56 protein-coding genes, 1 other RNA gene and 1 riboswitch (1 of these 58 only partly in view) are annotated in these 56,471 nt (G+C 58.5%); of the genes, 33 read left to right on the forward strand and 24 right to left on the reverse strand.

Annotation, left to right across the window (positions count from 1 at the left end):
* Positions 1-4: 4 nt before the first annotated feature.
* The 10 genes from MHN28_RS13480 (at position 5) to rarD (ending at position 11,092) form a co-directional block, all read left to right on the forward strand.
* Positions 5-574, forward strand: coding sequence for an XRE family transcriptional regulator (locus MHN28_RS13480; protein ID WP_239340904.1), 570 nt, complete (start codon positions 5-7; stop codon positions 572-574).
* Positions 574-1,197 (forward strand): LysE family translocator, encoded by a 624-nt coding sequence (locus MHN28_RS13485; protein ID WP_239340908.1) that lies wholly within the window; start codon positions 574-576, stop codon positions 1,195-1,197. Before MHN28_RS13480 ends, MHN28_RS13485 begins: the two co-directional genes overlap by 1 nt.
* Positions 1,198-1,201: 4 nt before the next feature.
* Entirely contained in the window at positions 1,202-1,582 is a 381-nt protein-coding gene (locus MHN28_RS13490) for a GFA family protein (RefSeq protein WP_239340911.1), read from the forward strand.
* A gap of 15 nt (positions 1,583-1,597) precedes the next feature.
* Complete coding sequence (locus MHN28_RS13495) at positions 1,598-4,048, forward strand: FAD-dependent oxidoreductase (RefSeq protein ID WP_239340914.1); 2,451 nt, start codon at positions 1,598-1,600, stop codon at positions 4,046-4,048.
* 18 nt (positions 4,049-4,066) lie between these two features.
* The gene (locus MHN28_RS13500) at positions 4,067-4,543 is read left to right on the forward strand and encodes a cupin domain-containing protein (RefSeq protein WP_239340917.1); all 477 of its coding nucleotides are present in this window, start codon (positions 4,067-4,069) and stop codon (positions 4,541-4,543) included.
* Positions 4,544-4,553: 10 nt separating this feature from the next.
* Positions 4,554-5,606 carry an alcohol dehydrogenase family protein gene (locus MHN28_RS13505; protein WP_239340920.1) on the forward strand — a complete coding sequence of 351 codons (1,053 nt, stop codon included), beginning with the start codon at positions 4,554-4,556 and terminating at the stop codon, positions 5,604-5,606.
* A gap of 12 nt (positions 5,607-5,618) precedes the next feature.
* Positions 5,619-6,512: a homocysteine S-methyltransferase family protein gene (locus MHN28_RS13510; RefSeq protein WP_239340923.1), complete on the forward strand. Its 894-nt coding sequence runs from the start codon at positions 5,619-5,621 to the stop codon at positions 6,510-6,512.
* 10 nt (positions 6,513-6,522) lie between these two features.
* On the forward strand, positions 6,523-7,497 hold the full coding sequence (locus MHN28_RS13515; RefSeq protein ID WP_239340926.1) for a GlxA family transcriptional regulator: 975 nt from the start codon (positions 6,523-6,525) through the stop codon (positions 7,495-7,497).
* An 89-nt stretch (positions 7,498-7,586) separates the two neighbouring features.
* Entirely contained in the window at positions 7,587-10,040 is a 2,454-nt protein-coding gene (locus MHN28_RS13520) for an FAD-dependent oxidoreductase (RefSeq protein ID WP_239340929.1), read from the forward strand.
* Between the two features lie 146 nt (positions 10,041-10,186).
* A complete protein-coding gene (gene rarD, locus MHN28_RS13525; protein WP_239340932.1) occupies positions 10,187-11,092 on the forward strand; it encodes an EamA family transporter RarD in 906 nt (301 codons plus the stop codon).
* On the opposite strand, the gene MHN28_RS13530 is transcribed toward rarD, so the two are convergent.
* Entirely contained in the window at positions 11,083-11,793 is a 711-nt protein-coding gene (locus MHN28_RS13530) for an SGNH/GDSL hydrolase family protein (RefSeq protein ID WP_239340935.1), read from the reverse strand. The two genes, rarD and MHN28_RS13530, sit on opposite strands and share 10 nt — an antisense overlap.
* A 2-nt stretch (positions 11,794-11,795) precedes the next feature.
* Positions 11,796-12,206, reverse strand: coding sequence for a nuclear transport factor 2 family protein (locus MHN28_RS13535; RefSeq protein ID WP_239340938.1), 411 nt, complete (start codon positions 12,204-12,206; stop codon positions 11,796-11,798).
* Between the two features lie 96 nt (positions 12,207-12,302).
* On the opposite strand from MHN28_RS13535, the gene MHN28_RS13540 reads away from it, so the two are divergent.
* On the forward strand, positions 12,303-12,950 hold the full coding sequence (locus MHN28_RS13540) for an RluA family pseudouridine synthase (protein ID WP_239340941.1): 648 nt from the start codon (positions 12,303-12,305) through the stop codon (positions 12,948-12,950).
* A gap of 2 nt (positions 12,951-12,952) precedes the next feature.
* On the opposite strand, the gene MHN28_RS13545 is transcribed toward MHN28_RS13540, so the two are convergent.
* Positions 12,953-13,141 carry a hypothetical protein gene (locus MHN28_RS13545; protein WP_239340944.1) on the reverse strand — a complete coding sequence of 63 codons (189 nt, stop codon included), beginning with the start codon at positions 13,139-13,141 and terminating at the stop codon, positions 12,953-12,955.
* A gap of 103 nt (positions 13,142-13,244) precedes the next feature.
* Between MHN28_RS13545 and MHN28_RS13550 the strand changes: the two genes are divergently transcribed.
* From MHN28_RS13550 to MHN28_RS13560, 3 genes are all read left to right on the forward strand, one after another.
* On the forward strand, positions 13,245-13,937 hold the full coding sequence (locus MHN28_RS13550) for a YafY family protein (protein WP_239340947.1): 693 nt from the start codon (positions 13,245-13,247) through the stop codon (positions 13,935-13,937).
* 117 nt (positions 13,938-14,054) lie between these two features.
* The gene (locus tag MHN28_RS13555; protein ID WP_239340966.1) at positions 14,055-14,717 is read left to right on the forward strand and encodes an OmpA family protein; all 663 of its coding nucleotides are present in this window, start codon (positions 14,055-14,057) and stop codon (positions 14,715-14,717) included.
* Between the two features lie 135 nt (positions 14,718-14,852).
* Positions 14,853-16,583, forward strand: coding sequence for a hypothetical protein (locus MHN28_RS13560; RefSeq protein ID WP_239340987.1), 1,731 nt, complete (start codon positions 14,853-14,855; stop codon positions 16,581-16,583).
* A gap of 157 nt (positions 16,584-16,740) precedes the next feature.
* Here the strand turns inward: MHN28_RS13560 and MHN28_RS13565 are convergent, their stop codons facing one another.
* Entirely contained in the window at positions 16,741-17,352 is a 612-nt protein-coding gene (locus MHN28_RS13565; RefSeq protein ID WP_239340990.1) for a DUF6338 family protein, read from the reverse strand.
* 205 nt (positions 17,353-17,557) lie between these two features.
* On the opposite strand from MHN28_RS13565, the gene MHN28_RS13570 reads away from it, so the two are divergent.
* Positions 17,558-18,100 carry an NADPH-dependent FMN reductase gene (locus MHN28_RS13570; RefSeq protein WP_239340993.1) on the forward strand — a complete coding sequence of 181 codons (543 nt, stop codon included), beginning with the start codon at positions 17,558-17,560 and terminating at the stop codon, positions 18,098-18,100.
* Positions 18,101-18,149: 49 nt separating this feature from the next.
* Positions 18,150-18,950: an acyl dehydratase gene (locus MHN28_RS13575; protein ID WP_239341028.1), complete on the forward strand. Its 801-nt coding sequence runs from the start codon at positions 18,150-18,152 to the stop codon at positions 18,948-18,950.
* Here the strand turns inward: MHN28_RS13575 and MHN28_RS13580 are convergent.
* Positions 18,942-19,982, reverse strand: coding sequence for an FAD-binding oxidoreductase (locus tag MHN28_RS13580; RefSeq protein ID WP_239341031.1), 1,041 nt, complete (start codon positions 19,980-19,982; stop codon positions 18,942-18,944). The two genes, MHN28_RS13575 and MHN28_RS13580, sit on opposite strands and share 9 nt — an antisense overlap.
* A gap of 49 nt (positions 19,983-20,031) precedes the next feature.
* On the opposite strand from MHN28_RS13580, the gene mnmD reads away from it, so the two are divergent.
* The gene (gene mnmD, locus MHN28_RS13585) at positions 20,032-20,697 is read left to right on the forward strand and encodes a tRNA (5-methylaminomethyl-2-thiouridine)(34)-methyltransferase MnmD (RefSeq protein WP_239341034.1); all 666 of its coding nucleotides are present in this window, start codon (positions 20,032-20,034) and stop codon (positions 20,695-20,697) included.
* Positions 20,694-21,563 (forward strand): DMT family transporter, encoded by an 870-nt coding sequence (locus tag MHN28_RS13590; protein WP_370645716.1) that lies wholly within the window; start codon positions 20,694-20,696, stop codon positions 21,561-21,563. The genes mnmD and MHN28_RS13590 overlap by 4 nt, the downstream gene beginning before the upstream one ends.
* Here MHN28_RS13590 and MHN28_RS13595 read toward each other — a convergent pair.
* A complete protein-coding gene (locus tag MHN28_RS13595; RefSeq protein WP_239341054.1) occupies positions 21,537-23,501 on the reverse strand; it encodes a lytic transglycosylase domain-containing protein in 1,965 nt (654 codons plus the stop codon). The two genes, MHN28_RS13590 and MHN28_RS13595, sit on opposite strands and share 27 nt — an antisense overlap.
* Positions 23,502-23,635: 134 nt before the next feature.
* Between MHN28_RS13595 and dapA the strand changes: the two genes are divergently transcribed.
* On the forward strand, positions 23,636-24,508 hold the full coding sequence (dapA, locus tag MHN28_RS13600; protein ID WP_239341076.1) for a 4-hydroxy-tetrahydrodipicolinate synthase: 873 nt from the start codon (positions 23,636-23,638) through the stop codon (positions 24,506-24,508).
* A 132-nt stretch (positions 24,509-24,640) separates the two neighbouring features.
* Here dapA and MHN28_RS13605 read toward each other — a convergent pair whose 3' ends face one another.
* The 7 genes from MHN28_RS13605 to MHN28_RS13635 form a co-directional block, all read right to left on the reverse strand.
* Positions 24,641-25,513, reverse strand: a complete 873-nt coding sequence (locus MHN28_RS13605; RefSeq protein WP_239341114.1) for a DmsC/YnfH family molybdoenzyme membrane anchor subunit — start codon at positions 25,511-25,513, stop codon at positions 24,641-24,643.
* Entirely contained in the window at positions 25,513-26,262 is a 750-nt protein-coding gene (locus MHN28_RS13610) for a 4Fe-4S dicluster domain-containing protein (protein ID WP_239341151.1), read from the reverse strand. The genes MHN28_RS13605 and MHN28_RS13610 overlap by 1 nt, the downstream gene beginning before the upstream one ends.
* Positions 26,263-26,353: 91 nt before the next feature.
* Positions 26,354-29,173, reverse strand: coding sequence for a molybdopterin oxidoreductase family protein (locus MHN28_RS13615; protein ID WP_239341171.1), 2,820 nt, complete (start codon positions 29,171-29,173; stop codon positions 26,354-26,356).
* A 24-nt stretch (positions 29,174-29,197) separates the two neighbouring features.
* Positions 29,198-30,229 carry a YeiH family protein gene (locus tag MHN28_RS13620; protein ID WP_239341205.1) on the reverse strand — a complete coding sequence of 344 codons (1,032 nt, stop codon included), beginning with the start codon at positions 30,227-30,229 and terminating at the stop codon, positions 29,198-29,200.
* Between the two features lie 96 nt (positions 30,230-30,325).
* A complete protein-coding gene (pta, locus tag MHN28_RS13625) occupies positions 30,326-31,345 on the reverse strand; it encodes a phosphate acetyltransferase (RefSeq protein WP_239341235.1) in 1,020 nt (339 codons plus the stop codon).
* 4 nt (positions 31,346-31,349) lie between these two features.
* The gene (gene xsc, locus MHN28_RS13630; protein ID WP_239341255.1) at positions 31,350-33,128 is read right to left on the reverse strand and encodes a sulfoacetaldehyde acetyltransferase; all 1,779 of its coding nucleotides are present in this window, start codon (positions 33,126-33,128) and stop codon (positions 31,350-31,352) included.
* A 125-nt stretch (positions 33,129-33,253) separates the two neighbouring features.
* Positions 33,254-34,714, reverse strand: a complete 1,461-nt coding sequence (locus tag MHN28_RS13635; protein ID WP_239341258.1) for a PLP-dependent aminotransferase family protein — start codon at positions 34,712-34,714, stop codon at positions 33,254-33,256.
* 134 nt (positions 34,715-34,848) lie between these two features.
* Here MHN28_RS13635 and MHN28_RS13640 point away from each other — a divergent pair, with 134 nt between their 5' ends.
* Positions 34,849-35,157 carry a helix-turn-helix transcriptional regulator gene (locus MHN28_RS13640; RefSeq protein WP_239341261.1) on the forward strand — a complete coding sequence of 103 codons (309 nt, stop codon included), beginning with the start codon at positions 34,849-34,851 and terminating at the stop codon, positions 35,155-35,157.
* On the forward strand, positions 35,150-36,178 hold the full coding sequence (locus MHN28_RS13645) for a permease (RefSeq protein WP_239341263.1): 1,029 nt from the start codon (positions 35,150-35,152) through the stop codon (positions 36,176-36,178). Before MHN28_RS13640 ends, MHN28_RS13645 begins: the two co-directional genes overlap by 8 nt.
* 38 nt (positions 36,179-36,216) lie before the next feature.
* Here MHN28_RS13645 and MHN28_RS13650 read toward each other — a convergent pair whose 3' ends face one another.
* Entirely contained in the window at positions 36,217-36,606 is a 390-nt protein-coding gene (locus MHN28_RS13650) for a hypothetical protein (protein ID WP_239341266.1), read from the reverse strand.
* A gap of 51 nt (positions 36,607-36,657) precedes the next feature.
* Entirely contained in the window at positions 36,658-37,419 is a 762-nt protein-coding gene (locus tag MHN28_RS13655; RefSeq protein ID WP_239341316.1) for a DUF1013 domain-containing protein, read from the reverse strand.
* Between the two features lie 130 nt (positions 37,420-37,549).
* On the opposite strand from MHN28_RS13655, the gene MHN28_RS13660 reads away from it, so the two are divergent.
* The gene (locus MHN28_RS13660; protein ID WP_239341319.1) at positions 37,550-38,179 is read left to right on the forward strand and encodes a ribonuclease T2; all 630 of its coding nucleotides are present in this window, start codon (positions 37,550-37,552) and stop codon (positions 38,177-38,179) included.
* On the opposite strand, the gene MHN28_RS13665 is transcribed toward MHN28_RS13660, so the two are convergent.
* The gene (locus tag MHN28_RS13665) at positions 38,176-38,664 is read right to left on the reverse strand and encodes a hypothetical protein (protein ID WP_239341336.1); all 489 of its coding nucleotides are present in this window, start codon (positions 38,662-38,664) and stop codon (positions 38,176-38,178) included. The two genes, MHN28_RS13660 and MHN28_RS13665, sit on opposite strands and share 4 nt — an antisense overlap.
* Positions 38,665-38,821: 157 nt before the next feature.
* Between MHN28_RS13665 and MHN28_RS13670 the strand changes: the two genes are divergently transcribed.
* Complete coding sequence (locus MHN28_RS13670) at positions 38,822-39,457, forward strand: hypothetical protein (RefSeq protein WP_239341357.1); 636 nt, start codon at positions 38,822-38,824, stop codon at positions 39,455-39,457.
* 85 nt (positions 39,458-39,542) lie between these two features.
* On the opposite strand, the gene recR is transcribed toward MHN28_RS13670, so the two are convergent.
* The 3 genes from recR to MHN28_RS13685 all read right to left on the reverse strand — a co-directional run bounded on the left by recR (position 39,543) and on the right by MHN28_RS13685 (position 42,526).
* On the reverse strand, positions 39,543-40,136 hold the full coding sequence (gene recR, locus MHN28_RS13675) for a recombination mediator RecR (protein ID WP_239341360.1): 594 nt from the start codon (positions 40,134-40,136) through the stop codon (positions 39,543-39,545).
* A 64-nt stretch (positions 40,137-40,200) separates the two neighbouring features.
* Positions 40,201-40,545: a YbaB/EbfC family nucleoid-associated protein gene (locus tag MHN28_RS13680; RefSeq protein ID WP_239341380.1), complete on the reverse strand. Its 345-nt coding sequence runs from the start codon at positions 40,543-40,545 to the stop codon at positions 40,201-40,203.
* Positions 40,546-40,774: 229 nt separating this feature from the next.
* Positions 40,775-42,526 carry a DNA polymerase III subunit gamma/tau gene (locus MHN28_RS13685; RefSeq protein ID WP_239341383.1) on the reverse strand — a complete coding sequence of 584 codons (1,752 nt, stop codon included), beginning with the start codon at positions 42,524-42,526 and terminating at the stop codon, positions 40,775-40,777.
* Positions 42,527-42,682: 156 nt separating this feature from the next.
* Here MHN28_RS13685 and MHN28_RS13690 point away from each other — a divergent pair, with 156 nt between their 5' ends.
* A complete protein-coding gene (locus tag MHN28_RS13690; protein ID WP_239341418.1) occupies positions 42,683-43,180 on the forward strand; it encodes a dual specificity protein phosphatase family protein in 498 nt (165 codons plus the stop codon).
* Between the two features lie 7 nt (positions 43,181-43,187).
* On the opposite strand, the gene MHN28_RS13695 is transcribed toward MHN28_RS13690, so the two are convergent.
* Positions 43,188-43,595: a hypothetical protein gene (locus MHN28_RS13695; RefSeq protein WP_239341421.1), complete on the reverse strand. Its 408-nt coding sequence runs from the start codon at positions 43,593-43,595 to the stop codon at positions 43,188-43,190.
* Positions 43,596-43,678: 83 nt separating this feature from the next.
* Positions 43,679-43,899: riboswitch (cobalamin riboswitch) on the reverse strand.
* 143 nt (positions 43,900-44,042) lie between these two features.
* Here MHN28_RS13695 and MHN28_RS13700 point away from each other — a divergent pair.
* Entirely contained in the window at positions 44,043-44,900 is an 858-nt protein-coding gene (locus MHN28_RS13700; protein WP_239341432.1) for an alpha/beta fold hydrolase, read from the forward strand.
* 23 nt (positions 44,901-44,923) lie between these two features.
* Here the strand turns inward: MHN28_RS13700 and rsgA are convergent, their stop codons facing one another.
* The 3 genes from rsgA to MHN28_RS13715 form a co-directional block, all read right to left on the reverse strand.
* Entirely contained in the window at positions 44,924-45,952 is a 1,029-nt protein-coding gene (gene rsgA / locus MHN28_RS13705; RefSeq protein ID WP_239341490.1) for a ribosome small subunit-dependent GTPase A, read from the reverse strand.
* Positions 45,953-46,110: 158 nt separating this feature from the next.
* Positions 46,111-46,209, reverse strand: an RNA gene (gene ffs, locus MHN28_RS13710) — signal recognition particle sRNA small type.
* A 39-nt stretch (positions 46,210-46,248) separates the two neighbouring features.
* A complete protein-coding gene (locus tag MHN28_RS13715; protein ID WP_370645718.1) occupies positions 46,249-48,144 on the reverse strand; it encodes a bifunctional 2',3'-cyclic-nucleotide 2'-phosphodiesterase/3'-nucleotidase in 1,896 nt (631 codons plus the stop codon).
* A 135-nt stretch (positions 48,145-48,279) separates the two neighbouring features.
* On the opposite strand from MHN28_RS13715, the gene nudC reads away from it, so the two are divergent.
* The 3 genes from nudC to MHN28_RS13730 are packed head-to-tail and all read left to right on the forward strand — an operon-like array spanning position 48,280 to position 50,268.
* On the forward strand, positions 48,280-49,260 hold the full coding sequence (gene nudC / locus MHN28_RS13720) for an NAD(+) diphosphatase (RefSeq protein ID WP_239341527.1): 981 nt from the start codon (positions 48,280-48,282) through the stop codon (positions 49,258-49,260).
* A 40-nt stretch (positions 49,261-49,300) separates the two neighbouring features.
* Positions 49,301-49,768 (forward strand): SRPBCC family protein, encoded by a 468-nt coding sequence (locus MHN28_RS13725; protein WP_239341530.1) that lies wholly within the window; start codon positions 49,301-49,303, stop codon positions 49,766-49,768.
* A 32-nt stretch (positions 49,769-49,800) separates the two neighbouring features.
* Positions 49,801-50,268, forward strand: coding sequence for a GNAT family N-acetyltransferase (locus MHN28_RS13730; RefSeq protein ID WP_239341533.1), 468 nt, complete (start codon positions 49,801-49,803; stop codon positions 50,266-50,268).
* A 12-nt stretch (positions 50,269-50,280) separates the two neighbouring features.
* On the opposite strand, the gene MHN28_RS13735 is transcribed toward MHN28_RS13730, so the two are convergent.
* On the reverse strand, positions 50,281-51,114 hold the full coding sequence (locus tag MHN28_RS13735) for a prephenate dehydratase (protein WP_239341554.1): 834 nt from the start codon (positions 51,112-51,114) through the stop codon (positions 50,281-50,283).
* 119 nt (positions 51,115-51,233) lie between these two features.
* Between MHN28_RS13735 and MHN28_RS13740 the strand changes: the two genes are divergently transcribed.
* The 5 genes from MHN28_RS13740 to MHN28_RS13760 form a co-directional block, all read left to right on the forward strand.
* The gene (locus MHN28_RS13740; RefSeq protein WP_239341828.1) at positions 51,234-51,740 is read left to right on the forward strand and encodes a cytochrome c family protein; all 507 of its coding nucleotides are present in this window, start codon (positions 51,234-51,236) and stop codon (positions 51,738-51,740) included.
* A 175-nt stretch (positions 51,741-51,915) separates the two neighbouring features.
* The gene (locus MHN28_RS13745) at positions 51,916-53,859 is read left to right on the forward strand and encodes an extracellular solute-binding protein (RefSeq protein WP_239341557.1); all 1,944 of its coding nucleotides are present in this window, start codon (positions 51,916-51,918) and stop codon (positions 53,857-53,859) included.
* Positions 53,860-53,864: 5 nt separating this feature from the next.
* Positions 53,865-54,950 (forward strand): microcin C ABC transporter permease YejB, encoded by a 1,086-nt coding sequence (locus MHN28_RS13750; protein ID WP_239341560.1) that lies wholly within the window; start codon positions 53,865-53,867, stop codon positions 54,948-54,950.
* Complete coding sequence (locus MHN28_RS13755; protein WP_239341563.1) at positions 54,951-56,057, forward strand: ABC transporter permease; 1,107 nt, start codon at positions 54,951-54,953, stop codon at positions 56,055-56,057.
* Positions 56,054-56,471 carry the start of an ABC transporter ATP-binding protein gene (locus tag MHN28_RS13760; RefSeq protein ID WP_239341614.1) on the forward strand. The gene runs 1,160 nt beyond the window's last position, so only the first 418 of its 1,578 coding nucleotides appear in the window; the start codon lies at positions 56,054-56,056; its stop codon lies beyond the right edge, outside the window. The genes MHN28_RS13755 and MHN28_RS13760 overlap by 4 nt, the downstream gene beginning before the upstream one ends.

Below are 56,471 nucleotides of genomic sequence, written 5' to 3' on the forward strand. Positions count from 1 at the left end.
TTCAGTGAACAGTCAAGCCCCGCACAGCGCCACCCTCGGAGCCGATCTTCGGGCTTTGCGCAAAGCGCGTGGGTTGACGTTGACCGAGATTGCAGCGCGTCTGGGTCGTTCCGTTGGCTGGCTCAGCCAGGTCGAGCGCGACATGTCCGACCCCTCGATTTCAGATCTGCGCCAGATTGCCGAATGTCTGGGCGTGCCGATGTCGATGCTGTTCGCCCATTCCTCGGCGCCGGCAGACGAACAGGGCTATGTTGTACGCGCTGGTACGCGCCGCCCCATGGGCTCGGGCGAGGAAGGCTTGATCGAAGAGCTGCTGTCGCCTGATCTGACTGACGATTTCGAGATGGTGCATTCGACGTTCAAACCACGCTCAAAAATGCAAACCCCTGCCCACCGGCCCACGCAAGAGGTCGGGTACATGGTGTCGGGCCGGTTGGAGCTGAAAATCGGAGGCCGCCAGTTTCTGGTCGGTCCCGGCGATAGCTTTCGGATCAAACATGAACCCTATCAGTGGGCGAACCCCTATGATGAGCCCGCCGTGGCGATCTGGGTCATTGCGCCGCCGGTGTACTGATGAGCTTTGAGGCCTGGACCATATTCGCTCTGTTCTGGTTGGTGTTCGTCACCACGCCGGGTCCGAATGCGGTAAATTGCATTTCAAACGGGATGAGCCTGCCTTTTCCCAAAGCAATGCTCGGGGTCCTGGCGATCCTGACACAGGCCAGCGCTTTTCTGATCCTGTCAGCGCTGGGCGTCACAGCTCTGATCGCCGCATCGCCGACCGGGTTCTTTATCGCCAAACTGGTGGGCGCCGGGTTCCTGATCTGGGTTGGCGTCCGCGGCTGGATGAATGCCACGCGGCCGGCCCCGATCAGCGAACGCCCTGCGCGCCATGTGTATCTGCACGCACTGGCGGTCGCGACGATCAATCCTAAAAGCGTGGCAGGGTACCTCGCCGCCTTTTCCCAGTTTGTGCAGCCTGATGTTCCGATCTGGCAGCAGATGGTCGTCATCATGCCAACGGCGCTGATCATCACTACGCTCACCTATACCGGGTTCACCCTGCTGGGCGCGCTGATGGGCAAGGCTGCACTGGGAGCGGTTTTCAACACTTGGGTGCGTCGTGTCATGGCCGCCTGTTTCATCATCTATGGCGTGTTGCTGGGTGCCAGCTCCACGCCCGAAGCAAGGGGGTAGTCAAATGTACAACGGATCTTGCCTCTGCGGCGCGGTGGCGTTCACGATTGACGGAGCGCTGTCGCCGCCGTCCGCCTGTCATTGTGGCCAGTGCCGCAAGCAATCCGGCCATATCTGGGCCTCGACCTGGACGCATCAGGACAACCTGAGCTTTACCGCAAGCGACACGCTGACCTGGTTCCGAACCTCGGACACAGCCCGTCGCGGTTTCTGCCGTTCATGCGGTTCATTCCTCTTCTGGCAGCACAATGACGAAGACACGATTTCAATTTCCATGGGCGCGTTCAGCGAGCCCACGGGTCTAAAGCTCTCGAAGCACATCTTTGTCGCCGACAAGGGCGATTACTACGATATCACGGACGATCTGCCCCAACGGGCACAGTAACAAGGATCAAAACCAATGAGCGATTTTCCGACAAAAGCCCGCGTGGTTGTTATCGGTGGCGGTGTGGTGGGGGCTTCCTCGCTGTACCATCTGGCCAAGAAAGGCTGGACCGACTGCGTTCTGCTGGAAAAGAACGAACTGACCGCAGGCTCGACATGGCACGCGGCGGGTAACGTTCCGACTTTCTCGACCTCTTGGGCGATCATGAATATGCAGCGGTACTCGACCGAGCTGTACGCACGGCTGGGCGAAGAAGTTGATTACCCGATGAACTATCACCAGTCCGGCTCGATCCGTCTGGCGCACAGCAAGGAACGGATGCAGGAGTTCGAGCGGGCGATGTCGATGGGCCTGTATCAGGGCATCCCGATGGAGATGTGGACCCCGGAAGAGGCCAAGGAACGCTATCCATTCCTGGAAACGCACGATCTTGAGGGCGTGCTATATGACCCGACCGACGGCGATATTGACCCGGCACAGCTGACACAGGCGCTGGCCAAGGGTGCCCGCGACATGGGGCAGAAGATCATCCGTTTCTGCCCGGCGACAGGTGTGACCCAGCACGACGATGGCACCTGGACCGTTCACACAGATCAGGGCGATATCGCCTGCGATTACGTGGTCAATGCCGCCGGCTACTATGCGCAGCGTGTGGGTGAGTGGTTCAAGCCGTTCGGCGGCCGTACCGTTCCCGCGATGGTGATGAGCCACCAGTACCTGCTGACCGATGAGATCCCCGAAGTTGAAGCGTGGTCTAAGGAAAACGGTGGCAAGAAACTGCCTCTGCTGAGAGACGTGGATATCTCTTACTACCTGCGGCAGGAGAAGCACGGCTTCAACCTTGGCCCCTATGAGCCCAACTGCAAGGGCCATTGGATGACCGAAGACGACCCGATGCCCGAGGATTTCAGCTTCCAACTGTGGAATGACGATCTCGACCGCATCGAAGACATCGTTACCGACGCGATGGAGCGGGTTCCGCTGATGGCAACTTCGGGTGTTGGCCGTGTGATCAACGGCCCGATCCCCTATGCGCCGGACGGGCTGCCGCTGATCGGTCCGATGCCCGGTGTGAAAAACGCGTTTGAGGCCCACACATTCACCTTCGGTATCGCTCAGGGTGGTGGTGCAGGCAAGGTGCTGGCCGAATGGATCGTCGATGGCGCGACCGAGTGGGATATGTGGGCCGTCGATCCGCGCCGCTACACCGACTACACAGATCAGGAATACTGCAACCAGAAAGGTCTGGAGGTTTATGGTAACGAATACGCCATGCACTTCCCCCATCATGAATGGCCAGCAGCGCGCGACAAGAAACTGTCGCCGGTGCATGACAAGGTCAAAGCGCTGGGCGGCGTGATGGGTGCCTATAACGGATGGGAGCGGGCCAACTGGTTCGCGAAGCCGGGCGATGACACATCGCTTGAGGCCACCCATACCTGGGGTCGGTCCGGCCCGTGGGAGCAGCGGATCCAAGAAGAATGCGAGGCCGTGCGAGACCATTGTGGCGTACTAGATCTGCCAGGCTTCTCGCGCTTCATGGTCAAGGGAGAGGGCGCCGCTGAGGCGCTGCGCGGCCTCGCAACCGGTGGGTTGCCAAAGGTCGGCCGGATGAACCTCATCTATATCTCTGACGACCGTGGTCGCATTCTGACCGAGATGTCCTGCATCCGTTTGGGTGAGGATGAGTTCCTCATGATCACCGCCGCAACCGCGCAATGGCATGACCGGGATATCCTGATGAACGCCATGCCCGCCAGCGTGTCGGTTGAGGATGTCACCACGACACGCGATACGCTGATCGTCACCGGCCCGAAATCGCGCGAGATCCTGTCGACAATGACGGATGCCGATCTGACCTCGGGGTGGCTGACCCATCAGTCCGCCACCGTTGCAGGCCAGCCCGCCTACCTGATCCGTGTCTCATTCGCCGGTGAGCTGGGATGGGAAGTGCATGCCCTGAACGAGCATATGCCTGCGATCTATGACGCGATCACCGATGCCGGTGCCAAGCCCTTTGGGATGTATGCGCTGAACTCACTGCGGATTGAAAAGGGTTACCGCGCGTGGAAGGGTGACCTGTCGACCGACTACTCGCTGCTCGAAGGCGGATTGGAACGGTTCGTCAAACTGGACAAGCCACAGGACTTCCCCGGCAAGGCCGCGATCCTGAACGAAAAACAGCAGGGCGTGAAGAAGTCGTTTGTCACGCTGACCGTGGATGCGGGCGATTGCGACGCGCCGTATATGTCCTGCATCTGGCAGGGCGATCAGATCGTGGGCGAGACCACCTCGGGCGCTTGGGGTTACCGCGTTGGCAAATCCATCGCGCTGGGCATGATCAAGGCCGAGCTTGCCAATCCCGGCACTGAGCTTGAGGTCGAAATCTACGGCCAAAAGTGCCGCGCTGTGGTAGAGCAGGATCAGCCGCTCTGGGATCCCGAGAACGAGCGGTTGCGCGCTTAACCTCTGCCGGAGAACGCCATGAGCAAACGATACGCCAAATTGGGATCCGATGAGGGTCCCAACTATGACTGGGAAAACGACCACACCTTTGTGAAGGTTTCCGGTCAGGACACGGATGGCGCATACACGCTCATGGAAGACAATCTGAAGGCCAGCTTTGCGCTTGGCCTTCATCGCCATGATAGCCACGCCGAGACCTTCTATTTTCTGGAAGGCGCGGTGGATTTTTACGTTGATGGCGACTGGCACCGCTGCGTGCCCGGCACAACGATGCACGTACCGCCCGGAGTGCCTCATGCATGCCGGGTGGCCGATGGTACCCCGGCCAGAATGTTGATGATTTTCCAACCTTCGGGGTTCGATGGATTTCTGGCCGAACTGGCGACAATGACCGAAGCTGATTTCGCAGATGAAGCGAAGATGGCCGAGTTGAACGCGCGCTATGACATTGTGCCGATGGGGCCGATTCCAGCCCATCCGGAAGATCAGAACTGAAAGGGTGCTGATGGCTGTTTCTGCAACCATGTCCGGCGTTTACCTGACCCGCCATGGCGGCCCCGAGGCGCTGGAATGGCGTGAGGACATACCGGTCCCAACACCTGGCCCGGGCCAGGTGTTGGTTCGGGTTGCGGCGGCGGGAGTGAACAACACCGACATCAACACGAGGATCGGCTGGTACTCCTCGGACGTGACCAGTGCCACGGATGACGTCGATCAGGATGTCGATGCTGGCGGCTGGGGTGGTGCACTTTCTTTCCCGCGCATTCAGGGCGGCGATCTGTGCGGCTATGTCGAATTGGTCGGGCCTGAGTCCGGCTTTACGGCTGGGCAACGCGTGACATGCCCGATCAATTTGCCGCGCCCGCGCCCAGGCAACCCGACGGGATTTATCGCGCTAGGTTCGGAAATCGACGGAGCTTTTGCGCAATACTGTTTGGTCTCGGCGGATGACTTATACGACGTCTCAGCGTCGCCGCTGTCAGACGTTGAGGTCGCCGCCATCCCCTGTGCATTCGGAACCGCAGAGAACCTGTTGACCCGTGCCGGAGTAACCGCCGGGCACAAAGTTCTGATCACTGGGGCCTCAGGCGGCGTGGGTCTTGCTGCGGTGCAACTGGCGTCACTGCGCGGTGCGACGGTTTGGGGCGTCACGGGGGCCGCGAAGGCAGAGGTGGTCAAAGCGCAGGGTGCTTTTGACACCTTTGAACGCGATGCACCGTTGCCGGAAGGCACTTTCGACATCGTTATTGACGTTGTTGGTGGTCCGGCGTGGCCGGGCCTGATCCGGGCGCTGAAGCCGGGCGGGCATTACGCTGTTTCGGGAGCAATCGCCGGGCCAATGGTTGAAGCGGACCTGCGAGAAATCTACTTGCGCGACATCACGATACACGGTTGTACCCATCAGGCGTTCGAAGTCTTTGGCCGCCTTGTCGAGATGATGAATGCAGGTCGCATCAAACCTTTGGTTTCCAAAACCTATCCACTAAGAGACATCGCCAAAGCGCAGGAGGATTTCCAGTCCAAGGCGCTGCCGGGGAAACTCGTTCTGATTCCATAAGGAGGTTGGCACATGGCGGATATCACGCTTCTGGATGGCTCGATCGGGCAGGAACTGGTCAAACGCAGCGGGGACAAAGCGACGCCGTTGTGGTCAACGCGCGTGATGATCGACTACCCGGATCTGGTAAGGGACGTTCACGCCGACTATTTCCGCCGGGGCGCAACGATCGCAACCACAAACACCTACGCTGTTCACCGGTCGCGGCTGGAACGTGTGGGGTTGCAGGATCAACTGGCTGACCTGATTGGTGTCGCGGTGTCGCAGGCTCGCCGGGCTCGGGGCGGCGGCCCGGGGCGTGTTGCCGGTGCGATTGGTCCGTTGCTGGCGTCTTACCGGCCCGACCTGAAACCTGATGCGCAACAGGCGGCCGTGAAGTTCGCTGAAATCGTTCGCCTCATGGCCAACGACGTCGATCTGTTTCTGATCGAAACCGTTTCATCGGTGCAGGAGGCCGAAGGCGCCCTGCTTGGCACGTCAGAGGCGGGCAAACCTGTTTGGCTAGCACTTACGGTGATGGACGACGACGGAACGCGCCTGCGATCGGGTGAGCCGCTTTGGGATATTGCGCCACTGGTAGACCGGTTCAATCCAGACGCGGTTCTGATAAACTGTTCGCGCCCCGAGGCCGTTCCGGCAGCCCTGGATGACCTGGCCACGATGGGTCGGCCTTTTGGGGCCTATGCCAACGGGTTTGCAGAAATTTCGCAGGACTTTCTTAAAGACGCGCCAACTGTTGACGCTTTGGAACAACGGCACGACCTCGGACCTCAAAAATATGCCGATCATGCCATGGGGTGGGTTGAACAGGGGGCGACGATTGTCGGCGGCTGTTGCGAGGTAGGCCCGGATCATATCGAAGCCCTTGCCAATAGCCTGCGCGCGGCGGGGCACCGGATCGTCTGAAGGGAATACGATGACGACGACCTCAAAGAAAACACTGGTCAACGCTCAGCGCCATTTCGACATCGTCGTTGCGCCGGGCTATGTGCTGCTGGAACTGGCATCTTTGGTCGAGGTGCTGCGGCTGGCGAACCGCGTTTGCCCAAGCCCCCCTTTTACCTACACATACCGTTCGCTCAGAGGCGGCCCAATCGACAGCAGCAGTGAAGCCACGATCCAGACCGAGCGCATTCCGACGCAGCCCAATGCGGATTACCTGTTCGTAATCGGCAATTCCGACCCTGATCACCCCGATCTGTCGCTAGGGCGTGTGGTATCGGATTACACCTTCCGCGGTGCGCAGGTCTTTTTGCTGTCCGAGGCAGCAAGCCGCTATATCGACGAGCAAGGAACCGAGGACATGTCGACCCACTGGGAAAATGCGTCCTTCCTGCGCGAACGCCGCGCTCAGTTCGAGGCCAAACTTTCGATTGCCACGGAACAGGGCGCGGTGGTGACCTGCGCCGGGATGGAGGCGACAACCGATGTCGCGCTAGCCGTGATCGGACGCCACATTTCCGGACCAACCAGAATGACGGTCGCCGACATCATGTTGCATGAGAACATCAGGGATTTCTCGTCGTTACAGCCGTTTTCAGGGTCGAAGACCACCGCCACGGGCGACGCGAAGTTGGACCAGTGCATTAAGCTGATGCAGGCCAATATCGAAGACCCGCTTCCGATTCAGGAAATCGTTGAGGTTTTGGGCCTGTCGAATCGTTCGCTGGAGCGGAAGTTCAAGAATTACTTCGGCACCACTCCCAACGGGTTCTATCGTGAAATGCGACTGGCCAAAGCCAATAATTTGCTGCTGAATACGACGATGAGTGTTCGTGAAATCGGTCTGGCCTGTGGTTTTCCAAACGGATTCTCGTCTGTTTACAAGAGCTTCTTTGGCGTGACGCCCTTTGTTCTGAGACGCGAAAAACGGCAGGTCAAACAGCGTTGATTTTTGCAACTGAGCTGACGTTTTTCATGCATTCTGCGTCGCTCCTTCGTGTCATTTTGGACAAAATCTAATCAAGCGGAGTCATGAGAATGGCTGATCTTCCAAATAAGGCCCGTGTTGTCATCATCGGTGGCGGTGTCATCGGTTGTTCGGTGGCGTACCACCTGACGAAAAAGGGCTGGAACGACGTGGTGCTGCTGGAGCGTAAGCAGCTGACCAGCGGAACCACCTGGCATGCGGCGGGCCTGATCGCCCAGCTGCGTGCGACCAAGAACATGACCAAACTGGCGAAGTACAGCCAGGAACTTTATGGCTCGCTCGAGGAAGAAACCGGCGTGGCCACGGGTTTCAAGCGCTGCGGATCGATCACCGTCGCTTTGTCGGAAGAGCGCAAGGAAGAGATCTATCGCCAAGCCGCCATGGCGCGTGCATTTGGTGTCGAAGTCGAAGAGATCTCGAGCGAACGCGTTCAGGAACTGTATCCGCACATCAACCTTGAAGGTGTAAAGGGTGCTGTGTACCTGCCGCTGGACGGGCAGGGGGATCCGGCCAACATCGCTCTGGCGCTGGCCAAAGGCGCACGTCAGCGCGGCGGTATCGTCAAAGAGCGCGTGAAGGTGACCGACATTGTCAAACAGGGCCGCAAGGTGACCGGCGTTGACTGGGTTGCCGATGACGGCAGTGCCTCGGGGCATATCGAATGCGACATGGTGGTGAACTGCGCGGGTATGTGGGGGCATGAAGTTGGCCGCATGGCGGGCACGAACGTACCGCTGCACGCGTGCGAACACTTCTATATCGTGACCGAGAACATCGACGGAATGACACAGCTGCCGGTTCTGCGCGTGCCGGACGAATATGCCTACTACAAGGAAGATGCCGGCAAAATCCTGCTGGGTGCATTCGAACCGGAGTCCAAGCCATGGGCAATGGATGGCATCCCGGACACGTTCGAGTTTGACCAGCTGCAGGAAGATTTCGACCACTTCGAGCCGATCCTGGAAAAAGCTGTAGAACGTGTGCCGCTGCTGGCTGAGGCCGGTATCCACACCTTCTTCAACGGCCCGGAATCCTTCACCCCCGACGACGCGTATCATTTGGGTCTCGCGCCCGAGATGGACAATGTTTGGGTGGCAGCGGGCTTCAACTCGATCGGTATCCAGTCCGCTGGCGGCGCTGGTATGGCGCTGGCCGAATGGATGGACAGCGGTGAAAAACCGTTCGATCTGGGCGATGTCGACATCAGCCGAATGCAGCCGTTCCAGGGCAACAAGCAGTACCTTTTCGAACGTTCGAAAGAAACGCTGGGTCTGTTGTATGCCGACCACTTCCCCTATCGCCAAAAGGCCACCGCGCGCGGCGTGCGTCGGACTCCGTTCCACCACCACCTTTTGGAACAAGGTGCGGTCATGGGCGAGCTGGCGGGTTGGGAACGTGCCAACTGGTTCGCAAATGAAGGGCAGGAGCGGGAGTATCAATACAGCTGGAAACGCCAGAACTGGTTCGAGAACTCGGCTGCTGAACATAAAGCCGTGCGCGAGAATGTTGGTATGTACGACATGTCGTCCTTCGGCAAAATCCGCGTTGACGGGCCTGATGCCGAAGCGTTCATGAACTATATCGGTGGCGGCGATTACTCGGTGGCAATTGGCAAGATTGTCTACACGCAGTTCCTCAACCGCGCCGGCGGCATCGAGGCGGACGTGACCGTCACCCGCCTGACCGAAACCGCCTATCTGGTGGTCACTCCGGCGGCGACCCGTCTGGCAGACCAGACATGGATGCAGCGCCACGCAGGCAACTTCAACGTCGTCATCACTGATGTCACGGCGGGCGAGGGCGTTCTGGCCATCATGGGCCCGAATGCACGTGCGCTACTCAAAAAAGTCTCGCCCAACGATTTCACCAACGCGACCAACCCGTTTGGCACCGCGCAGGAAATCGAGATCGGCATGGGCCTGGCCCGCGCCCATCGAGTGACCTATGTGGGTGAGCTTGGCTGGGAAATCTACGTCTCGTCCGACATGGCGGGTCACGTGTTCGAAACCCTGCATGAGGCTGGGCAGGACATGGGGCTGAAGCTGTGCGGCATGCATATGATGGACAGCGCCCGGATCGAAAAGGGCTTCCGCCACTTTGGCCACGACATCACTTGCGAGGACCACGTCGTCGATGCCGGGCTTGGTTTTGCCGTCAAGGTCGACAAAGGCAGCGACTTCATCGGCCGAGAGGCTGTGATCGCACGCAAGGAAAGCGGACCGCATAACCGTCTTGTGCAGTTCAAGCTGACCGATCCGGAACCGCTGCTGTTCCACAATGAACCGATCATTCGGGACGGTGAGTACGTGGGCTATCTGTCCTCGGGCAACTATGGCCACACGCTGGGCGGCGCGATCGGTCTGGGTTACGTCCCGTGCGAAGGCGAAAAGGCGGCAGACGTTCTGGCCTCGACCTATGAGATTGACGTGTGCGGTGTCAAAGTCAAAGCCGAAGCCTCGCTCAAGCCGATGTACGATCCGAAATCCGAACGCGTTAAGGTTTAACGCGGACAAGCAACGAACGGGGCGCTTCGGCGCCCCTTTTTTTGTTGAACATATCAATTTTCTTGATGCGACCCTTCACGGTTTTCGCAGTTTTCAAACCCGTCTGAACTGCCGTAAAGACAAACGGTATCAGCCGGAGACTTATGATGGCAGACGTCACAACATCACGCGGGAATGAGGACACGCCAAAGGGTCTGGCCTTGGCGGTCACGGCCTACGTTCTGTGGGGGTTCCTGCCGCTTTACATGAAGGCCATGGCGCACATTGGGCCGGTCGAAATTGTGGCGCACCGGATCATCTGGTCCGTACCTGTGGCCGGGCTTTTGTTGGTTGCGCTGGGGCGGACGCGGGACCTGAAGGCTGCTTTGCGCAACCCGCGGATGCTGGGTATGGCTTGCCTGACGGCAGCCTTGATATCCGTGAACTGGGCTATTTATGTCTGGGCTATCGCCAGTGGCAATGCGCTGGACGCAGCGCTGGGATACTACATCAATCCGCTGTTCAGCATTGCGCTGGGGGCGATCCTGTTGCGGGAACCCCTGAACCGGATGCAAATGGTTGCGGTCGGGTTGGCCGCGCTGGGTGTGCTGGTGTTAATCGTTGAGGCAGGAAGACTGCCATGGGCGGCCCTGGGCCTGATGATCAGCTGGGGCTTTTATGCGTTTTTCAAACGCTCATTGCCCATCGGTCCCAATCAGGGATTTCTGCTTGAGGTTCTGATCCTGTTGATTCCCGCTCTGGCCTACGTGACCTGGTTGGGCGCAAAAGGAACCGGGCATTTCGGCGCGGCTGCCGGGGACACTATGTTGCTGGCCTGTGCCGGTGTGGTCACGGCCGTTCCGCTGCTGGTCTATGCCAACGGCGCCAAGCTGGTGCGGTTGTCGACGATGGGCATTCTGCAATACATCGCCCCGACGATGATTTTCATAACTGCGATTACGGTCTTTGGCGAACATATCGACCGGGGCCGCATGATCGCGTTCCCGCTGATTTGGGCCGCTCTGATTGTCTACACAATCCCGATGATCCGACAGATGCGGCGTCAGGCCTGACGCAATAGGTCGGCTGCTGCTTCGGCCCATAGACGATAAGCTTTGGGGCTGGGGTGATACCCGTCCGGAGCCGCCAGCGCCGGATCGTCTGGCAATTCCAAAGGCAGATGGCGCACCTGCGGAAATGCGTCGGCGACCTGCTGCAATCCTTGGTCCAGTCGTGCCGCCTGACGTCCCAATACCCATGCCAGAGGCTGAGGCAGCGCCGGAAAGCGGTCCATTTGTGGAACAGCCGTCACCACGACGCGGCGCACGCCCAATTTGCCCGTCAGATGATCAAGTAAACGGGCCTGCCGCGCAGTAAACTTTTGCTGTGTCACGGCACGTGTAACATCGTTGACACCCAATGCCGTCACGGCGGCATCAAACGTGCCTTCGAGCTTACCCAGCCGATCAATCGTGTCCTGTGTCGTATGACCAGTTGCCGCCTCAAGCCGCCATTCGACGCTGTAGTGCCGCGCCAGTCGGGCCACGAGAAACCCGGATAGCGCCTGTTGTTGCGTACCGGCCCCAACCCCGGCGGCTGAGCTGTCGCCCGCGATCAACAGGCGCAAACGCGGTCCGCGACCTTCCCGCCCTTCGCGCGGGCCGGACGGTTCGGGCAATTGCTGTGCGTTGCGACGCACGGAGACTGCCTGTGCTGCCAGAACCGGCAGCAATGGGACACGCAGGATTTGATCTACAGAGATCGGGGCAGCCATGTTTAACTCAGTGCGTTTTTGAACTCGAGAAATCGAGGGTCGGTCATCACTCGTGCCATCATCGCCTCGCGCAGGGCACCAATGGTTTTGTAAGGGCGCATGACAACCTCGAATTCCTGGATCAGACCTGCGTCATTGAGCGCAATCAGATCGACGCCAACAGCATCCAGATCTCCGACTTTGCACTGAAACTCAAGCGCCCAATCCCTGCCTTCGCCCATAATCCGGCGATAGCGGAAATCGGAGAATACCTGGCCCACATGACCCAACACTGCCGCAACCGGTTCGCGACCGGTCCAGGTGCTGTAATAGGTCGGCGGGGAAAACCGCACATCCTCGGCCAGCAATTCATGGATCAGGGTTTCATCGCCTTTGGCAACAACTTCTTGCATGCGCTCGATTGTGGGGTGCATGGTATCTCCTCCGCTTTGGCCAAAGAGTTGCTGAGCTGATCCATTCAGGCAAGGCCGACGTTGCGGGAAGCCGCGCCGTGCGATAGGCAGGCGCGCATGAGCGAGACCTATGATCCCCCGAAAACCCCGCTGGATGTGCTGCATGAAGATGCGCAGATGATTGTGGTGAACAAGCCGTCGGGCCTTTTGTCTGTGCCGGGAAGGGGAGAGCATCTGGCCGATTGTTTGCTGACACGGGTACAGGCGGCGTTTCCGCAGGCGTTGCTGGTGCATCGGCTGGATCGGGATACGTCGGGCGTTATGGTATTCGCCCAGAATCCGCATGCGCAACGGCATTTGAGCATGCAGTTCGAGAAACGACAGACTCGCAAGACTTATGTAGCCCGTGTCTGGGGACGTATCGAGCAAAAGACCGGCACCGTCGATCTGCCGTTGATCGTGGATTGGCCCAACCGCCCGCGTCAGATGGTCTGCCATGAGACGGGCAAGCCGGCTGTCACCGATTGGCGGGTTGTCAAACATGAGGGTGAGACGACGCGTGTCCGACTGTTCCCAAAAACAGGGCGGTCACATCAGCTTCGCGTTCATATGAAGGCATTGGGTCACGCTATTCTGGGCGACCCCTTCTATTCCGAGGGCGCAGCGCGCGACTTCCCGCGTCTGATGCTGCATTCCGAGGAACTGCGTCTGAAGACGCCCGAGGGCGGAGTTTCAATGAAATTCCGCGCCCCGGCTGATTTCTGACCTCAGGCCGTACTGGTCCACAGCATTTTCAGGTTCCCCAGCGAAAATCGTTTGGTCCGTTTTCTGGGTACGGGTTTGTGGGCCCGTGCAGCTAGGATTTCGCGCTCGAGCTCGAAGGCGCGCAGGGTGTGATCCTGTGCCCAGCGATCCAGTTGCAGGGTCATCATCACATGATTGTCGCGGCTTGGCATGGTCGACCTCCTTTGGTTTCTTTTCCAAAGATCGCGCATCACTCCTGACACCACCCTGTCAGGGGGGTGTGCTAGAGTGTCAGCAGAATGACCGGAGAACCCAATGCGCCGCTCGACCCGCCTGTTTGAAATCATCCAGATCTTGCGCTCTGCCGAAGCACCGGTGACGGCCGAGGCGTTGGCGGAGAAGCTCGAGGTGTCGGCTCGGACCGTCTATCGGGATATCGCCGCGCTGCAGGCGCAACGAACCCCGATTGAGGGCGAGGCCGGTGTCGGATACCTAATGCGGCGCGGATACGACCTGCCGCCGCTGAATTTCGATGCGGAAGAGGTGGAGGCGCTATGGGTCGGCCTTTCGATGTTGGCCCGTACGGGTGACAGTACATTGCAACAGGCGGCGGACCGGGTGTGTCGCAAGATCGAAGCGCTGCGTGCGCCCGCCGATTGGCTGCAGGTCGCCCCTTGGGGTGCCCCGATGGATGACCCGGCAAAGGGTTGCGTGCCGGTCGTGAATTATCGCGAGGCGATCCGGGCCGAGCGCAAGATACGTATCACTTACGTCAACGCCGAGGGCGAGCGAAGCGAACGGATCGTCAGGCCGGTCGCTCTGATCTATCACATAGAATGCACCATGCTGGCCGCTTGGTGTGAGCTGCGGAACGGGTTTCGCCATTTTCGCACGGACCGAATCTGGGCCTGCGAGCTGACCGAAGATCACTTCTGTGGGCAGGGTGAGCCCCTGCGGGCAATCTGGCAGGAACAGAACCACTGGAACGAAACCGCTGACGCACTGTAAACGGCGGGTATTTGCCGATTTCACCAGATTGTTGCTTGAGCCTTCATAGGTGCAGCGTGATAAACTGCACCAAACAACGCGGACCCGGTGAACGGGCCCTGAGCAGAAGGTGATTCCATGACGATTTCCAAGAGTGTTCTTTCCGCCGGGCTGTGCTCGGCCCTGTTTTTGGGGGCTTGTACGGACCCCGCTACGCTGAGCTTGCCCTCCGATCCCAACCAGAATGCCAAGCAGGGCGCGATTCTGGGCGGTTTGGTCGGCGCAGGTGTCGGCGCGATTGCCAACAATTCGAACCCACTTCTGGGTGCAGTGGCCGGGGGCGCGATTGGTGCGGCAGGCGGCGGTCTGATCGGCAATCAGCTTGACAAGCAAGCCGCCGAGTTGCGCCAGCAACTGGCCAATCAAGGTATCACAGTGACAAACGCGGGCGATCGTCTGATTGTCACAGTGCCAAACGACATCACTTTTGACACCGACAGCTCGACAGTACGTCCGGCGCTGCGCGCAGATCTTGTCCGCGTTGGGCAGAATCTGGTGAATTACCCGAACTCGAACGTGCAGGTCATCGGCCATACCGACAGCGACGGCGATGCTGCGTATAATCAGGGCCTGTCTGAGCGCCGGGCGCAGTCCGTCGCTGATATTCTTCAGGCCAATGGCGTAAGCGGAGCACGACTCTCGACCATCGGTCTGGGTGAAAACCGGCCGGTCGCCTCGAACCTGACACCCGAGGGGAAAGCACAGAACCGCCGGGTCGACATCGAGATCATCCCCAACTGACATACATAACGGAAAGGGCACCTCAGGGTCCAGCCCTTTGCAGTAAATGATGCAAAATAAAACTTCGGTTGGCCAGTTTCTGGCCAATCTACTCCCACAATAATAAGAAAAACCGGAACAACCGGGAGTAAATAAGTGGGAACCCTCTCGAAAAATTCTTCGAGTGATCAGCGCAGAAGATTGCCTTTGCCGTCCTTTGGCATCGACATCAGTTTCTGCAGGAATCCTCAATGCAGCCTGTTCATGGAGCCACCTGACCCTTTTGATAACAGAGGGAAAAACGGCGCCAAAGTCAAATCAAACTTTCCACGCGGCACGGTCAGCGGCTCAGGAGACGAGAAGACTTTCATTTGCGGCGCTTGCGGAAAATCTTCGATCCTGAAGAATAACAAAGCGATCGTTGAGGAATACCGGCGCCTGAGGTCAAAATTTCGCCCAGAGGCGCCACGCGATGCCTGCACAAATGTGGAATGCGCCAATCACGGCAAATCGGCCGCTGAACATCCGAAACTATATCGAAAATCTGGTTGGACCGCTAACGGGGTGCAGCGGCGGAAATGCAAAGCATGCCTGACCTCTTTCTCGGTTGGGTCGCGTATTCGGCGCCAAAAGCGAAGCAGCGCAAACAACGCTGTCCTGTGGATGATTACCAACGGGACGCCAATCTCCAAGATCTGTGATTTCACTGGGCTGTCTGCGCGGGATGTCTATGCGAAGATCGACTTCATCCATGATCGGGTTATCGACATTACTACGCGCCGGGAGGGCCTGTTCGAAAAGGTCGATTGGATCGCGGTGGGTCGGAGGTTTGCCACGGATTCGCAAACGCTTCATCTCAACTGGCCGAACAAGAAGACCAGGGCGCAAATAGCAGTCCATCATCTCTGCACCGCCCATGCAAACACCGGCTACATCATGGCCGCTCATGTTGGGCTGGACCCGGAATTGGAGCTTCCTGACATCGAGGCCCAGATGGTGACCGCCGGTGATTTCGGCCTCCCTCGTGCCTATCGACAGCAGGCTCGGGTCTGGTCTGAGACTGAATTCAAGGCTTATCTGGACAAAATCACGCGGAAAGTGGCTATCCACCCGCAAGAGGCGCCCGAAGTGGATCTCGGTCTGCAGCTGCCGCACAGAGGCGCGATGCTGCGCCAGGACATCATGCAACTCGCCCATGCTTTCCTGTTAAGGAAATTCTTGGGCAAAGGAGATGAGCGATTTGTCTTTGTGCTCGATGCAGATTCTGGTCTGGCTCTTTCGTTCATTTCTGCCTTCGCATCCAGGATCGCCAAGGAACTCGCCGATGTCATCGTTGTGCGCTTCGACAAAAACAAGTCCAATGACCAGCGCAACAGCCTCGTTGCAGAAGGCAAGGCGGCGTTGGAAGCGGCCTCTGGCATCAGTTCCAGCACTTGGGCGGCTATGACAGCTACTGAGGCAGCAGAGCAAACAGATTTGGTGATAGAAGGGATGTTGGGGACTTATCCGGTAGGAATGCCTTTCGATTGGCCATTCCATACCAAATCCGAACCAAGCAGGGAGATCCGGATCATTACTGATCGGCCAGGCATGTCAAATGATCGGCGCGCTCGCCTGATGCGTCTCGCCACACTCCGAAGCGTCGACTCCTATTTTCACAAGGTGAGGTCCAACCTTCGCTTCGCCGCGCGCCCGGGGCATACGCCAAGCGGCAACGGGCAGACCTGGGACCGCCATTACCTATATAACCCCGAGACGATGGCGAAGATCGTTGAGATCTACCGCTTCAGGCACAACTGGATGGGAAGCAGCTCAACAAAAATAACTCCAGCTATGAAACTGGGATTAGCGAAAGGTAAGATCTACCCAAAGGATCTGTTTGGGTAGATCATTTCTTACTTCTTGCTCACAGAGCTTCCACCGGAAGGTGGCTGTGATGACTGGTTGTCGCCGCTGCTTGTTGTCGGCTGGTATCCGTTCTGCGGTGTTGAAAGGGGTTGATAGCCGCGCTGGTCGCTGGTCGGTTGATCTGGTTTTTGTTCACTCATGTTTTTGAAACCTCGTTAGGGGGATTTGCGGGAAAAAACTCAATGTATCTAATCTCGCTTGGGCGAATGAGGATACCTTTATCTCCAACATCCTTCCAAGGGCCATGTTCTTGGATTTCAAGCACCTTTTCAATGTAAATGTCTCGTTCAGTCGGATCGCTTGAGGCAAACGAACTCTCATCATACCTGCCTGCTACACATTCACCATCTGTCATGGTTACAAGAACAAATTGAGGTTGTGTTCTTTGGAATTTCCAATCCCATGCCGTTGGAACTGGATGAACCGGATTCAGTTTAGCTTTTCGCAGTAGCCCTCTTACCAAATCAAGTCTGGCATTAAGCCCAAGTAGCGCACCCAGGATCGCCGGGCCAAGGAAAACGGTCAACAAAGCGACACGGGGATCTTCGCTTATTTCTTTGACCGTTAGGCCGGCAATCATGACCATAGCCCAATAGATCAATGAGATTGGAAGGTATGTCAGAATTGCGTCTGTATGTTTCTGCATCCGACCTGTCAGAAACTGAGCACGAACAAAGACAGCGATAAGGCCAGGGACAACCAAGTATAAGACGATTTGAAAAGCCTCTGGGCTCTTGAGATCAACCAATTGTAACTCCAAGAAAAACTTATGAAGAATATGGCATCGTCCAGAAAAAAGAAAAGTGCAGATCTGGTCAAATCAGATCTGCACCATTTACCGCAAAGGGCTGGCCTCAGGGTGCCCTTTTGCACATTAACCGTGCGTCATCTGGTCTTGGGCGCGTGAATAACTCGGGCTAGTTAAGGGGAAACACAAGTTACGGAGTCCCCACATGTCCGAACCGATCCTGCTTGGCCTGTCCGGCTCATTGCGCCAAAGCGCGACCAACCGAAAACTGCTGCGCGAAGCCGCCCGGTTGTTTGAGCCCGGGACCTTTGTCGAAGCCGATCTGAACCTTCCCCTCTATGACGGTGATCTGGAAGACGGAGAGGGCATTCCCGAACCGGTGCAGGTTCTGGCCGATCAGATCGCGCAGGCCCATGCGGTGATCATTTCAACCCCCGAATACAACAAAGGCCCGTCGGGCGTTCTGAAAAATGCGTTGGACTGGGTCAGCAGAACCGAAGGTCGCCCCTGGGCCGACAAGCCGGTGGCCGTGATGTCGGCCGCAGCTGGTCGCGCAGGCGGAGAGCGGGCACAGATGATCCTGCGGAGCTACATGGTACCGTTCCAACCCCGCATCCTACAGGGGCCGGAAATCCATCTGGCCAGCAGCTCGAACGAGTTCGATGAGCAGGGCAAACTGCTAAGCGATCGCTACGAAAACTCCCTGCGGTCGCTGATGCAGAAACTGCGGGCCGAGGCCGGTTTCTGAGTTCAAGTCGCTGCTTGCCGGTTCGGGCCCGTCTGCCTAATCTGCCGTCATGACTGAGGAAATACAGACCGATGTGATGGACCCGGCCCGCGCCGCCGCGCTGCAGGCGGCGCTGAGTTTCGACGTGAGGATAGGTGCGGGCGATCAGCTGCCGCCCTTTTTCCACCAGCTGTATTTCTGGTCCCCGCAACCACCTGATGCGTTGGGTCGTGACGGTCATCCCAAAGTCGGTGGCGAGTTGATCCCCGATATGGGGTTGCCGCGCCGGATGTGGGCCGGAGGGCGGCTGCAGTTTCACGCGCCACTAATTGCTGGTTCGGATGCTGAACGTCGGTCTGTTCGGGAAAGCGCGACCTCAAAAACCGGACGAACCGGGCCATTGGGCTTTGTCACTCTGCGGCATGAGATTTCACAGGGCGGAACACGGTGCCTGACTGAGTGGCAGGATTTGGTTTACCGGCTTGATCCCGACGAAAGCGATGCCAAGCCCGTCGCGCCGATGGCTCGAACAGACGAAACAGACCAGCGAGAGGTCACCTTCGACTCGACGCTTCTTTTTCGTTACTCAGCGCTCACTTTCAACGGGCACCGGATTCATTACGACCTGGACTATGCGCGCGACGTTGAAGGCTATGATGGGCTGGTGGTGCACGGTCCGTTGCTTGCGCAACTTCTTATGCTGTTTGCCGTCGACCTGATGGGACCGCTGGCCCAATTCTCATTCCGTGCATCCTCACCTTTGATGCATTTCGAAACGGCGACATTGTGCCGGAGCGGTTCGGCTATGTGGGTGCGGGGACCTGACGGACGCCAATGCATGTCCGCCGAGGCCGTGCCGCAGTCAAAGTGATGCTTCGGGTCGAAAGTCGTCAGGGATAGCACCCTGACTTTCAAGAACAAGATCGGCCATGACTTCGGCCACTTTCGGGGCCATACCAAAGCCGATCTTGAAGCCTCCATTGGCAATGAACTGTCCCTTATGCAGCGGATGCGTACCCAGCATCGGCGCACGGCTCTTGCTGCGGGGGCGCACGCCAGCCCACCTTTCAATGACCTCTGCGCCGTGCAGGACGGGAACCGCACGCATCGCCCGATCCAAAACATCATCCAGAGCTGCGTCGGTGCTGGTCGGGTCATCGTAATCTCGTTCCGAGGTCGAACCGATCGCCAAAGTTCCATCTGAATGCGGTACGAAGTGGACAGCGTCTACAAACAGCTGCGGCACCTCGCCCGCGTCGAACCGCAGCAGTGCCGCTTGTCCTTTGACGCCATTGCCGACAGTCTTGCCCAACGCCGCGCTCAGCTCTTGCAGACCAGCCAATCCGGTCGCGTGAACAACGCGGCCCCGATCAGGTGCTTCAGTGACAACTTCGATCCCCATTACGGCCAGTGCGGACACCAGCGCAGCACAGGCGCGGCGAGGGTGCATGCGCGCGCTCAGCGAGTCGTGGATGACAAAACCGGTTGGGCTGGGCGGGCACCACGCGCCAACGGCGGCGGTTTCAAGGACGCGCCATTCGGCCTGCCCCTGCCACAACTCGGCTGCCGTACCTGCACGGGCACGGGCAAGCTCCAGCGTGCGGGCATCCGGGATGGGCTGCAGTCGGCCAAGCCGCGCGTATCCGGGCGAGACGCCGCCTGTTGCCTCGACTTGTTTCCAGAAGGGTTCCGCCATGATCAGGCTGTCGAATTGAAAGGCTTTCTTGGCGTTCCAGTTCTCAGGCACATGCGGGGCCAGCGCGCCGACCAAGCCACCGCTTGAGCCCGCGCCGGGACCAAATGGATCGACGACCTGTACCTTTGCGCCGCGCCGGGCGCAGGTCCACGCGATGGACAGGCCGAAAATCCCTGCTCCACGCACCGTCACATCGACCATTGCCATTCCCCTTTTCCTTGTTCAGTGTCGCGCCGCTTAGCTACAGGATTCCCCGATGGCAGACCAGCGTGCCGAACTGACATGGACCGAGGATCAGATCCCGGTCTCGGATCGTTTCGACGACCCTTATTATTCGTTGCAAAACGGGTTGGAAGAGACGCGGCATGTGTTTTTAGCAGGCAACGATTTGCCCGCGCGGTTTACCCCGGGATTTCACGTCGCCGAATTAGGCTTCGGAACCGGCCTGAACATGCTGACCGTGTGGTCCGAATGGGAGAAGTCGGGACAGACAACCCCATTGTCTTTCACCAGCTTCGAGGCGTTTCCGATGGATTTCGCAGACATGTCCCGCGCACTGGCGGCCTTCCCCGAACTGACACCGTGGTCCGAACGGTTCCTCGCGCAATGGCAAGGCGGAACATGCGATCTGGGTACGCTGCACCTTGAGGTGGTCGAAGGCGATGCACGCGAGACCCTGCAGGGATGGAACGGCGCCGCGGATGCCTGGTTTCTGGACGGGTTCTCTCCGGCCAAGAACCCCGAATTGTGGGGGGCTGACCTGATGCAGCAGATGGCCGACCATACGATCGAAGGCGGCACAGCGGCAACATACACCGCTGCTGGTTTCGTGCGACGAGGGCTGGAGGAGGCCGGTTTTACCGTCACTCGAACCCCTGGCTATGGCCGCAAACGCCACATGACGCGGGCGGTCAAATCGTGACTCAGCAAAACAACGCCCGCGCAGGGATTGCGCTGATGATCGCGGCCACTATCGTCTTTGCGTTGCAGGACGGTATCTCGCGCCATCTGGCTGGAACCTATAACACCTACATGGTCGTGATGATCCGCTATTGGTTCTTTGCGGCCTTCGTCATCGCCCTGGCTGCGCGCTCGCCCGGTGGGTTGAAAGCGGCAACCCAAACCAGCCAGCTAAAACTGCAGATCTTTCGCGGCCTGCTGCTGGCGGCCGAGATCTGCGTTGCGGTGTTCAGCTTTACAGTTCTCGGCCTGATCGACGCGATGGCCGTGTTCATCTGTTATCCGCTGTTGGTGGCCGCACTTAGCGGGCCTGTTCTGGGTGAGCAGGTCGGTTGGCGGCGATGGGCCGCAATCGGTGTGGGATGCATCGGTGTTCTCATCATCCTTCAGCCCGGCGTCGGCGTGTTCAATCCGTGGGCTATCGTCCCGCTGATTTCAGCTCTGATGTTTGCGGTCTACGGGTTGCTGACCCGTTACGTTGCCCGGCGCGACAGTTCGGCCACCAGTTTCTTTTGGACCGGTGTCAGCGGAGCCGTTGCCATGACGTTAGTGGGCATGTGGTTCTGGGAACCGATGGCGCGCACGGATTGGGCTTGGATGGCGCTGCTTTGTGTTAGTGGCGTCTTGGGCCACTGGCTGCTGATCAAATGCTATGAAATGGCCGAGGCCAGCGCAGTTCAGCCTTTCGCCTATTTCCATCTGGTCTGGAGTGCGATCCTGGGGATCTCGATCTTTGGTGAGACGCTGCGCCCTGAGGTGGTCATAGGCGCAGCGCTGGTTGTCGCCGCCGGGCTTTTCACCCTATGGCGCGAAAGACGCCAGAGTTGACCCGGTCAGTTCCTGCGAAAACGGAACCGGAAGAGCGGGCTGACCGAGACGGGCACGATAAACAGGCAGGCTTTCGGCAACGCGCATCACGTAGTTGCGCGTTTCGCTGAACGGAATCATTTCGATCCAGTCGACCATATCGACCTCACCCGCGCGGGGATCGCCATAGCGCTCCATCCACGAGATCGGGCGGCGCGGACCCGCATTGTACCCTGCGGCCATCATCACAACGTTGCCATTGAAATCTGCAGCCAACCCGGAAAGGTAATTCGCGCCCAGTTTGGCGTTGTACTTCCAGTCCGAGGTCAGATTTATTGTCTTGTGTCCGCTCAGGATGCCCAGCTCTTTTGCTACGAGTTTCGCCGTGGCTGGCATGACCTGCATCAGCCCGCGTGCCCCGGCACCGCTGATGACGACCGGGTCAAACTCGCTTTCGCGGCGGGCGATGGCCAGCGTCATTTCTTTGGCCATAGGTAGCCCCATATCGGCGACCGGATGCACGGGGTAATAGGCGGCCGGCAGGACCAAACCGACTGTCGCGGCCCGTTTGGCGATCATCACCGCCAGATGCGGCTGTTTTAGTTCGATAACCAAATCGCCAAGTTGATTGGCCTGTACAGGGTCTAATTCTTCGACCAGATGGGTCAGAAACCGCTCGGACAGGTTGTCTTCTCCGGCCTTTAGCAGCAGCAACCCGGCCTCCAGGACACTGGAATTAGAAAACTCCGCCTGCTTCCAATGCGGCGCGCGGCGAGGGTTGGCAAGCTCTCCATCGAAAGGCCGGCCGATCCGCTCGGCGGCCAGCAAGCCATAAAATGAGGTTTGATGGTCCGCGCCCTTAGCGTAGGCGTCATAAGCCTTATCAGCATCGCCTTGTGCCGCGTAAGCGCGACCGAGCCAGTACCCGCCGCGGCCTTTTGAGATCGGCGATTTCACCGCGTCCGAGAAGTTCTGGAAATGCCGGACCGCCGTGGCCGGATCATTCAGTTTACGCAGGGCCAGAAATCCCGACAGCCATTCCAGATCGGCATAACCGTACCCCATCTCGGGCGTCATATGGTGATTTGCGGCAATCTGGTAGGCGCGGTTGGCGTCCCCGCTGCGCATTTCCAGTCGGGCCAGACGGCGGCGCCCCTCGGCCCACTTGTCGGGCTCACCCAATGCATCAGGCCCGGTGGAACGCGCCAGCATCAGGTCAATCGCGCTGTCGTCCAGTTCCTTTTTGTCGCGCCAGACAAACCGGTCAAAAGCCAGACCCGGAGCATCGGCCAGCGATTTCGGAACCGCAGCTACCTTGCCGTCTACACCCGGCTGCCGTTTTTGCAGGGCAATCCTTGCCTCGGCCAGTTTGCGTTGATCGGTGCTGACCAGCGGCAGCATCTGGCCGGCGCTGACCAGGTGGTTTTCCCACAACATCCGATCCATCCGCGCGGCGTGATGGGGTTTCAGCAATTTGCCGAAGTTCTCAAGATAGTCCTTTTGCAGGCCCGACCCCATGGGCATCGTACGCCATGCGGCCACGATGTCGGCCTCGGCATCGCCCTGCCGCCCTTTCGCCTTTAGCGCGACGGCAAAGTTCAGCGCGCCCTCGGCAGTTTGCGGCGGGTTTTCAGCATAAAACTTCAGTACCCGGTCCGGATCAGCGCCAGTAAAGGCCGGTTCGCTTTTTCGCCGTAGCCAGGCCAGGCCCGGCCAATCTGGGCGTCGGTCCAGAAACACAAGAACGTCCCCGGAACTGCCGAACCCCTCGCGCAGCCAGTGCCAGACGATGATGTCACGGGACACCGACCCTCGGGAACCAGACACGCGCAGGGCTTCATTCCAGTCGCCCTTGCGCATTTCATTCATACCTGCCCGCAGATCGCCCGCCGCATCAGCCCGTACCTGAACGCCTGAAACAAGAATCACTGCCATCAAAAACGCCAGAAAGCGTGTCATCCCTTGCATTCCCCAACCAACCAAGGATACAGCCATTCAGGATAAACCTTGCGCCGCCGGGATCAACTCAAGAAAGCCAAAATCTTGGTGGACCGCGGCGTAAAAAATACAAACTGCACCCTAAGGAGCGTGTCATGTTCAAAGGCTCTATGCCAGCCCTCGTCACCCCGTTCAGTAACGGCGAGTTGGACTTGAAGACGCTCAAACGTTTGGTGGAGTGGCAGATTCAGGAAGGTTCGACCGGTCTGGTCCCCGTCGGCACCACCGGCGAAAGCCCGACGCTTAGCCACGAAGAACATGAAACTGTTGTTGAAGAGGTCGTCAGAGCTTCGGCTGGTCGGGTTCCGGTGATTGCCGGGGCGGGTTCGAACAACACGGTCGAGGCAATCCGCTTTGTGCGATTCGCTGAAAAAGTCGGTGCCGCTGCGGCGTTGGTCGTGACGCCCTATTACAACAAGCCAACGCAAAAGGGTCTGCTGACGCATTTCCGCGCGCTGCACGATTGCGCGGATATTCCGATCATCATCTACAATATTCCCGGTCGCTCGGTCATCGACATGATGCCCGCAACCATGGGCGAGTTGGCGGACCTACCGCGCATTGTCGGCGTCAAGGATGCCACCGGCGATCTGGCGCGTGTCAGCCAGCAACGCGCCTCCTGCGGTCCGGAGTTCTGCCAGCTGTCCGGCGAAGATGCCACGGCGCTGGGCTTCAATGCGCATGGCGGCGTGGGCTGCATCTCGGTTACGGCGAATGTCGCACCCAAACTGTGTGCCGAGTTCCAGCAGGCGACGCTGGACGGCGACTATGCCAAAGCGCTGCAGTATCAGGATCGTCTGATGCCGCTACACGAAGCGATCTTTATCGAGCCCGGCCTCGTTGGTGCCAAATATGCGCTCAGCAAACTGGGTCTGTGCAGTGAAGAGGTTCGTTCGCCACTGTCCGGGCTGGAAGACAGCACCAAAGCTGCGATCGACGCTGCAATGGCCCACGCTGGCCTGATTTAGCCCCGATCCAATACGAAAAAAGGCGGCCCCGAACTTCGGGCGCCGCCTTTTTTTTTGTCGCGGATCCAGACTTCATCTGGCCCTAAATACCTCGGGGGAGGCGCGGCTTGCCGCGGCGGGGGCAGAGCCCCCTTAACGCTTCCCGTAGTATAGTCCGACTACATGCTCAGCTTGCGCAAAGAACAACCAGCGCGATGTCGCAACTCCGGCAAGATGCGACGCAACCGCCAACAGCGCGAAGAAATGGCCGAACGGCAATAGCAGCAGGATAACCGGCAGGACAAAGGCCAGCACGAACGAGATGACCCGCAGCTTTTCCGCGTGTTTGCGGCCGACTACATGAACGAATTCGCGCAGCAGATAGTTGGTACCAGTGTGGGGCGGTTCGAATGCGCGCACTGTGCCACGATTGCCCAATCCGGTTGCCGTGCCCAGATCTGTGCCGGAATCTTCCAGCGCTTTGTCGCCCTTTTTCCAATACAGTATCTGCACTAGCGCCGCGACCAGCAACAGGGGCAGCGCCGCCCGGACCTGTCCGGCCAAAAGCGCGCCACCCGCAAGGCTGAAGCTGAGGAACATGGCCGGTGTCAGGTTCATGTTCCAGCGCGGAATGGTCTTGAGCTGGGTGTAGATCATTGACGTCGTGAAAACGGTACCCAACGAAAACAGCGATCCGATCCAGCCAAGTAAACCCCAGCGCTGACCCAGGAAAACAACGCCAATCGCATAAACCCCCATGACGATCAAGGCGATGACCGAGCACCAGCCTTCGCGGCTGAGCCAGCTTGAACGCCACTGCGTGAAGGCCTTCAGCGCCCGTTCAGGGTGACCCAGGTGGAAGGTCGACGCCAACAGCCCGCCAACGGAAAGGGCGTAGGCGATAGCAAAGAAGACGAATGCGACCCAGCCCGAGACATCAGGCAGGCCGAGGCCCAGAAAGAACAGCAGTCCAAAGCCGAGGCCTGACAGGGTGGTGAAGATGATTACGGATGGTGCTGGATGCATCAGAGCTTCTCCAAAGTCTTGTCCAGCCAGCCAAGAAACCCTTTGGGCTCATCGGCGACCGGGGCCAGCAACGGTGCCAGGATGTCGATTTGGTCTTCGACATTATCCTTTGGCCGCGGCGGCAGGTATTTGTTGACGGGCTTGGTGCCCATTTCAGGCATCAGGTCCATGCCTTCGCGCTCTGCGACCAGCTTGCTGACATCGCTGTCCGGGTCGCCCAGATCGCCAAAATGGCGGGCCCCCGCAGGGCAGGTGCGCACGCAGGACGGAACACGGTCAACCTCGGGCAGGTTTTCGTTATAGATCCGGTCGACGCAGAGGGTGCATTTTTTCATCACGCCTTCGGCCTGATCCAGTTCCCGAGCGCCGTAGGGGCAGGACCATGCGCACAGGCCGCAGCCGATGCAGTCGCTTTCATTAACCAGAACGATGCCGTCCTCGACCCGCTTGTAGCTGGCCCCAGTGGGGCAAACGGTGACGCAGGGCGCGTCTTCGCAATGCAGGCAGGATTTGGGGAAGTGGATCAATTGGGCGTGACCTTCGGCGGGCTGCACCTCGTAGGAATGCACCCGGTTCAGGAACGTGCCCGAAGGGTCGGCGCCATAAGCGTCCTGATCGGACAGGGGCGCACCGTAATTTTCGGTGTTCCAGCCTTTGCATGAGATCACACATGCATGGCAACCGACGCAGGTGTCCAGGTCGATGACCAGACCCATCTTGCGGTCAGTGGATGTGGGGAGCTGGGTCATGACTGCCTGGCCTCCGCGTTTGTGGTGAGGGCGGGCTGGGGCTCTGCCCCAGACCCCGAGGTATTTTTGGCCAGATGAAGAGCGGATCGGTTCATTTGCCCACCTTCCATGCCAGATCTTTCGGTCCCGTGCCGACCGGCGATTTGATCGCCGGGAATTCCGGTTGGCTTTCCGCATCCGACGGCGGCGCGGCCTTTTCGATTTTGACCTTGAGGTCGAACCAAGCGGCCTGACCGGTGATTGGATCAGAGTTGGCCCAGCGCAGACCGTCACCTTTGGGCGGCAGCAATTCGTGGATCAGGTGGTTCAGGAGGAACCCTTTGGTGGCCTCGGGCGCGTCCTCTTGTAGAGCCCACGCGCCTTTGCGCTTGCCGATGGCGTTCCAGGTCCAGACGGTGTTTTCGTTCAGCGCGGCCATTTCCATGACCGGAACCGTGATCTCTCCGTGCGGAGAGGTCACTTTCGCCCAATCACCGTCCTGCAGTCCGTGTTCGCGCATCAGCTTGGTCGGCACATACAGAGGGTTGCGACCATGCAACTGCCGCAGCCACGCGTTCTGGGTGCCCCAGCTGTGATACATCGCCATTGGGCGTTGGGTCAGGGCATTGACCGTGAAGCCTTCGTTGCCGGTCTGGTCGGTTTCATACCAGATGGGCATCGGGTCCAGGGTTTCCTTGATGCGCTCGCGCAGATGTTCGGGCGGTTGACGCTCGCCATGGCCTTCGGCGGCTAGCTGGAACTTGCGCATCGGTTCGGAATAGAGCTGGAACAGGTAAGGCTGCGGGCTGTCATAGATGCCCATGCCAACGGCCCAGTCCTGATAGGCGGTGTTCCACGGTTTGTAATAGTCCGCGCCTTCGGGAATGTGGGCCACGTAGAAGCCGCCATTCTCGATATAACGGTTCAACTGATCCGGGTTGACCTCACCACGGCCTTCTTTGTCGCCATTCTCGCCGCGGAAGCCGGCGAGGGGGCCGATGCCGGGTTTGCGTTCGTGATTGACGATGTAATCCGCGTAATCCACCCATTTGGCGCTGCCATCGTCCTTGGTGAAGCCGGGCAGTTCCAACCGGTTGGCCAGATCGATCAGCACCGATTGAAACCCGCGCACATCGCGGTCCGGCTCGATCACGGGCCAGCGGATGGCGTCCGCCGCCGCCTCGGCCTCGCAGATCGGACGGTCTAGCAGCGAGATACAGTCGTGGCGTTCCAGATACGTGGTGTCCGGAAGGATCAGGTCGGCGTAAGCCACCATTTCCGAGCTGTAAGCGTCGGAATAGATGATATGCGGGATCACGTAATCGCCGTTCTCATCCTTGTCCGTCAGCATCTCCATGACACCCTTGGTGTTCATGGTTGAGTTCCAGGACATGTTGGCCATGTACATGAACAGCGTGTCGATCTTGTAGGGATCGCCCGCATGCGCGTTCGAGATCACCATATGCATCAGCCCGTGGCTGGACATCGGGTTTTCCCAAGTGAAGGCCTTGTCGATCCGTGCCGGGCTGCCATCTGCCTTCAGTGCCAGGTCATCCGGCCCCTGAACAAAGCCCAGATGCGGGCCGTCCAGCGGCGTATTCGGGGTCACCTTACAGTGCGGTTTGGGATGCGCCTCGACCGGCTTGGGGTAGGGCGGCTTGAAGCGAAAGCCGCCCGGAACCTCGACCGTGCCTAGAAGGATCTGCAACACATGCAGCGCGCGGCAGGTCTGGAAACCGTTGGCGTGGGCCGAGACACCGCGCATTGAATGCATGGCAACCGGGCGGCCGATCATCTTGGTGTGTTTCTCGCCCCGGAAATCGGTCCATTCGCGATCCAGCTCGAACGCTTCGTCAAAGGCAACACGGGCCAGCTCGCCCGCGATGGCGCGGATACGGGTGGCGGGGATGCCGCACTGATCGGCCACAGCCTCGGGCGCGTATTCATCGCTGAGATAGCGTTCGGCCATCAGGTGGAAGACTGGCCGGTGGGTGACGCCATCCTTTTCGTAAGTCGCCGAAAGGTCAGGGCGGACACCAGGTTTGTCGAATGCGGTCAATACGCCCGTGTTGCGGTCAACAACCAGCGGTTTGCCATCCGCGTCGCGCAGGAACAGGCCTTTGGTCGGACCTTCCGAGGCGTCGATCAGAACCGGGGCGTTGGTGTAGCGGCTAAGGTAATCGAGATCGATCTTGCCCGCCTTCATCAGCACGTGGATCATCGACAGGATGAACAATCCGTCGGTGCCGGGCGTGATCCCAACCCAGTCGTCAGCAACGGCGTTATAGCCCGAACGGATCGGGTTGACGCCAATCACCCGCGCACCACGCGCCTTGATCTTGCCGATGCCCATCTTGATCGGGTTCGAGTCGTGGTCTTCGGCGACGCCGAACAGCATGAACAGCTTGGTGTGATCCCAGTCGGGTTGACCGAACTCCCAGAACGCGCCACCCATCGTGTAGATGCCGCCGGCGGCCATGTTGACGGAACAGAACCCGCCATGGGCTGCATAGTTACAGGTGCCGAAGTTCTGGGCCCAGAAGCTGGTGAAGCTCTGGCTCTGGTCGCGGCCAGTGAAGAACGCAAGCTTCTCGGGGTTGTCCTCGCGGACCGGCTTCAGCCAACCAACCGCGATTTCCAGCGCTTCGTCCCAGCTGATCTCTTCGAATTCACCCGAGCCGCGCGGGCCGACGCGTTTTAGCGGCGCCCGCAGGCGTGAGGGGGCGTTGACCTGCATGATCCCCGCTGATCCCTTTGCGCACAGTACGCCCTTGTTAACCGGGTGATCGCGGTTGCCTTCGATATAGGCAACCTTGCCGTTTTTCATGTGCACATTGATCCCGCACCGGCAGGCGCACATGTAACACGTCGTTTTTCGAATCTCGTCCGATACTTCGGGCGAGGTTTCGATCTGGGGTTGCTGGAATGTCATCTGGCCTCCCTTGGTGAACTTTTATCAGGACAATATATTTATCCCTGCGAGTATTAGTCCTGCGATGAATACTGTTTCGAGAACGATCAGGGCGATCGCTGCGCCGCCGACCGAAAGGATCTGTTTGAGATTGGTTTTCATACCAACCGCTGCGATCGCTGTTAGCAACAGCCAGCGCGAAAACTGTCCAAGAAACTCGCCAACCTGCACCGGAATCAGCCCAAGTGAATTGACACCGGCCAGAATGAGGAAGGCGACGACAAACCCGGGCAGGATCGGCGGACGTTTTCCATCTGCAGGCAATTCCGCGAAGTTGCGGATCATGATCGACGCAACCAAAACGATGGGTGCCAGCATGGCGACACGCATCAGCTTGACCAGAGTTGCGGTTTCACCGGCAGCGTCAGAGATTGAGAACCCGGCACCGACAACCTGAGCGACGTCGTGGATCGTGCCGCCAAGGAATACACCCGCCTCCAACGGAGTAAGTCCAAGCCGGTTTACGATGATCGGGTAAAGGATCATCGCAATCGTCGATAAAACGGTTACGCCGAGAACCGTGAAAATCAGCCGTTCTTCCGACCGTTCGTCGCGTGGAAGAATGGCACTGATCGCCATGGCCGCCGAAGCGCCACAGATCGCAACGGAACCTGCCGTCAGCAGTGCAAACCGCCATTTGTGACCGAACAGAGGTGCAACGAGGAACCCGAACGCGATTGTCGCCAACAATCCTCCGATGACCAGCGCAATCAGTTGCGGGCCAAGCCCGATCATCAAAACCATCGAAACCCGGACGCCCAGAAGCGCAACGCCCACCCGCAACAGCGTTTTCGACGTGAAGGCAATCCCGGCAACGGCTTTGCCTTCTTCGCTGAGAAACCCGACCGCGATGCCCAAAAGCAGAGCAAGAAGCATCGCAGGCGTAGCATAGTGATCCGCAAGGAATTGAGCGGTCACAGCAACGATGGCCGAGACCGCGATACCCGGAAACAGGTTCTTGATCGTTTCTGCGGAAATCAGATCGAAGGGATTACTTAGTTTTGGTTTTGCCAGCATCTGTCCGACGTTCTTTCTTGTTTCTTTTCCGTCATTTCCGGTTCGTTGACCTGGCTTTAGCAGGATGGAATATGGACCAGTGCTTTGCTTGGCGTGTTAACCTTCGGATTGGGCGTTGTTGTGTTCGGCTTGCACGGCGGTGACAGCGATCATGTGCAGGACGTCCTCGGCGGAACATCCGCGAGACAGGTCGTTGGCCGGTTTTGCCAGACCCTGCAGGATCGGGCCAATTGCCTCGGCTCCGCCGATACGCTGGGCGATCTTGTAGCCCAGATTGCCTGCGTCGAGGTTGGGGAACACGAACACGTTCGCTTCTCCGCGCAGTGGAGAATCCTTGGCCTTTTTGGCCGCCACTTCGGGAACGAATGCGGCGTCAAACTGAAGGTCGCCATCGATGAGCAGGTCGGGATCGGCTGTTTTCGCGATCTCCAGCGCATCAGTGACTTTAGTGACTTTCGGATGATTGGCGCTGCCTTTCGTCGAAAAGGACAGCATGGCAACGCGGGGGGTCTCTTGCGTCAACGCATGGTAAGACGCTGCGGATGCCCGCGCGATCTCGGCCAGTTCCTGTTCGTTCGGATCAACGACCAGACCGCAATCCGCGAAGATATGCGCGCCTCGAACCGTGTGGTGATCACGGCAGTAGAGCATCAAGAAAAAGCTGGACACCATGGCCGAAGCAGGCGCTTTGCCGATGATCTGCAGGGCGGCGCGGACCGTATCACCGGTGGTTTCGACTGCTCCGCCGACGGTTCCGTCGGCAATGCCCATGTGAACCAGCATCGCAGCATAGTTCAGGCGGTGTTTGATTTGCTCGGCAGCCTTTTCAGGCGTCATGCCCTTGTGCTTGCGCCGCTCGTAAAGCTCGGCTGCAAAGGCTTCGGCATGGGGAGAATTCGAAGGATCGTGAATTTCGATGCCGTCGACATCCTGTCCAGCCTGTTCGGCCAGCAGGGCAGTTACTTTGGCTTTGTCGCCGACCAGAATGATGCGCGCGACACCTTCCTTGCGGGCTTTCAAAGCACCTTCAACAACACGTGGATCATCGCCCTCGGCGAGGGCGATGATCTTGTCGGAGCTGCTGGCAGCTCCGAGAATTGTGCGCAGTGGCTTCACGCGCTTATGCTCCGGCCTGAGGAGTCATGTCGTCTTCGGTAACACCGGCAACGGCGACAGGCTTCTTCATGGCATCACGACGGAAGGGCTCACCCAGTTCCTGGTTGATCAGAGCTTCGATCAGCGTGGTCGTGCCGTTCTTCTGATCCTCGATCGCCTGGTTCAGTGCCGCGGTCAGCTCTTCCTGGGTGCGTGCAACGACGCCCTTCAGTCCACAAGCCTTGGCGATACCTGCGTAGGAAACCTGTGTGTCCAGCTCGGTACCAACGAAGTTGTCATCGAACCACAGGGTCGAGTTACGCTTTTCCGCGCCCCACTGGTAGTTGCGGAAGACGATCTGCGTCACGGCAGGCCATTCCGAGCGACCAATCGCGGTCAATTCGTTCACGGCGATACCAAATGCACCGTCACCGGCGAAGCCGACAACCGGTACTTCCGGCTGGCCGATTTTCGCGCCAACGATGGCAGGCAGACCGTAACCACAGGGGCCGAACAGACCAGGTGCCAAGTATTTGCGGCCTTCTTCGAACGCCGGGTAGGCGTTACCGATGGCGCAGTTGTTGCCGATGTCGGACGAGATGATCGCCTCTTTCGGCAGTGCAGCCTGGATTGCGCGCCATGCCATGCGGGGGCTCATCCAGTCAGGCTTGGCGGCACGTGCACGCTCGTTCCAGGTGGTGCCCGGATCGTCGTCCTCGTGAGTCATCGAGGTCAGTTCCTGTGCCCATGCGGATTTCTTCTGGGCGATGCGGTCCTTACGCTCTTGGCGGCCTTCGTCACCAGCGGTGTCGCTCAGGCGGGACAGGATGCCGTTGGCCACTTTGGCGGCGTCGCCGATGATGCCAACGCTGACGTCTTTGGTCAGGCCGATGCGATCAGGGTTGATGTCGACCTGAATGATTTTCGCGTCGGTCGGCCAGTAGTTGATGCCATAACCGGGCAGGGTCGAGAACGGGTTCAGACGGGTGCCCAGAGCCAGAACAACGTCCGCTTCCGAGATCAGCTCCATACCGGCTTTCGAGCCGTTGTAGCCCAGCGGGCCAGCAAACAGCGGGTGCGAGCCGGGGAAGGCGTCGTTGTGCTGGTAGCCAACGCAGACCGGTGCGTCCAGACGCTCGGCCAGAGCTTGCGACGCGGCGATGCCACCTTCGGCCAGAACAACACCGGCACCGTTCAGGATAACCGGGTTCTTTGCGTTCGACAGCATTTCGGCAGCCGCAGCAACCGCATCTTCGCCACCCGAAGGACGTTCAAACTCAACGATCTTGGGCAGTTCGATGTCGACAACCTGAGTCCACATGTCACGTGGAATGTTCAGCTGTGCCGGTGCGCTGGCGCGCTTGGCGTTCATGATCACACGGTTCAGAACTTCGGCAACACGCGAGGGGTCGCGTACTTCTTCCTGGTAGGCAACGCAGTCCGCGAACATGCGCATCTGCTCCATCTCCTGGAAGCCGCCCTGACCGATGGTCTTGTTGGCCGCCTGCGGAGTGACCAGCAGAACCGGAGTGTGGTTCCAGTATGCGGTTTTTACGGCGGTGACGAAGTTGGTGATGCCGGGGCCGTTTTGCGCGATCATCATCGACATTTTGCCGGTTGCGCGGGTGTAGCCGTCAGCCATCATGCCGCCCGAACCTTCGTGGGCGCAGTCCCAGAAATTGATTCCAGCTTTCGGGAACAGGTCCGAAATTGGCATCATTGCCGAGCCGATGATACCGAACGCATGTTCGATACCGTGCATTTGCAGAACCTTAACAAAGGCCTCTTCAGTGGTCATTTTCATCTGAGTGTTCTCCGCACAATTGAAGAAAGGGACAGGCACAATGCCCGCCTTTGCACAGGGTTTTGGCGCATGGGGCGAACTGGCGTTAGGGCCAGAACGTTAAGCGGGATAGGTCCAGTGCTGCGCTAGGCGGTCCGGATTGCGTCCGCGATCAGTTTCACGCCCGGTGCAATTCGGTCCTGTGCGATAGACGAGTATCCAAGGCGATAATAGTTGCGTGGTCGGTCCCGTCGGGCAAAGAAAGGAGCGCCCGGTTCGATATGCACACCCTGGCTTTGCAGTGCCTTGGATAGCTTTGTTGTGTCCACGTGCTCAGGCGCTGACATCCATAGCGATGACCCACCCATAATGCCCCGTCCTGAAACGGTTAATCCATGCTGCTCGACAGCTGCGTCCAGCGCTTCCCGCCTCCGCGCCAGTGCTTTTGACATACGCCGAATCTGGGCATCGTAATGGCCCAGTGAAAGGAAATAGGCCGCGGTGCGTTGGATGTGGCCCGGCGGGTGGCGCAGGACCAGCGAGCGCAGCGCGCGTGCCTCGCGGATAAAGGGCTCGGACCCGACAATATAACCAAGACGCAATCCGGGAAACAGCGACTTGGAAAAACTGCCCACATAAATCACTCGCCCATCCCGATCCATCGATTTGAGCGCCGGAGAGGGGGCACCAAGAAAGGCCATTTCGAATTCATAATCGTCTTCGACCACCATCGCGTCCAGTTCCCGCGCGCGTCTCAGCAACTCGCGCCGGCGTTCGACGGGCATGGTTGCGGTGGTCGGGCTCTGGTGACTGGGGGTCGTAAAAATAACGTCGGTTTCATCCGGCAGCCCGTCGGGCGGCAGGCCGTCGCGGTCGACGGCCAGCGGTGACACTTTGCAGTCGGAGTGATTCAGCAGATCCCGCAGCGCGTAATAGCTGGGGTCTTCGATTACGGCCGTACGATTGCGGTTCAACAGGATTCGCGATGCCAGCCACAACGCGTTCTGCGCCCCCATGGTGATCAGAATCTCTTCGGGGCGCGCGGCGATTCCGCGACGTGGCAAGGTGTGGCGGGCGATGAACTCGATCAGCAGGGGATCATCCTGATCGACATAATCCCCGGTCAACGAGGCGAAATCCTTGTGACCCAGGGCACGTACAGCGCACAAGCGCCAGTTCGCATGGTCGAACAGTTTTCGGTCGGCCTGACCGTAGATGAACGGATACCGATACTCACGCCAGTCGCTTGGCTTGGAAAGCACGTCGCCGTCCGAGAACCTGCGCGCCAGTGCATTACCCCAGTCAACGTTTTCGTTTCCCTTCTGGACGGGCGAGTATTTTGGCGGGACAGGCGCGTTTTGCGAAACGAAATACCCCGATCGCCCTTTGGCGGTAAGGTAGTCGTTGGCCAGCAATTCCGTATAAGCCAGCGTGACCGTAATACGGCTGACCCCCAGATGCGCCGCCAGTTTACGAGACGAGGGCAGCTTTTCCCCAACGTGGAATCGGCCGGACAATATGCCCTCGGCGATCATCTGCTGGATCTGCGCCTGCAGAGTGCCCTGCCCGTTCAGCTCAAGAAAGAAAGTTTCGACTGATATTCCCATGGCGCTTTATAGGGTGGACTTAAATTGAAGGCAATCTGGACTTAATTCCGTTTCGAGATTTCGTGAACAAAGCTGTTGATCTGAAATCACGACTCGCCTAAATAACTAGAAATCTAGTTTAATGGAGAAAGCGGATGTGGGAAACAGCTGCAGCAGGATTTTCTGCCATGGGGTCCGAGGCCCGGCTGAAGGTTCTGAAGACGTTGGTCAGGGCCGGACAGGCTGGTTTGACCGTTGGTGAAATCCAGAATCGTACCGGGATCGCGCCGTCGACGTTGGCACATCACCTGCGGTTCCTCGCGGCCGGTGGTGTCGTCGAGCAAGAGAAAATCGGGCGCGCCACGATCAATCGCGCGAATTACGACGAGTTGAGATCCCTTGCGCAGTTCATCCTCAGCGAATGTTGCGCAGACGAAGTAGGAAAGGCCGCGAACGATGGCTGAGTTGACGCAAAACCCCAAAGCCTCGACAAAGGCTGTGGTCGACATGATCAAGACCCCCTGGGCGGTGATTGTGGTCATTCTGGCCCTTGTCGCCGTTCTGGACCCCGGCAACTGGGGCGAGGTCGTTATCTTTGCGGGCAAAGCGCTGGCCCATACCGGCCAGTACATTCTGTTTGCCGTTCTCCTGCTGTCCTACCTCAAAGCGACGGGTGCCGAGGTGATGGTCGCGCGTGCATTCGAAGGGCGCGAGACGCGGATGATCTTTCTGGCCGCGCTGTTTGGCGGGCTCGCCCCGTTTTGCTCGTGCGAAGTCATTCCGTTCATTGCCGGATTGCTGGCGCTTGGCGCGCCACTGTCTGCCGTCATGGCGTTCTGGCTCAGCTCGCCTTTAATCGACCCACCGACCTTGCTGATCACTGCAGGTGCCTTGGGTTGGCCGTTTGCAATCGGTAAAGCCATCGCTGCTGTAGCGCTGGGTCTGTTTGGCGGTTTTGTTGTTCGCGCTCTGATGCGGAGCGGCGCTTTTGCCCAGCCTTTGCGCGAATACAAACCGGCTGGATGCGGTTGCGGCCCCAAACAGGACGGCAAAGCGGTCTGGAAGTTCTGGCAGGAACCCGAACGCCGTCAGCGGTTCCGGTCCGAGTTCGTCCACAACGGGCTGTTCCTACTGAAATGGCTTGCGCTGGCCTATGTGCTCGAGGCGCTGCTGGTCAGCTACGTCCCTGCCGATCTGATCGCTCGTGTGGTTGGTGGTGAGGGTGTTGTGCCCATCGTCATCGCGGCACTGGTCGGGATGCCCGCTTACCTGAACTCCTACGTCGCACCGCCGTTGCTGGCAGGATTGACCGAACAGGGGATGAGCGCAGGTGCTGCGATGTCCTTCATGGTCGCAGGTGCGGTCAGCTCGATCCCGGCGATGGCAGCTGTCTGGTCGCTGGTGAAACCGCGGGTCTTCGCGACCTACTTGGGGCTGGGGATCACCGGAGCCATAATCGCAGGCATCCTGTTCCAGATGGTCTGAACCAAAAACCGCCCGGTCTTGAAGCCGGGCGGATTTCTTTAACCGGTTTCGCAATAACGCGGCAGTTTGAACCGATACCGCGCTTCGCCGCTGTCCACATAGACACGCTTTTCGATACAGGCCGTTGTCCCAATCGATTGGGATATCGGAGCCTCAGTCGATGTTACCGAAGTCGCGGACCCGTCCGGCAGTCGGACCGAAGCGATGACACCGTTCTTGAGATCACCGTTGATCGGCGTAGCCGACAAGACATCGACCGTCATGAAGGTTTCGTGCTCATGCTCGCCGCTGTCGTTGAAGATCAACAACCCTGCGGCAACCACGATCACGCCCAAGCCGCCCACCAGCGGCAGTCCCCAGGTTTTCACAAAAGCGTAAATCGAAACAGCGCGATGCGGTCCGAACAGTTTGGAAAGAAGGTTCAGCATGGTCTTCTCGTAAAAAAGCCCCGGTCCGTTCGGGCCGGGGCTGTCTGTGCCTTAGGGGCGCAGATCGTCTTCGTCTTCGTCCTCAGCACCGCCCTTGGGCAGGTTAAAGAAGCTGTCGGCATCGATGACCGGTTCGTCCTCTTTCTCTTCCGCGGGCTCGTCGGACAGCGAGAAGGTTTCCAGACCCTCAATGGCCGTCGGGATTTTGGGTGCTGCGTCCATCTCCAGCGACTGCTCGGTCGAAACCAGCTTGCGGCGCTCGTCATCGCTCATGACGCCACCTTCGGCCGCTTTCTTGGCCGCGGCCTTCTGAACGATCGCGTCCAGCTCGGACTGTTTACACAGGCCCAGCGCAACCGGGTCGATCGGCTGCATGTTGGCGATATTCCAGTGGGTGCGCTCGCGGATCGACTGGATGGTCGGCTTGGTGGTGCCGACCAGCTTGGCAATCTGACCGTCGCTGAGTTCGGGGTGGAACTTGACCAGCCACAGGATCGAGTTTGGACGGTCCTGACGCTTGGACAGCGGGGTATAACGCGGGCCGCGGCGCTTTTCTTCGCCAGCGGCGGACGGGTTGAACTTTAGCTTCAGCTTGTGCAGCGGGTTGTTCTGCGCCGAGTCAATCTCTTCCTGCGTCAGCTGGTTGTTGGCAATCGGGTCGAACCCTTTGACGCCAGCGGCGACGTCGCCATCTGCGATGCCCTGCACTTCAAGCTCGTGCATGCCTACGAAATCCGCGATCTGCTTGAAGCTGATCGTGGTGTTGTCCACCAGCCATACGGCTGTTGCCTTGGCCATAAGCGGTTTTGCCATCAGCCCGTCTCCTATAAATACATCTGTCCCGTCGCCGGAATTCGGCGGCCCCGTGGTCTTGGGGCAGGTTTCCGTTGTCGGGGAACTTGGGCTGTATATAGTCGCGCCAAGGCAAGAAGGGAAGAGGCGAATGCGCTGGGTAGTTTTGTGGGTGTTCAGTGCTGTGGCGGTGCTGGCCGATGGGGAAAAGGCGGGCGAGTTCGACTACTATGTCCTGTCGCTCAGCTGGTCGCCCAACTGGTGCGCCCGCGAAGGCGACGCGCGAGGATCGGACCAATGCGACGCCCGGCATGACCACGGCTGGATTCTGCATGGTCTCTGGCCTCAGTACCATCAGGGCTGGCCAGCCTATTGCCGCACGCCCGAGGCACCGCCCTCGCGCGCCATGACCCGCGAAATGACAGATATTCAGGGCAGTTCCGGTTTGGCGTGGCATCAGTGGAAAAAGCACGGCACCTGCTCGGGCCTCAGCGCGCCCGACTACTTCGCACTGTCGCGGCTGGCTTATAAGCGCGTTGAGCGGCCGCAGGTGTTTCGAAAGCTGGATGCTTCGGTGAAACTGCCCGCGTCGGTCGTCGAGGACGCCTTTGTGAAAGCCAATCCCGGCCTCGAACGCGACATGATCACCGTGACCTGCAAGCAGGGGTATATCGAAGAGGTCCGTCTGTGCCTGTCGCGCGATCTTGAACCTGTCCCCTGTGGCCGAGACGTGATCCGCGACTGTACGGCGAAGGACGCCCTGTTCGATCCGATTCGTTAGAGTTTCTTGTTCTGGCAGTCCCGCGCATATTCCAGCGCTTTGGCGGTGCCATTCAGATCAATCGCCATCACCGTCTCACCCGCCGGGTTGTAGACGGTCATTGTCTTGTTCTTAGCAATAGCATTCACGAAGTTGCGGTCGGTGAAAAACACCGTCGCGCCCGGCACTCGATCCTGCTTGAAACCAATGGCGGTGGCGTCAAAGCTTTGACCATCCAGTTCAAACCGGATCGGATAGCTCTGCCCTGGTTCGATATCGCCCCAGGCCTTGTTGTAGACGGTGAAATACCCGCGATTGTCCAGCGCGTCATAACCCAGCCGTACGACCGAGAGGTCCTGATAGATTGTCTGGATCAGACACCCGTTGCCGAGCGCGGGGTCCATCATGATGTTCCAGCCTTCGACAAAACCCTTATCGATGAGTTCCTGCGAAAGAGCGGCGGTTGCGGTGAAGGCGGCGAAGGTGACGGCGAGAAGGCGGGGCACGCAAAAGTCCTTTTGAAATCAAGTTGTCACCTATTCTACCGGCAAACAAGTATGGTCGAATAGCAAAAAATCCAACAAGTTGTGACTGCTTTGCAAATTGATTAACTACTTGCACTCGCGTCGTTATTTCGCCGCAATTTGAGCTTTCAGTAGCCGCATGGATCCGTTGCGACGCTTTTCCCGATATGTCTGGCTGATCGTGAGCGACCTCCCACTGATAAGTTGGCAGCGATTGCTTCCGGCTTTAGTGCTTACCAGCGTCTGGACTGCTTTAACGTTCTTGCGCGTCCCGGCAGCCAAGTCGTTTGTTTGGGCTTGCGTATTGGCGCAAGTGGCTCTGATCTGGCGAATCCTGCCCACCACCGTGCGCAGGCAGGGAAAGGTCGCCAAAGACCTTAGAACCAATATGTGTGTGGTTCTTACGATTTGGCTGAGTGTTCTGGCCGTACAGATATGTTTTATGAATCCTTTGATCAGCCACCGCATAGTCAGCATCTATTGCGGGCTTTACATCATCGTTATGGTTTGCGGCACGGCTGGCGATACAGTGTTTCTGGATAGATTTGCACCGACACCGAAAGACACTAAAGTTTCAATCGCGTTTCGTGCAAATATCCTAAAATTGCAGGCGTTTGTCGCGTTTCTGGCTCTGATCGTCAATGAAACTTTGGTCAAAATAGAAGCGCCGTTAGGGGCACGTATCGCCACGTTTTCGTTGTTGCCGATCTTTCTTTTTTATTTCCATGGTATTGCGTTGCGTTTGACATACCCGCCTCTGGATGACGAGGAGTAAGGCGGCGTCCCTGCCAGAGTGCGTAATACCGAGAAACAGCGAAGGTTTGCGGGCGGTGGTCTGGCCGTAACGGCTTTGCAATCGCCTACAGTTCCTTCCGCGCCCGTAGAGCAGCCGTAATCGTCCCGTCATCCAGATAATCCAGCTCGCCCCCGATCGGCACACCCTGCGCCAGTGAGGTCAGGCGGACCTGCCCCTCCAACTGATCGGCGATGTAATGGGCGGTAGTCTGGCCATCGACGGTGGCGTTCAGGGCCAGAATGACCTCGGAAATCCCCTCGGCCAACACCCGATCCTTGAGGCGTGGAATGCGCAACTCGTCCGGACCAACCCCGTCCAGCGCCGAAAGCGTTCCGCCCAGAACGTGATAGCGGCCTTTGAAAACCCCGGCACGCTCCATCGCCCAGAGGTCGGCGACGTCCTCGACCACGCACAGCTCTCCGGTTGCGCGGTCCTCGCTGTCGCAGATGTCACAGATGTCGGTGGTGCCGACATTTCCGCAGTTCAGGCATTCACGGGCGGTGATGGCCACTTGTTGCATTGCGTCGGAAAGGGGTGTCAGCAACAGGGCGCGTTTACGGATCAGGTGCAGAACGGCTCGGCGGGCCGAGCGGGGGCCGAGGCCCGGCAGCTTGGCCATCAGGTCGATCAGATTGTCGATGTCGCTGTTCGAACTCACCGCGCGTGCTCCTGCAAAAGGGCCGGGCTTGGGTGCCCGGCCTTTAGGTCGTCAGGAGTTTCTATCAGAACGGCAGCTTGATGTCTGCGGGCAGACCCATGCTTTCGGTCAGTTTTGCCATCTCTGTCTGAGAGCGATCCGCCGCTTTGGTCTGTGCGTCCTTGATGGCGGCCAGGATAAGGTCTTCGACAACTTCCTTGTCGTCGCCGTTGAAGATCGACGGGTCGATATCCAGACCTTTCAGCTCGCCTTTTGCTGTGGCGGTGGCTTTAACCAGACCTGCACCGGATTCGCCGACAACCATGATGTTGTTCAGCTCTTCCTGCATATCGGTCATCTTGGTCTGCAAGTCTTGTGCAGATTTCATCATCTTGGCCATGTCGCCCAGACCGCCGAGTCCTTTGAGCATCGTTATTCTCCTGTAAATCGGTTTGCCGCTTAAATACGAGGGCTATCGGCATGGTACAAGGGGAGAGGTTCTCCCGCCGGTCGTCAAGGTCTTTGGCAAGACCTTTCCTCCCGTTGGGCCCGGCAGCGCGGGCTCTGCCCGCGCTGCCGGGCCCAAGGCTGCTTAGGGTGATCGGCGCAAGCCGATAGCCCGTGGCGGGCGCGGGAGTTTTCCAGTTCGCGAGCGCGGATCAGTCTTCTTCGAACGGGTCCCATTCGTCTTCGACTTCGGGAAGGGCTTCGGTTTCGACCTTGGCGGCGCGTTCTTCAGGGGTTTCGATCCTTTTGATCCGCGCCTTTGGAAACTGCATGAGTACGGCTTGGACCAAAGGATGCTGTTCGGCCTGCGCTTTTAGCGCGAGGTCAGCCGCGTCGCGCACTTCGGCAATCGTCGCGGCATCGCCGTCCGCCACGATCGAAACGGCCCACCTGTTGCCAGTCCAGCGTTGCAAAGCCGAACCCAGCCTTTGAGGCAGATCGGTCGGCGCGTTGTCTGTGGGCGTGAACTCGATCCGTCCGGGTTGATAGGACACAAGGCGCACGCCGTTTTCGACCTCGACCAGCAGTTTGACGTCCCGGTTTGTCCGGATCAATTCAACCACGTGTTCAAATGTCGGATAGCGCGCCAGAGCCGTTTGGATGTCTTGCGCCAGAGCTGCCGTTGGTGCCCCCGCAGGCCCGCGTTGCGCGGCAACATAGGATGAAGACGTGGCATGGACTGGTGCATGAGACGGCGCGGACACTCCGCCTCCTGGACCTCCGTTCGGCGGGGGTGGCGGCGCGTCCTGCAGCCGTTTGATCAGCTCTTCGGGGCTGGGCAAATCGGCCACGTGAGTCAGGCGAATGATGGCCATTTCGGCAGCCATCATTGCGTTGGGTGCGGCAGAGACCTCTTCCAGCGCTTTCAGCAACATCTGCCACATCCGCGTCAGAACGCGCATGGGCAGAGCCTCGGCCATTTGCTGTCCCCGCGCGCGTTCGTCGGGCGAAACGGTCGGGTCTTCGGCTGCATCGGGCGTGATTTTTACGACGGAAACCCAATGGGTGATCTCGGCCAGATCGCGCAGCACAGCTAGCGGATCGGCACCTTCGGCATATTGACCGCTCAATTCGGTCAATGCCCCCGCCGCATCGCCACGCAGGATCATGTCCGTCAGGTCCAGCACCCGGCCCCGGTCGGCAAGGCCCAGCATCGCGCGCACCTGATCGGCGCTGGTTTCGCCCGCACCATGCGAGATTGCCTGATCCAGCAGCGAGGTTGCATCACGCGCCGAGCCCTCGGCCGCGCGGGTGATCAGCGCCAGCGCATCCTCTGCGATCTGGGCGCCTTCGGCGGCAGCGATCTTGTTCAAAAGACCGATCATGTCTTCGGGTTCGATCCGGCGCAGGTCAAACCGTTGACAGCGCGACAGAACCGTCACTGGAACTTTGCGGATTTCGGTTGTCGCGAAGATGAACTTCACATGTTCGGGCGGTTCCTCAAGCGTCTTGAGCAGTGCGTTGAAGGCACTGGTCGAGAGCATGTGAACTTCGTCGATGATGTAGATCTTGTAGCGTGCGCTCGCCGCTCGATAGCGAACGCTGTCGATTATCTCGCGGATGTCATTCACGCCGGTCCGGCTGGCGGCGTCCATTTCCATGACGTCGACGTGGCGGCCCTCCATGATGGCCACACAATGCTCGCATTGGCCGCAGGGTTCGGTCGTCGGTTTGCCTTCACCATCAGGGCCAATACAGTTCATGCCCTTGGCGATGATCCGGGCCGTAGTGGTCTTACCTGTGCCGCGAATGCCGGTCATGATGAAAGCTTGCGCGATCCGATCCGCCTCGAACGCGTTTTTCAGCGTGCGCACCATTGCGTCCTGTCCAACCAGATCGGCAAAGGTTTCGGGGCGGTACTTGCGGGCAAGAACCTGATAGGCGGGGCTGGGCGTTTCGGTCATGTCTGCTCTGTCGGATTCGTATCAGGAATGCAGCGTAGAGACCTGCGCCGCCCGCGTCCACAGCAGGCTGTGAGGAATTTGGGTTTGGACTGCATCGGGTGGGGCGATAAACCAATCGGCAGGGTCGAGTGACCGTTGCCAGAAGGAACGTAAATCTTGGCAGATTTTGCAATTTACGCGCTACGGGCTGGTTCGGGGACCTTGGCGCTGTCCCCATTGCCTGGCGGTGGCGGAAGGTATGCCGACGATCTGAAAGTGATTCACGACTGGCGCCCTGATCTGGTGATTTCCATGACGACTGAGACCGAGATGCAGCAAGCCGGGGCGGGCGGCTTTGGTCCGGATGTCCAAACCGGGTCTGCGGTCTGGCTGCACCTGCCGGTCGAGGATTTCGGAGCGCCGCCGCCGGAAATCGAAGCCCTTTGGCCCCAGGCCAGCGTAACTGCCCGACAGGTTTTGTCAGATGGTGGGCGTATTCTGGTGCACTGCCGGGGCGGTTGCGGGCGATCGGGGATGGTTGCCCTCAGGCTTATGGTTGAAAATGGTGAAGAGTCGAATCACGCACTCAGCCGGTTGCGTTCAGCCCGGCCTTGTGCGGTGGAAACGGATCAGCAGATGGCCTGGGCCATGAAGCCGACCCAAGGCGATCGGTGATCCAATATCAGGTCGTGGCCTGCTGAACGAACTGTTGCGATGGGCGCGGCGCAAGAGCCGATGCCTGGAGCATGGCGCAGGGCAACGTGGTTAAGACACCGGTGGGCAGCGAAGCGATACCAGAGCCGAACATCATGTCCGCGTAGTCATCCAGCTTGTCCGCCGAGTCGTTCGTGTTTGCCCCACAATAAACCCTAATCCGGGATGGGCTGGCCCGAAACAGGGCGGTGCATCCTTCGCCGCAATGAGTCAGTTCGCTTGAGCCATCCATTTCGAATTCACTGGTGGTTACCGGGCTTGCCGTCGCCATTGCTTCGGCAATCGCGCGGGCCATTCGGGCCAGTGCGGGGCAGTTTTTGCCCGTCTTTTGGCACATGGTTGCAGAAAACTCGTGCGTCGTTGTCTTCCAGATCATGCTGCGCCCTCCGCGCGATGGACAGGGGACGTGGAACAGGTGTCTCAGCGAACTGAAGACCTGCCCGGACACCCCGCCCGAGTTTCGGTTTTTCTTTCGATGGCAGGTCTCCTGACTTGCGGGTCGTTGCTTTGCCGACCTTCCCAGCCTTTCGGCCAGTGGTGTTTCGGCATTGCTCACCGCTTACAGTTGCGGGGGCAGTCGCGGCCTTGGTCCGTTCCGGCATTGCCGGGCTGGACCGCACCGTGTTCCCTTTTCATCCCGCCCCAATATGAGGACGAGAACCATCACGCCATCGCTAGCGGTTGTAGGTGGCTTGAGTCAAGCAGGCTCTTTTTGCCGCTCGAAACGGACGTGTGGTCACTTTGGAAATCTATTGACTTTGATCTGCGAAAAGCGCCGATTGCAACAGGTGAACCGAACAGTTCAGATGCTTGCGAGGGCGCTATGTTGGACGACACTCCGGTCGTTTTGACCGAAGATTTCAAGTTTGACGCCGGTTCGGCCAGCCTGTCGGCGCGGTTGTACATGCCTGCATCGACGCCGGACGTGGCGATTGTAATCCACGGCGCCACAGGGGTTCCGCGCGACTATTATCAACATTTTGCGCATTGGCTGGCGACGGAACAGGGGATGGCCTGCCTGACCTATGACTATCGTGGCTTTGGTCATTCGCTGACCGCCCGGCTGCGCGATTCGAAGGCTACGATGGCCGATTGGGCCCTGATCGATATGCCCGCCGCTCGGGTTGAAATGCGCCGAAGATTCCCAGTCGCCAAGCAGTGGAGCATCGGCCATTCGGTCGGTGGAATGCTGGGGCCGATTCAGCCGGATATCGAGCAGATTGATCGGATGATCTGTGTCTGCTCGGGGTTGGTCACGTTATCCGATCACCCCTGGCCGTACCGCGCGCTGGCGACAATGTTCTGGTATGGTCACCCGCCATTGTTGGTGAAAGCACTGGGATACTTGCCGGGTAAGGCGCTGGGTTTCGGTTCTGATCTGCCCGCCAGTGTTTACTGGCAATGGCGCAAATGGTGCACCAACGCGCTGAACTACGTGCCGGACATTGGCAAGAGCCTGCCAGAAGCCAGATGGGCCGCGTCGGAAGCACCCGTTGATCTGTTCACAATGGACGACGATCAAGTGGTGCCCCCGAACGCGGTTTGGCGACTTGCCGATCTTTACGGTCCTAAGGCGCGCAGGCATCAACTGTCGCCGAAGGAGTTCGGCTTGACCGAGGTTGGCCACATCGGTGCATTTGCGCGCCGAAACGCGGCCATCTGGCCCCGGCTGATTGCTTGAAACAGGCGCCGGAAATCCGGCACCTATAGTCTTTTGCGCGACTTCTTCTCGTGCATCACAGAGCGCACCATTTTGCCAAAGGCTTTGTTACGCGCGCGTGATTGCGCCACGGTTTCCGAGTTTCTCTGATCCTCGCGGCGCAATTTCCACCAACGGTCCAGCCGTTCTGGCTCCAACGATCCATCTGTGATTGCTTCCTGCACAGCGCAGTCGGGTTCGGCGTTGTGTTGGCAATCGGCAAAACGGCAACGCTCGGCCAGTTCCAGAATATCCGAGAATACCTCATCCACACCATCCTGCGCATCCAGCAGTCGCAAAGCGCGCATGCCGGGTGTGTCTACAAGCCAGCCCCCGTTTCGCATCGGATGAAGCGCGCGGGATGTTGTTGTATGGCGGCCCCGCGCGTCGTCCTCACGAATGCCGGCCGTGGCCTCAGCCGAACCTGTCATAGCGTTCGCTAACGTCGTTTTGCCGACACCGGATGATCCGACGAGTGCAGCAGTCTGTCCGGCCGGGCACCAAGACAGGACCTGTTCAATTTCCGTGACGTCCAGCGCGTTGACTGTAAGAACGGTCAGAAACGGGGCCAGCGACTCTGCGGGTTTGGCGAAGTTACTCGGATCGGCGCAGGTATCTGCCTGGGTCAATACAACAACGGGATAACACCCGGCCTGATGGGCCAAAGCCAAATACCGCTCAAGACGAGCCAGATTAAAATCTGCATTGCAAGAGCTGACGATGAACAGCACGTCGACATTAGCGGCGATCAATTGCGCATCGGCACCGGTACCGGCGGCGCGTCGTTTCAATAAGCTTCGGCGCGCCAGCACATGTTGTACGCGGTATTCAGGGTCGGTGAGCACCCAATCTCCAACCGCAAAATCTCCGGTTGGTCGGCCAGGGGTCAGCAATGGTGTTTCGCCATCAGCATTCACGCCGGTCAGACGATCACGATGAACAGCAGTGACGCGAAAGGGTATGCACGAAGGATTGGCCGCATGTTGCGCAGCAAAGTGAGAGGACCATCCGAGGTCCGATAGTGTAATGGACATTGTTCTGCCTGTGTTCAGGTACAGCAAACCGTCAGGATGGCAGACGCGCATCCATTGGTGATGTGTTCAGGCAGGGGTAGGGGTAAGGCTTAGAACCACTCTGCCCGAAGGGTTTTTGCTACAATCATAAAAGCCCTCCTGCGGCTGATGGCCTGAGTAAGTGAGAGGTTGGACATCGACCCAAGCGGGGCTCGTTGTGGCTGCTTCCTTCCGGACCTGACCAGGTTGGCGAGGCGCTCGCCCGCGCCAACCTCTCAAGGGGTGATATAGGGAAGGCCCACGCAAAAGACAACCCGTCAGAGCGAGAGTTGAATTTGCAGAAACCCCTCCGGGTCCACACCCTCAAGCTTGGGGCTGAGCTGTACGATTTCCGCGATGTGTTCCTGCGCCTTTGGACTGGTTTTCAAAAGCGCTGAGGCACCGGGCAGAGGCGCGAGGGTGAAAGGGCAAGGACCTTGACCCAGCGATTCTTCTGGCGAACCTCCGGTTAGGTAGTCCTTCAGGACCTGTTGAATGGACAAAGTCGGTAGAGTGATCGCTTCAGCCTCTTGGACGAACGGAAAATGCCCACCTCCGTTTGCACGGTAGTTGTTCAGCGCGACGACAAAACGCTGGTCTGCCGCTACTTCTTGACCACCAAAGCGGATGTCTGACACGCGTCGGTGTTCCGGGTTGATCAAATGCCCGTTGGCGTCAAAGCGCGGAGGTACGCTCAGGTCGATCACATAGTTCAGGCCGAACAGAACATCGAAATTGTGCCCTGCACGATCTGGATTTACCAATTCGACGTGCCTGCCTGTTTTCATCTGATTGAAAACGCCAGCCGACATTTCAAGCCAGTTTATAGTTTGTTTTCCGGAGACAACGACCGCCCTGAGCTCGTTGGGAAAGATACTCAGGTCGGTCACGTGGCGCATGCGAACCACACCAGCGGGGACGTCCGTAAAAAAACGCGGCCCTGCGCGGCCTCCGAATTTCGACGGCGCTGCGGCGGACAGCATTGGCGTGCCCTCCCAGTCCGTCCCCTTCAAATGTTGACGCAATTCAGCGGCTTGTGCTGCTGCAACCATCGCAAGCCCGCGGTCCTTGGCGCAAAAACTAAAGTAGCTGTGCAAGTGTCGATCCGTGCGCCCAACGGGTTCATCGGCACGCTGGCGCGTTGCGGCATGCAAATCGGAAAACAGGGTCACAATCTCGGGATCCTCCGGCACCGGGGCTGCACCTGATACCGGCCGCAACTCGGCCTGCTGTGTTTCAACCGACCACTTCCCACCTTCTGTCATGGTGAGGGTTAAATCGATGAGGCCCAGATGCGTTCCGGCCGATCCTGGCATGACGACCGGTACCCCGTGTACAAGACCGCTGGCGGCATCAACATGTTCAAGCCCTGCATGTGATGAGCCAGGCAGCGTCAAATGCGTGTGCCCAGCGACGATTGCATCGATACCATTGATGGCCGCGAGGGGTATAACCGCGTTTTCCAGATCGGGCTCTGGGTCAGAGGAATCCAGCCCGGAATGGGCAAGTGCCACAATCAATTCGCACCCTTGGGACCGAAGTTCCGACACTTTGGTCCGTGCGCATGGCAGGATGTCGTCGATCTGCACCTTGTCCTCAAGTCGGTGGGATTCCCATTTCCGGGTCTGCGGCGGCAATACCGAGAAGACGCCGATTTTCAGCGCAACGGGTTTTCCATCTACGTCCACGGGCCGGTTCAAAATCACATGGTCCCGCCACGCGGAAGGTTTACCCATTCGTCGCACGTTGCTGCAAATCACGGGGCAGGGCGCTTGCGAAAGAATGTGGTCCAGCACGTCCAGTCCGAATCCGAAGTCATGATTGCCCAACCCGATCGCATCATATCCAAGCACCCCAAAGGCCTGCATCACAGCGTGGCGCTCATTTTGTTGTTCTGCAGCCAAGTCTCCTGCTGGTGTTCCCTGCAGCGAATCCCCATTGTCAAAAAGCAGCACCAGGGCGTCGCGTGCCTGTTCGCGCGCTGCCCGGATCAGGCTCGCGGTTCGGGTCAGTCCGATCGAGGGTTCAGGAGTGTCAGAGTAGTAGTCAAAACTGCTCAAATTCATATGCAGGTCCGTCGTGGCCAGTATCCGGACCTGCAAAGTCTGCGATGGCAGAGAAGGGGAAAGTTTCAAAATTCTACTTCTGGCAGTTTTGTCATAGTCATTTTCCACAAAAAGATTATTCACTGCAAATTTCAAGGCTTAGCTGTGTTCATTCGATGGCAACTTGAGCTCGCGCGCGCGGAATGCCGTTGCAACTGTCGGATCGTCATGGCAGCCCTGTGCAGACAAGCCTAAGGATCTGTTATGAAAAATGCGGAATATGTGACGTTTGGTGGTTCGGGCCTGGATCGTGCGGCGCATATTCGCGGCGATGCCGACGGAATTACCCGCGCCAAGGCACATCCGCAGGCAAAGTGTCTGATGCTGTGGCGTGGCAAAGTTCTGGTCCAGGGTGATGCGCTGGATCAGTTGGGACTGATTCCAATGACGCATAAGCTGGTCGAAAGCGGGCCGGGCGGTTCGGTCGAGCAACCCGTATTCCTTGGAATGTCCGACGAAACACCTGTGTTTGCTGCTGATATTTCGAATTGGTCCGCCGATGGTTTGGATCTGTCGGGTGTAGGCGCATTTGTAGACCGTTCCGAGCAACAGCACCCCGATCTACCTCAGGGCTATGTATTTGCGGAATTGCGCCGGATCATGACACGGCTGTCGACCCGAGACGCCGAATTGGCGGCCTCGGCCAAAGCGGTGATAGGCTGGCACGAAACCCACAGGTTCTGCGCTCGCTGCGGTGCGGCCAGCGATCAGACACAGGCAGGGTGGCAGCGCAGTTGCCCGTCTTGCGGCGGTCAACATTTTCCGCGAACCGATCCGGTTGTCATCATGTTGATTACGCATGGGGATTCGGTCCTGATGGGGCGGTCCCCGGGATGGCCAGAGGGGATGTACTCGCTGCTGGCAGGCTTCGTAGAACCGGGTGAAACGCTCGAGGCTGCGGTCCGCCGGGAAGTCATGGAAGAAGCGGGTGTACCTGTCGGCGCGGTCAGTTATTTGTCCAGCCAACCCTGGCCATTCCCCGCATCGCTGATGTTTGGGTGCGCGGGCGAAGCTTTGTCACGCGAAATCACTATCGACCCGGTCGAAATCGAAGATGCGATGTGGGTCAGCAAATCCGAGATGATGCAGGCGTTTGCCGGAGAACACCCGAAACTGTTACCGGCCCGCAAAGGCGCAATCGCGCATTTTCTTTTGCAAAACTGGCTTGCGGATACGCTGGACTGACAAAATACTAGGCTGAAACGCAAGAGACACGCGAACCACAATGCAGTTTACAGCGCGAGAAGATATCGAAGCCCCTATCAACGCAGTATTCGAAATGGTTGCTGATTTCGAACGGTTCGAGCGTATGGCGATGCGCCGCGGGATCGACGTGCGGCGCATGTCTGGTCATATGGGCGTTGTGCCCGGCACCACCTGGGAGACCGAGTTCAAGTTGCGTGGCAAGCCGCGTCAGGTCTCGATCCAGATGGCCGATTGCGAACCACCCTCGCACATGCGGTTCGAAGCCGCCAGCAAGGGTATGAACGGGGTGACAACGATTGAGTTCCTGGCCCTGTCGCAGCGTCGAACGCGCCTTAGCGTGGGCATGTCGTTGTCGGCCAAATCCCTGCCGGCACGGCTGTTGCTACAGTCTCTGAGGCTTGGACAATCGCGGTTTCGACGGCAGTTTCAAACACGGCTGAGCGAATTCGCGCGGGAAATGGAACAACGTCACATTCATGGTGGCTGACCGGTTATTAATTCGGTCGTTAGGAGTGCGGTGTGGAAAGCTTAATCATTCGTAAGGCCGAGTTGGCCGATGCCGAGGGAATTTCGGAAGTGTTGAAGGAAATCGCCGCTGTCGGAAAGCGGAGTAGGCGATCCGACGTGGAATTTGCACGTGAAAACTACATCGCCGACCCAAACAGGATCAGATGCTCTGTCGCCCTGCAGGGTACTCGGGTGCTGGGCTTTCAGTCGCTGAAGATTGCGGTTGAAAACAACCCTTATGGCGCTCCGGCCGGATGGGGCATCATTGGAACACATATACGCCCATCAGCGGCCCGATGCGGCGTTGGTCGCGCCCTTTTTCGCGCGACACTTTCTGCCGCGCGTGACAAAGGTTTGTCGGCCATCGATGCAACCATTGCAAAAACAAACGCCGAAGGGTTGGCCTATTATTCGGCGATGGGGTTTGTCGACTACCGGCAGCACGACGGCGCCCAGTGCAAGAGTTTCTCCGTTACTTAAACGGTCAGCGCCTTAGCCGCGCGGCTGAGCGGCCGGATAGACCCCAAGAATCTCGACATTCGTGGTGAAGTGTTCCAGCTCATCCATGGCCAGTTGCACGTTCCGATCGTCCGGATGGCCCACGATATCGGCATAAAACTGCGTCGCGGTGAAGGACCCATCGACCATGTAGCTTTCCAGCTTGGTCATGTTGATGCCGTTGGTGGCAAACCCGCCCATGGCTTTGTACAGCGCCGCCGGGATGTTGCGGACTTGAAACACGAAGCTGGTGATCATGCCGTGGTCGCCGCGCCGCGTCATGTCGGCCTGTCGCGACATCACCAGAAAACGCGTCGTGTTGTTGTCCCGGTCCTCGATGTGTCGGGCAAGAACGTTCAGCCCATAGATTTCACCGGCGAGCTCGCTGGCCAAGGCAGCCGAATGAACCTCGCCCTGTTCCGAAACTTCGCGCGCCGCCCGCGCGTTGTCGGGGCTGACGCGGCCGCGGATGTTGTGTTCTTTCAGAAACTCCGCGCACTGAGGCAGAAGGACCAGATGCGAGTGCGCTTCAGTGACATCCTCAAGTTTGGCGCCCGGCACGGCGAGCAGATTTATGTGAACACGCACAAAAGCCTCGTCGACGATGTGCAATCCACTGTGTGGCAGAAGACGGTGAATATCGGCCACCCGCCCGTAGGTCGTGTTCTCGACCGGTAGCATCGCCAGATCGGCATCACCCGAGCGAACCGATTCGATCACATCTTCGAAAGTCCGGCAGGGCAGGGCCTCCATATCGGGGCGCGCATCGCGGCAGGCCTCGTGGCTATAGGCTCCGGGTTCTCCCTGAAATGCAATACGTTTGGTCATATGGTCGATTCCGTGCAACAAGTTCCAAAATTGGGCGTTTAGTCGCGGTGTCTATACCTTGCCTCTTGTCAGGGGAAGCCTTAGACACCCCGCAGACAGCTGAAATGGACTCGCGATCAATGTTCGACACGATGACAGTTACCAAGGCCGCAGCAGGCCTGTTTGGCACCTTCCTGGTGCTGCTTCTGGCCAAATGGGGTGCTCAGGTTCTTTACCATGCGGATGGGCATGGCGAGACGGCCTCGTACATCATCGAAACCGAAAGCTCCGGCGAAAGCGCCGATGGCGAAGAGGTGGTGTTTGAAGACATGCTGGCTGCCGCAGATCCGGACAAAGGTGCCAGGGTCTTCCGCAAGTGTACGGCGTGTCACAAGCTGGAAGATGGTGCAAACGGCACCGGCCCATATCTGTACGCAATCGTCGACCGCCCGGTCGCGTCGGCCAAAGGCTTCACCGGTTACTCGCCAGCGATGCAGGCGCATGGCGGCAACTGGACACCCGAAGCGTTGGATGCCTTCCTGACACGCCCAAGTGCGTACATCTCGGGCACAAGCATGAGCTTTGCTGGCCTGAAGAAACCGCAGGAACGCGCCGATCTGATTGCCTACCTGCAGACAATCCAATAGGAAACTGCTCAGTTTCGACACGTTTCAAAGCCGCTGCCAATGCAGCGGCTTTATTTTTTGTCTAAGTAAATCTTCACAAAGCGCTCACGCATTCTAAACTTGAATCTGTCAGTGCTGGACCTTTAGCTAGGTTTAGGCGCATTAAGACGTTGCAAGGGCTGTAGAAGAGGCGGGCATGACACAAAATCGCACGAAATCGAAGCTGATGACGATGAAGCGAAGAACAGCGCTGCAGTTGTTGGGCGGAAGCGCCGTCGCCGCCATGACGCCAGGGTTGAACGGAGCAATGGCCACTGGTGCTGCCGATAGCGAGCTTATCAAGGCGCACGGGTATTCCTTCTTCGGCGATCTCAAGTACCCACCAGATTTCAAACATTTCGACTATGTGAACCCCGACGCGCCTGTTGGTGGCGAGATTTCAGTATCGTCGAGGGGAACCTTCGACGGCATGAACCGTTTCAACTGGCAGGGCAAAGCGGGTCTCTACTCTGGCTTGATCGCGGAAAGCATGTTTGGCGACAGCCCATTTGGATCGACCTCGCCTGCGGACTCAATTACCGAAGCCTATGGTCTGCTGGCGGAAGCCGTCGAATACCCAAGCACCAAGGAATGGTGCATCTTCTACATGCGGCCCGAGGCTCGATTTGCCGATGGCACACCGCTTACAGCGCATGATGCCGCGTTTACACATGACCTGTTCCTAGAACAGGGCATCCGCAGCTATGCGCGGGCGGTCAAACAGCGCATCGAAGGGTACGAGATCATCGATGACCACACGATCAAGTTTAACTTCGTTGATGGTATCTCGCGACGGTCGCTTATCTCGCAGGTAGGCGGAACACCTGTGTTCTCGAAGGCCTGGTACGAAAAAACCGGTGAGAGGTTGGACAAGCAAAGCCTTGTGACACCGATGGGAAGCGGGCCTTATGTGCTCGATGATTATGAGATAAACCGCTATATCGTTTATCGCCGAAACCCCGACTATTGGGGCTGGCATCTGCCGATCAATGTTGGCCGGCACAACTTTGAAACCGTGCGGGTCGAGTATTTTGCCGACGATGCCGCCGAATTCGAAGCGTTCAAAGCCGGCATCTACACCTTCCGCGCTGAAGGCAGCACCAAGAAATGGGCCACGGGATATGATTTCCCGGCAGTGCAGAACGGTTATGTAAAGCGTGAAAGCATTCCCGTTGAGACGCCTCCTTCTCCGTCGGGTTTCATCTTCAACATGCAGCGTGCGCCGTTTGACAACATCAAGGTCCGCGAGGCGCTTGGGCTGGCGTTCAATTTTGAATGGACGTCCGAATCCCTTCAGTTCGGGCTGACGGAACCGCGCCATTCCTTTTCCGAAAACGCAGAGGTCGCTGCCGATGGCCTGCCTGACGAGATGGAAACAGCGTTCCTGCGGTCCTTGGGTGATATCGTTCCCGACGAGCTTTTCACGCAAGAGGCGGTACGTGCCCATACCTCGAATGCGGATCGTACGGTGGACCGTCGCAACAAACGAACGGCCCTGAAACTGTTCGAAGAGGCCGGTTGGACGGTGTCGAGTAGCGGTAAACTGCAGGACGCAGACGGCAATCCGCTCAAGATCACCATCATGCTTAATGCCTCTTCGTCGGATACGGCCGAGGCCATTGTGACGACGTACGCCGCAAACCTGGAAAGCTTTGGGGTCGCGGTGACGGTCGAAAAAATCGACAGCGCACAGTGGATTCAGCGGTACTACGACAAAGACTTCGACATGATCTTTTTCCGTAACCAGCCATTCCTGGAAGCGGGCACCGGGCTAAAACAAGCCTACGGGTCTGAAACCGCAGTTGTTTCCTCGTACAATCCTCAATCCCTGCAGGAGCCGCTTGTAGACGCCATCATCGACGCGTCTCTGGATACGAAATCCCGCGAGGAAGAGATCGCTGCGCTGAAATCTCTGGACCGCGTCTTGCGGTATCTCCGCATTCAAGTTCCAACGGGATACGTCTCGGATACCTGGGTCGCTTATTACGACATGTTCGAACATCCCGAAGTCTTGCCGCCACTGGCTGTCGGGCAGTTTGACTTCTGGTGGTTTAACGAAGAGAAGTACCAGAAACTGAAAGCTGCTGGCGCGGTGAGGTAACCGATTTGGGCGCGTATATTCTTCGCCGGCTTTTGCTGGTCATACCGACGCTACTTGGAATCATGATTGTGAACTTCACCCTGGTGCAATTTGTGCCGGGTGGCCCGATCGAGCAGATACTCGCTCAGATGCAGGGCGAAGGTGACGTGTTCGCAGGTTTTGCCGGGGGCGAAGGTGCGCCAGCCGAAGAGACCTTTGGTTCGGACAGCGAATATATCGGCGCCCGAGGTTTGCCTAAGGAATTCATCGAAGAGCTGGAGAAAGAGTTCGGATTCGACAAACCGCCAGTCGAGCGGTTCCTGACGATGATGGGCAACTACCTGACGCTCGATTTTGGTGAGAGCTATTTCCGTTCCATCAGCGTGATTGATCTGGTGTTGGAGAAAATGCCCGTTTCGATCTCGTTGGGTCTGTGGTCGACGTTGATTGCGTATCTGGTGTCCATCCCCTTGGGTATTCGGAAAGCGATCAAGGACGGGTCGACCTTTGATACATGGACCAGCGGCACGATTATCGTGGCCTACGCCATTCCGGGTTTCCTGTTTGCGATCCTTCTTCTGGTGTTGTTCGCGGGTGGCTCTTACTGGCAAATCTTCCCGCTGAGGGGGCTGACCTCTGACAATTGGGAAAGCCTGAGCCTGATTGGCAAGATCATCGACTATTTCTGGCACATCGCGCTGCCGATCATCGCGCTGACGATTTCGGCCTTTGCGACGCTGACTCTGCTGACCAAGAACTCGTTTCTGGATGAGATCAAAAAGCAATATGTCATGACCGCCCGCGCCAAGGGCCTAAGCGAAAGCAAGGTGCTGTACGGCCATGTCTTCCGCAACGCGATGCTGATCGTGATTGCCGGCTTCCCGGCGGTTTTCATCGGGGTTTTCTTTGGCGGTTCGATCATCATTGAGACGATCTTCTCGCTTGATGGTCTTGGCCGTTTGGGGTTCGAGGCTGCAGTGGCCCGCGACTATCCGGTGATCTTCGGTACCCTGTTCATCTTTGGCCTAATGGGGCTGGTCGTCGGCATCATCAGCGACCTGATGTATGTGCTGGTCGATCCGCGTATCGATTTCGAAAAGCGGGAGGGGTAAATGACACTCTCCCCCCTGAACCAGCGCCGCTGGCGCAATTTTCGACGCAATGGCCGTGCCTTCTGGTCGCTGATCATCTTCTCTATTTTGTTCGGCCTGTCGCTGTTCGCCGAGTTCATCGCCAACGACAAACCGATCCTGGTGAAGTATCGCGGTGAGTTCTATACGCCGATCTTCAATTTCTACCCCGAGACCGAGTTCGGCGGTGATTTCCAGACCGAAGCGATCTATCGTGACCCCGAAGTGCAGTGTCTGATCGACAGTGGTGGTCTGGAGTCGTGTTTCGACGACCCTGAGGGGATCATCGATGAAATCAAAGCAAGCACTTTTCAGGCGGACGGGTTTGAACGCGGTTGGACCATCTGGCCGCTGATCCCCTATTCCTACAATACCAGTGTGGACCGTCCGGGCGCCGCACCACTGCCGCCCAACAGCCAGAACCTGCTGGGAACGGATGACACCAAACGCGATGTGCTGGCCCGCGTGATCTACGGATTCCGCCTGTCGATCTTGTTCACCCTGGTCGTAACAGGCGTGGCCAGTCTGATTGGCATCTTCGCCGGGGCCGTTCAGGGGTTTTTCGGGGGATGGCTTGATCTCATCTTCCAGCGCATCATCGAAATCTGGTCGGCCACACCGTCGCTTTATGTAATCATCATCATGTTCGCCATTCTGGGCCGAAGTTTCTGGCTGCTGGTCGCGTTGATGATTCTGTTCGGCTGGACCGGACTTGTGGGCGTCGTGCGCGCCGAGTTCCTGCGGGCTCGAAACTTGGAATACGTGCGTGCAGCTCGTGCGCTGGGCGTCGGGAATATGACGATCATGTTCCGCCATATGCTGCCTAATGCGATGGTGGCCACGCTGACCTTCATGCCCTTTATCGTAACGGGCACCATCGGCGGTCTGGCCTCGCTGGACTTTCTGGGCTTTGGCCTGCCATCCTCGGCCCCGTCTTTGGGTGAGTTGACCTTGCAGGCGAAACAGAACTTGCAGGCGCCATGGTTGGCCTTCACCGCCTTTTTCACCTTTGCCATCATGCTGTCGCTGCTGGTCTTCATATTCGAAGGCGTCCGCGATGCGTTTGATCCCAGAAAGACCTTCTCATGAGCCTGCTGGATGTGAACAACCTCAAGGTCTCGTTCCGACAGGACGGGCAGGTCAGCGCAGCGGTCAAGGGTGTGTCCTTCACCGTGGATCGGGGTGAAACGGTAGCTCTGGTGGGCGAATCCGGGTCCGGGAAATCCGTAACGGCCCTGTCCACCGTTTCGTTGCTGGGGGATAGTGCGATCGTCGAAGGCTCGGTGATGTATGACGGGCAGGAGATGATCGGGGCGTCCGAACAGCGCCTGATGGATGTGCGTGGCAACGACATCAGCTTTATTTTTCAAGAGCCGATGACCTCGCTCAACCCGCTGCACACGATCCAGAAACAGATGGCGGAATCGCTGGCACTGCACCAGGGACTGTCCGGCGACGCCGCGCGTAATCGGATCGTCGAACTGCTGACCAAGGTTGGCATCC

It is taken from the genome of Ruegeria sp. Ofav3-42 (assembly GCF_022347725.1).
Classification (GTDB): Bacteria; Pseudomonadota; Alphaproteobacteria; order Rhodobacterales; family Rhodobacteraceae; genus Ruegeria.

Excerpts from the sequence above, each read along its gene's own strand:
- MHN28_RS13485 (WP_239340908.1), top strand. The coding sequence starts at position 574 with ATGAGCTTTGAGGCCTGGACCATATTCGCTCTGTTCTGGTTGGTGTTC.
- MHN28_RS13490 (WP_239340911.1), top strand. The coding sequence starts at position 1,202 with ATGTACAACGGATCTTGCCTCTGCGGCGCGGTGGCGTTCACGATTGAC.
- MHN28_RS13495 (WP_239340914.1), top strand. The coding sequence starts at position 1,598 with ATGAGCGATTTTCCGACAAAAGCCCGCGTGGTTGTTATCGGTGGCGGT.
- MHN28_RS13500 (WP_239340917.1), top strand. The coding sequence starts at position 4,067 with ATGAGCAAACGATACGCCAAATTGGGATCCGATGAGGGTCCCAACTAT.
- MHN28_RS13505 (WP_239340920.1), top strand. The coding sequence starts at position 4,554 with ATGGCTGTTTCTGCAACCATGTCCGGCGTTTACCTGACCCGCCATGGC.
- MHN28_RS13510 (WP_239340923.1), top strand. The coding sequence starts at position 5,619 with ATGGCGGATATCACGCTTCTGGATGGCTCGATCGGGCAGGAACTGGTC.
- MHN28_RS13515 (WP_239340926.1), top strand. The coding sequence starts at position 6,523 with ATGACGACGACCTCAAAGAAAACACTGGTCAACGCTCAGCGCCATTTC.
- MHN28_RS13520 (WP_239340929.1), top strand. The coding sequence starts at position 7,587 with ATGGCTGATCTTCCAAATAAGGCCCGTGTTGTCATCATCGGTGGCGGT.
- rarD (WP_239340932.1), top strand. The coding sequence starts at position 10,187 with ATGGCAGACGTCACAACATCACGCGGGAATGAGGACACGCCAAAGGGT.
- MHN28_RS13530 (WP_239340935.1), bottom strand. The coding sequence starts at position 11,793 with ATGGCTGCCCCGATCTCTGTAGATCAAATCCTGCGTGTCCCATTGCTG.
- MHN28_RS13535 (WP_239340938.1), bottom strand. The coding sequence starts at position 12,206 with ATGCACCCCACAATCGAGCGCATGCAAGAAGTTGTTGCCAAAGGCGAT.
- MHN28_RS13540 (WP_239340941.1), top strand. The coding sequence starts at position 12,303 with ATGAGCGAGACCTATGATCCCCCGAAAACCCCGCTGGATGTGCTGCAT.
- MHN28_RS13545 (WP_239340944.1), bottom strand. The coding sequence starts at position 13,141 with ATGCCAAGCCGCGACAATCATGTGATGATGACCCTGCAACTGGATCGC.
- MHN28_RS13550 (WP_239340947.1), top strand. The coding sequence starts at position 13,245 with ATGCGCCGCTCGACCCGCCTGTTTGAAATCATCCAGATCTTGCGCTCT.
- MHN28_RS13555 (WP_239340966.1), top strand. The coding sequence starts at position 14,055 with ATGACGATTTCCAAGAGTGTTCTTTCCGCCGGGCTGTGCTCGGCCCTG.
- MHN28_RS13570 (WP_239340993.1), top strand. The coding sequence starts at position 17,558 with ATGTCCGAACCGATCCTGCTTGGCCTGTCCGGCTCATTGCGCCAAAGC.
- MHN28_RS13575 (WP_239341028.1), top strand. The coding sequence starts at position 18,150 with ATGACTGAGGAAATACAGACCGATGTGATGGACCCGGCCCGCGCCGCC.
- MHN28_RS13580 (WP_239341031.1), bottom strand. The coding sequence starts at position 19,982 with ATGGCAATGGTCGATGTGACGGTGCGTGGAGCAGGGATTTTCGGCCTG.
- mnmD (WP_239341034.1), top strand. The coding sequence starts at position 20,032 with ATGGCAGACCAGCGTGCCGAACTGACATGGACCGAGGATCAGATCCCG.
- MHN28_RS13595 (WP_239341054.1), bottom strand. The coding sequence starts at position 23,501 with ATGACACGCTTTCTGGCGTTTTTGATGGCAGTGATTCTTGTTTCAGGC.
- dapA (WP_239341076.1), top strand. The coding sequence starts at position 23,636 with ATGTTCAAAGGCTCTATGCCAGCCCTCGTCACCCCGTTCAGTAACGGC.
- MHN28_RS13605 (WP_239341114.1), bottom strand. The coding sequence starts at position 25,513 with ATGCATCCAGCACCATCCGTAATCATCTTCACCACCCTGTCAGGCCTC.
- MHN28_RS13610 (WP_239341151.1), bottom strand. The coding sequence starts at position 26,262 with ATGACCCAGCTCCCCACATCCACTGACCGCAAGATGGGTCTGGTCATC.
- MHN28_RS13615 (WP_239341171.1), bottom strand. The coding sequence starts at position 29,173 with ATGACATTCCAGCAACCCCAGATCGAAACCTCGCCCGAAGTATCGGAC.
- MHN28_RS13620 (WP_239341205.1), bottom strand. The coding sequence starts at position 30,229 with ATGCTGGCAAAACCAAAACTAAGTAATCCCTTCGATCTGATTTCCGCA.
- xsc (WP_239341255.1), bottom strand. The coding sequence starts at position 33,128 with ATGAAAATGACCACTGAAGAGGCCTTTGTTAAGGTTCTGCAAATGCAC.
- MHN28_RS13635 (WP_239341258.1), bottom strand. The coding sequence starts at position 34,714 with ATGGGAATATCAGTCGAAACTTTCTTTCTTGAGCTGAACGGGCAGGGC.
- MHN28_RS13640 (WP_239341261.1), top strand. The coding sequence starts at position 34,849 with ATGTGGGAAACAGCTGCAGCAGGATTTTCTGCCATGGGGTCCGAGGCC.
- MHN28_RS13645 (WP_239341263.1), top strand. The coding sequence starts at position 35,150 with ATGGCTGAGTTGACGCAAAACCCCAAAGCCTCGACAAAGGCTGTGGTC.
- MHN28_RS13650 (WP_239341266.1), bottom strand. The coding sequence starts at position 36,606 with ATGCTGAACCTTCTTTCCAAACTGTTCGGACCGCATCGCGCTGTTTCG.
- MHN28_RS13655 (WP_239341316.1), bottom strand. The coding sequence starts at position 37,419 with ATGGCAAAACCGCTTATGGCCAAGGCAACAGCCGTATGGCTGGTGGAC.
- MHN28_RS13660 (WP_239341319.1), top strand. The coding sequence starts at position 37,550 with ATGCGCTGGGTAGTTTTGTGGGTGTTCAGTGCTGTGGCGGTGCTGGCC.
- MHN28_RS13670 (WP_239341357.1), top strand. The coding sequence starts at position 38,822 with ATGGATCCGTTGCGACGCTTTTCCCGATATGTCTGGCTGATCGTGAGC.
- MHN28_RS13680 (WP_239341380.1), bottom strand. The coding sequence starts at position 40,545 with ATGCTCAAAGGACTCGGCGGTCTGGGCGACATGGCCAAGATGATGAAA.
- MHN28_RS13685 (WP_239341383.1), bottom strand. The coding sequence starts at position 42,526 with ATGACCGAAACGCCCAGCCCCGCCTATCAGGTTCTTGCCCGCAAGTAC.
- MHN28_RS13695 (WP_239341421.1), bottom strand. The coding sequence starts at position 43,595 with ATGATCTGGAAGACAACGACGCACGAGTTTTCTGCAACCATGTGCCAA.
- MHN28_RS13700 (WP_239341432.1), top strand. The coding sequence starts at position 44,043 with ATGTTGGACGACACTCCGGTCGTTTTGACCGAAGATTTCAAGTTTGAC.
- rsgA (WP_239341490.1), bottom strand. The coding sequence starts at position 45,952 with ATGTCCATTACACTATCGGACCTCGGATGGTCCTCTCACTTTGCTGCG.
- nudC (WP_239341527.1), top strand. The coding sequence starts at position 48,280 with ATGAAAAATGCGGAATATGTGACGTTTGGTGGTTCGGGCCTGGATCGT.
- MHN28_RS13725 (WP_239341530.1), top strand. The coding sequence starts at position 49,301 with ATGCAGTTTACAGCGCGAGAAGATATCGAAGCCCCTATCAACGCAGTA.
- MHN28_RS13735 (WP_239341554.1), bottom strand. The coding sequence starts at position 51,114 with ATGACCAAACGTATTGCATTTCAGGGAGAACCCGGAGCCTATAGCCAC.
- MHN28_RS13740 (WP_239341828.1), top strand. The coding sequence starts at position 51,234 with ATGTTCGACACGATGACAGTTACCAAGGCCGCAGCAGGCCTGTTTGGC.
- MHN28_RS13745 (WP_239341557.1), top strand. The coding sequence starts at position 51,916 with ATGACACAAAATCGCACGAAATCGAAGCTGATGACGATGAAGCGAAGA.
- MHN28_RS13755 (WP_239341563.1), top strand. The coding sequence starts at position 54,951 with ATGACACTCTCCCCCCTGAACCAGCGCCGCTGGCGCAATTTTCGACGC.